Annotated in this window: 47 protein-coding genes and 1 pseudogene (1 of these 48 only partly in view); 26 read left to right on the top strand and 22 right to left on the bottom strand. The window is 67.5% G+C overall.

Going from position 1 to position 52,277, the window contains the following annotated elements; translation table 11 throughout:
- Positions 1-839: 839 nt before the first annotated feature.
- The 3 genes from ACAG25_RS13720 to ACAG25_RS13710 all read right to left on the bottom strand — a co-directional run bounded on the left by ACAG25_RS13720 (position 840) and on the right by ACAG25_RS13710 (position 3,662).
- Entirely contained in the window at positions 840-1,391 is a 552-nt protein-coding gene (locus tag ACAG25_RS13720) for a YaeQ family protein (protein ID WP_370488997.1), read from the bottom strand.
- Positions 1,392-1,472: 81 nt separating this feature from the next.
- Positions 1,473-2,450 carry a substrate-binding domain-containing protein gene (locus ACAG25_RS13715; protein WP_370488996.1) on the bottom strand — a complete coding sequence of 326 codons (978 nt, stop codon included), beginning with the start codon at positions 2,448-2,450 and terminating at the stop codon, positions 1,473-1,475.
- A 129-nt stretch (positions 2,451-2,579) separates the two neighbouring features.
- Positions 2,580-3,662 (bottom strand): dihydrodipicolinate reductase, encoded by a 1,083-nt coding sequence (locus ACAG25_RS13710; protein WP_370489013.1) that lies wholly within the window; start codon positions 3,660-3,662, stop codon positions 2,580-2,582.
- 123 nt (positions 3,663-3,785) lie between these two features.
- On the opposite strand from ACAG25_RS13710, the gene ACAG25_RS13705 reads away from it, so the two are divergent.
- The 5 genes from ACAG25_RS13705 (at position 3,786) to ACAG25_RS13685 (ending at position 7,898) form a co-directional block, all read left to right on the top strand.
- Positions 3,786-4,403 (top strand): biotin transporter BioY, encoded by a 618-nt coding sequence (locus tag ACAG25_RS13705; protein ID WP_370488995.1) that lies wholly within the window; start codon positions 3,786-3,788, stop codon positions 4,401-4,403.
- Positions 4,396-5,091, top strand: a complete 696-nt coding sequence (locus ACAG25_RS13700) for an energy-coupling factor ABC transporter ATP-binding protein (protein WP_370488994.1) — start codon at positions 4,396-4,398, stop codon at positions 5,089-5,091. The genes ACAG25_RS13705 and ACAG25_RS13700 overlap by 8 nt, the downstream gene beginning before the upstream one ends.
- On the top strand, positions 5,088-5,690 hold the full coding sequence (locus ACAG25_RS13695) for a CbiQ family ECF transporter T component (RefSeq protein ID WP_370488993.1): 603 nt from the start codon (positions 5,088-5,090) through the stop codon (positions 5,688-5,690). Before ACAG25_RS13700 ends, ACAG25_RS13695 begins: the two co-directional genes overlap by 4 nt.
- A gap of 143 nt (positions 5,691-5,833) precedes the next feature.
- The gene (locus tag ACAG25_RS13690; protein ID WP_370488992.1) at positions 5,834-7,330 is read left to right on the top strand and encodes an amidohydrolase family protein; all 1,497 of its coding nucleotides are present in this window, start codon (positions 5,834-5,836) and stop codon (positions 7,328-7,330) included.
- A gap of 112 nt (positions 7,331-7,442) precedes the next feature.
- Entirely contained in the window at positions 7,443-7,898 is a 456-nt protein-coding gene (locus tag ACAG25_RS13685) for a transglycosylase family protein (RefSeq protein WP_370489012.1), read from the top strand.
- Between the two features lie 17 nt (positions 7,899-7,915).
- Here ACAG25_RS13685 and ACAG25_RS13680 read toward each other — a convergent pair whose 3' ends face one another.
- Both ACAG25_RS13680 and ACAG25_RS13675 read right to left on the bottom strand, forming a co-directional pair.
- A complete protein-coding gene (locus tag ACAG25_RS13680; protein WP_370488991.1) occupies positions 7,916-8,110 on the bottom strand; it encodes an excalibur calcium-binding domain-containing protein in 195 nt (64 codons plus the stop codon).
- A gap of 65 nt (positions 8,111-8,175) precedes the next feature.
- Complete coding sequence (locus ACAG25_RS13675) at positions 8,176-8,811, bottom strand: GIY-YIG nuclease family protein (protein WP_370488990.1); 636 nt, start codon at positions 8,809-8,811, stop codon at positions 8,176-8,178.
- Between the two features lie 547 nt (positions 8,812-9,358).
- Here ACAG25_RS13675 and ACAG25_RS13670 point away from each other — a divergent pair.
- The gene (locus tag ACAG25_RS13670) at positions 9,359-10,735 is read left to right on the top strand and encodes a hypothetical protein (protein ID WP_370488989.1); all 1,377 of its coding nucleotides are present in this window, start codon (positions 9,359-9,361) and stop codon (positions 10,733-10,735) included.
- On the opposite strand, the gene ACAG25_RS13665 is transcribed toward ACAG25_RS13670, so the two are convergent.
- From ACAG25_RS13665 to ACAG25_RS13655, 3 genes are read right to left on the bottom strand one after another with little or no spacing between them, the layout of a single operon-like run.
- Positions 10,719-11,345, bottom strand: a complete 627-nt coding sequence (locus ACAG25_RS13665; RefSeq protein ID WP_370488988.1) for a cation transporter — start codon at positions 11,343-11,345, stop codon at positions 10,719-10,721. The two genes, ACAG25_RS13670 and ACAG25_RS13665, sit on opposite strands and share 17 nt — an antisense overlap.
- The gene (locus ACAG25_RS13660; protein WP_370488987.1) at positions 11,345-11,665 is read right to left on the bottom strand and encodes an ArsR/SmtB family transcription factor; all 321 of its coding nucleotides are present in this window, start codon (positions 11,663-11,665) and stop codon (positions 11,345-11,347) included. The genes ACAG25_RS13665 and ACAG25_RS13660 overlap by 1 nt, the downstream gene beginning before the upstream one ends.
- 38 nt (positions 11,666-11,703) lie before the next feature.
- On the bottom strand, positions 11,704-12,390 hold the full coding sequence (locus ACAG25_RS13655) for a sensor domain-containing protein (RefSeq protein ID WP_370488986.1): 687 nt from the start codon (positions 12,388-12,390) through the stop codon (positions 11,704-11,706).
- Positions 12,391-12,636: 246 nt separating this feature from the next.
- Here ACAG25_RS13655 and ACAG25_RS13650 point away from each other — a divergent pair, with 246 nt between their 5' ends.
- A complete protein-coding gene (locus ACAG25_RS13650; protein ID WP_370488985.1) occupies positions 12,637-14,664 on the top strand; it encodes an alkaline phosphatase family protein in 2,028 nt (675 codons plus the stop codon).
- Between the two features lie 3 nt (positions 14,665-14,667).
- Here ACAG25_RS13650 and ACAG25_RS13645 read toward each other — a convergent pair whose 3' ends face one another.
- Complete coding sequence (locus ACAG25_RS13645; RefSeq protein ID WP_370488984.1) at positions 14,668-15,324, bottom strand: glycoside hydrolase; 657 nt, start codon at positions 15,322-15,324, stop codon at positions 14,668-14,670.
- A gap of 68 nt (positions 15,325-15,392) precedes the next feature.
- A complete protein-coding gene (locus ACAG25_RS13640) occupies positions 15,393-16,220 on the bottom strand; it encodes a hypothetical protein (RefSeq protein ID WP_370488983.1) in 828 nt (275 codons plus the stop codon).
- A gap of 200 nt (positions 16,221-16,420) precedes the next feature.
- Between ACAG25_RS13640 and ACAG25_RS13635 the strand changes: the two genes are divergently transcribed.
- Both ACAG25_RS13635 and ACAG25_RS13630 read left to right on the top strand, forming a co-directional pair.
- On the top strand, positions 16,421-18,658 hold the full coding sequence (locus ACAG25_RS13635) for an NADP-dependent isocitrate dehydrogenase (protein WP_370488982.1): 2,238 nt from the start codon (positions 16,421-16,423) through the stop codon (positions 18,656-18,658).
- Positions 18,659-18,797: 139 nt separating this feature from the next.
- A complete protein-coding gene (locus ACAG25_RS13630) occupies positions 18,798-19,910 on the top strand; it encodes a hypothetical protein (RefSeq protein WP_370488981.1) in 1,113 nt (370 codons plus the stop codon).
- 7 nt (positions 19,911-19,917) lie between these two features.
- Here ACAG25_RS13630 and ACAG25_RS13625 read toward each other — a convergent pair whose 3' ends face one another.
- A complete protein-coding gene (locus ACAG25_RS13625) occupies positions 19,918-20,703 on the bottom strand; it encodes an SDR family NAD(P)-dependent oxidoreductase (RefSeq protein ID WP_370488980.1) in 786 nt (261 codons plus the stop codon).
- A 120-nt stretch (positions 20,704-20,823) separates the two neighbouring features.
- Between ACAG25_RS13625 and ACAG25_RS13620 the strand changes: the two genes are divergently transcribed.
- The gene (locus ACAG25_RS13620; RefSeq protein ID WP_370488979.1) at positions 20,824-21,267 is read left to right on the top strand and encodes a Fur family transcriptional regulator; all 444 of its coding nucleotides are present in this window, start codon (positions 20,824-20,826) and stop codon (positions 21,265-21,267) included.
- Positions 21,268-21,306: 39 nt separating this feature from the next.
- Positions 21,307-23,550, top strand: a complete 2,244-nt coding sequence (gene katG, locus ACAG25_RS13615; protein WP_370488978.1) for a catalase/peroxidase HPI — start codon at positions 21,307-21,309, stop codon at positions 23,548-23,550.
- A 9-nt stretch (positions 23,551-23,559) separates the two neighbouring features.
- On the opposite strand, the gene ACAG25_RS13610 is transcribed toward katG, so the two are convergent.
- Both ACAG25_RS13610 and ACAG25_RS13605 read right to left on the bottom strand, forming a co-directional pair.
- Complete coding sequence (locus tag ACAG25_RS13610) at positions 23,560-24,312, bottom strand: STAS domain-containing protein (RefSeq protein WP_370488977.1); 753 nt, start codon at positions 24,310-24,312, stop codon at positions 23,560-23,562.
- The gene (locus tag ACAG25_RS13605; RefSeq protein ID WP_370488976.1) at positions 24,305-25,252 is read right to left on the bottom strand and encodes a chemotaxis protein CheB; all 948 of its coding nucleotides are present in this window, start codon (positions 25,250-25,252) and stop codon (positions 24,305-24,307) included. The genes ACAG25_RS13610 and ACAG25_RS13605 overlap by 8 nt, the downstream gene beginning before the upstream one ends.
- 191 nt (positions 25,253-25,443) lie before the next feature.
- Between ACAG25_RS13605 and ACAG25_RS13600 the strand changes: the two genes are divergently transcribed.
- From ACAG25_RS13600 to ACAG25_RS13585, 4 genes and pseudogenes are all read left to right on the top strand, one after another.
- Entirely contained in the window at positions 25,444-26,574 is a 1,131-nt protein-coding gene (locus ACAG25_RS13600; RefSeq protein WP_370488975.1) for a glycosyltransferase family 4 protein, read from the top strand.
- Positions 26,575-26,686: 112 nt separating this feature from the next.
- Complete coding sequence (locus ACAG25_RS13595; protein WP_370488974.1) at positions 26,687-27,661, top strand: glycosyltransferase; 975 nt, start codon at positions 26,687-26,689, stop codon at positions 27,659-27,661.
- A complete protein-coding gene (locus ACAG25_RS13590) occupies positions 27,658-28,737 on the top strand; it encodes a glycosyltransferase (RefSeq protein ID WP_370488973.1) in 1,080 nt (359 codons plus the stop codon). The genes ACAG25_RS13595 and ACAG25_RS13590 overlap by 4 nt, the downstream gene beginning before the upstream one ends.
- A 68-nt stretch (positions 28,738-28,805) precedes the next feature.
- Positions 28,806-30,666, top strand: a pseudogene (locus tag ACAG25_RS13585) (CheR family methyltransferase).
- A gap of 11 nt (positions 30,667-30,677) precedes the next feature.
- On the opposite strand, the gene ACAG25_RS13580 reads toward ACAG25_RS13585, so the two are convergent.
- Together ACAG25_RS13580 and ACAG25_RS13575 are read right to left on the bottom strand one after the other, a co-directional pair.
- On the bottom strand, positions 30,678-31,784 hold the full coding sequence (locus tag ACAG25_RS13580; RefSeq protein WP_370488972.1) for a hypothetical protein: 1,107 nt from the start codon (positions 31,782-31,784) through the stop codon (positions 30,678-30,680).
- 73 nt (positions 31,785-31,857) lie between these two features.
- Entirely contained in the window at positions 31,858-32,514 is a 657-nt protein-coding gene (locus ACAG25_RS13575) for a UdgX family uracil-DNA binding protein (RefSeq protein WP_370488971.1), read from the bottom strand.
- 243 nt (positions 32,515-32,757) lie between these two features.
- Here ACAG25_RS13575 and ACAG25_RS13570 point away from each other — a divergent pair, with 243 nt between their 5' ends.
- Positions 32,758-33,567, top strand: coding sequence for a SigB/SigF/SigG family RNA polymerase sigma factor (locus ACAG25_RS13570; RefSeq protein WP_370488970.1), 810 nt, complete (start codon positions 32,758-32,760; stop codon positions 33,565-33,567).
- Between the two features lie 4 nt (positions 33,568-33,571).
- Here the strand turns inward: ACAG25_RS13570 and ACAG25_RS13565 are convergent, their stop codons facing one another.
- A complete protein-coding gene (locus ACAG25_RS13565) occupies positions 33,572-35,713 on the bottom strand; it encodes a catalase (protein ID WP_370488969.1) in 2,142 nt (713 codons plus the stop codon).
- Positions 35,714-35,848: 135 nt separating this feature from the next.
- On the opposite strand from ACAG25_RS13565, the gene ACAG25_RS13560 reads away from it, so the two are divergent.
- Positions 35,849-38,203, top strand: a complete 2,355-nt coding sequence (locus ACAG25_RS13560; protein WP_370488968.1) for a Tex family protein — start codon at positions 35,849-35,851, stop codon at positions 38,201-38,203.
- Positions 38,200-38,859, top strand: coding sequence for a sensor domain-containing protein (locus tag ACAG25_RS13555; protein ID WP_370488967.1), 660 nt, complete (start codon positions 38,200-38,202; stop codon positions 38,857-38,859). The genes ACAG25_RS13560 and ACAG25_RS13555 overlap by 4 nt, the downstream gene beginning before the upstream one ends.
- On the opposite strand, the gene eat is transcribed toward ACAG25_RS13555, so the two are convergent.
- Entirely contained in the window at positions 38,856-40,301 is a 1,446-nt protein-coding gene (gene eat / locus ACAG25_RS13550) for an ethanolamine permease (RefSeq protein WP_370488966.1), read from the bottom strand. The two genes, ACAG25_RS13555 and eat, sit on opposite strands and share 4 nt — an antisense overlap.
- Positions 40,302-40,429: 128 nt before the next feature.
- Here eat and ACAG25_RS13545 point away from each other — a divergent pair, with 128 nt between their 5' ends.
- On the top strand, positions 40,430-41,200 hold the full coding sequence (locus ACAG25_RS13545) for a hypothetical protein (RefSeq protein ID WP_370488965.1): 771 nt from the start codon (positions 40,430-40,432) through the stop codon (positions 41,198-41,200).
- Between the two features lie 78 nt (positions 41,201-41,278).
- Complete coding sequence (locus ACAG25_RS13540) at positions 41,279-42,412, top strand: acyl-CoA dehydrogenase family protein (protein ID WP_370489011.1); 1,134 nt, start codon at positions 41,279-41,281, stop codon at positions 42,410-42,412.
- Here the strand turns inward: ACAG25_RS13540 and ACAG25_RS13535 are convergent.
- Positions 42,397-43,695, bottom strand: a complete 1,299-nt coding sequence (locus ACAG25_RS13535) for a spinster family MFS transporter (protein ID WP_370488964.1) — start codon at positions 43,693-43,695, stop codon at positions 42,397-42,399. The genes ACAG25_RS13540 and ACAG25_RS13535 overlap by 16 nt on opposite strands.
- Positions 43,696-43,870: 175 nt before the next feature.
- On the opposite strand from ACAG25_RS13535, the gene ACAG25_RS13530 reads away from it, so the two are divergent.
- Together ACAG25_RS13530 and ACAG25_RS13525 are read left to right on the top strand one after the other, a co-directional pair.
- A complete protein-coding gene (locus tag ACAG25_RS13530; protein ID WP_370488963.1) occupies positions 43,871-44,149 on the top strand; it encodes a hypothetical protein in 279 nt (92 codons plus the stop codon).
- Positions 44,150-44,213: 64 nt separating this feature from the next.
- Entirely contained in the window at positions 44,214-44,684 is a 471-nt protein-coding gene (locus tag ACAG25_RS13525) for a DUF5078 domain-containing protein (protein WP_370488962.1), read from the top strand.
- 169 nt (positions 44,685-44,853) lie between these two features.
- Here ACAG25_RS13525 and ACAG25_RS13520 read toward each other — a convergent pair whose 3' ends face one another.
- The 3 genes from ACAG25_RS13520 to ACAG25_RS13510 are packed head-to-tail and all read right to left on the bottom strand — an operon-like array spanning position 44,854 to position 48,535.
- Positions 44,854-45,207 (bottom strand): DUF732 domain-containing protein, encoded by a 354-nt coding sequence (locus tag ACAG25_RS13520; RefSeq protein WP_370488961.1) that lies wholly within the window; start codon positions 45,205-45,207, stop codon positions 44,854-44,856.
- On the bottom strand, positions 45,204-48,110 hold the full coding sequence (locus ACAG25_RS13515; protein ID WP_370488960.1) for an RND family transporter: 2,907 nt from the start codon (positions 48,108-48,110) through the stop codon (positions 45,204-45,206). Before ACAG25_RS13515 ends, ACAG25_RS13520 begins: the two co-directional genes overlap by 4 nt.
- A complete protein-coding gene (locus tag ACAG25_RS13510) occupies positions 48,107-48,535 on the bottom strand; it encodes an MmpS family transport accessory protein (RefSeq protein WP_370488959.1) in 429 nt (142 codons plus the stop codon). The genes ACAG25_RS13515 and ACAG25_RS13510 overlap by 4 nt, the downstream gene beginning before the upstream one ends.
- Positions 48,536-48,785: 250 nt before the next feature.
- On the opposite strand from ACAG25_RS13510, the gene ACAG25_RS13505 reads away from it, so the two are divergent.
- Positions 48,786-49,976 carry a cytochrome P450 gene (locus ACAG25_RS13505; protein WP_370488958.1) on the top strand — a complete coding sequence of 397 codons (1,191 nt, stop codon included), beginning with the start codon at positions 48,786-48,788 and terminating at the stop codon, positions 49,974-49,976.
- A gap of 4 nt (positions 49,977-49,980) precedes the next feature.
- Here the strand turns inward: ACAG25_RS13505 and ACAG25_RS13500 are convergent, their stop codons facing one another.
- Positions 49,981-50,385, bottom strand: a complete 405-nt coding sequence (locus tag ACAG25_RS13500; protein ID WP_370488957.1) for a hypothetical protein — start codon at positions 50,383-50,385, stop codon at positions 49,981-49,983.
- A gap of 79 nt (positions 50,386-50,464) precedes the next feature.
- Here ACAG25_RS13500 and ACAG25_RS13495 point away from each other — a divergent pair, with 79 nt between their 5' ends.
- From ACAG25_RS13495 to ACAG25_RS13485, 3 genes are all read left to right on the top strand, one after another.
- A complete protein-coding gene (locus ACAG25_RS13495; protein WP_370488956.1) occupies positions 50,465-51,289 on the top strand; it encodes a nuclear transport factor 2 family protein in 825 nt (274 codons plus the stop codon).
- A 66-nt stretch (positions 51,290-51,355) separates the two neighbouring features.
- Positions 51,356-51,922, top strand: coding sequence for a hypothetical protein (locus tag ACAG25_RS13490; protein WP_370488955.1), 567 nt, complete (start codon positions 51,356-51,358; stop codon positions 51,920-51,922).
- Positions 51,923-52,277 carry the 5' portion of an NUDIX domain-containing protein gene (locus ACAG25_RS13485; RefSeq protein ID WP_370488954.1) on the top strand. 110 nt of this gene lie beyond the right edge of the window, so 355 of the gene's 465 nt are visible here — the first part of the coding sequence; the start codon lies at positions 51,923-51,925; the stop codon falls past the right edge of the window. It begins immediately after the preceding gene.

The following is a 52,277-nucleotide window of genomic DNA, read 5'->3' as shown; positions in this document are numbered from 1 at the left end:
CACCACCGACCCCACACCGGCATCGGCGGAATGACACCAATCGAGCGCCTACGCGTTCACAACCTACCCGTGAAGAACAGCTAGGGCTTAGTTAGCGTGTAGCTGTGTGAGGCCGCGTTTGCCGATGTAGTCGCCGCGGTGCGTCCAGTCGGCGGCCTCGTACACACCTCCAATGTAATACATTGTAATACGCGAAGGTGGTTGTGCACGCTATCCGTCATGATGAGGAGTCTGACCCCCGAGCAGCGGCGGGGATACGTGGTGCACTGGTTGGAGACGGTGGGCACACCCTGGACGAAGGTTTACCCGACGCCAGCGGCCCGCAGCGCCCCGGCTGGCGACGACAAGGACGGCCGGAACGTCTCAGCCGTCGCGTCATACGGGCTCATGACGGCAATCGATCACCTCGGCGCCGTGACAGACGCAATCGCCGCCGAGAGGCCGCTTCGTAATTCACGGCGCGTTCCTGACGCTGGTGCCGGCCTTCGACAGGTACCAAACGTTGGCCACCCGGCACATCCCGTGACTGTCTACGGGTGTCGTGTGCGCCTGGCCGAGATCGACGGTTTGCGATGACCGAGCAGGAGCACTGGAAGGTCGACGAACCGCCTGGTGCGTGGGCGAACGTGGCCGCTTGCAGTCGAGGTGGCCAGCGTCCTACCCGGATTCAGATGAATTCAGGTCTGCGGGTTGATGGCACAATCCCACGCCGCACGCATCGGCCTGCGCCAACGCCCGACCAACGATGTCGATATCGCGGAATGGGAAGTGTTCGAAAGTGCGTGCGCACGGTGCGCGATGCGAGTAAGGCAGCCTGAACCGCGGGGCGCGGACAGGGTCTACTTCAGTGGCTCGGGCGTGAAGGTAACGTCGACACCGCCGATGGTCATCGTCACCTGCCCCTCGATGATCATCACCTGAGCCGAGACCCGTCGATCAACAGTCTGGGCGAGCTGCTGCACCGGTGCGTGCGGGATCTGCACGACCGACAGGTTCGGCAGCCCCGCCACTTTGGGTCCCACTGTGCGCCACCAGGTGGCCACGCCGGCGGCGAACGGGAAGAGCAGCACCTGTTCGGTCTGGCTGGCCGCCTTGCCCAAGACGCGTTCATCGGGTTGGCCGACATTGATCCACTCCAGGATCCGGCCCGTGTAGTCCGCGAGCCGCAGATCCGGTACGCCGGGCGTGGACAGTCCCGGCCCGAACGCCAACTCGCCGTTGACGTCACCGAGCCGGTGCGCGCGCAACCCAAATGCCAACAGCCGCACCACCATCCGCTCATCGGTCTCACTGGGATGACGAGCCACGGTCAGTGTGTGATCGGCGTAGTACCCGTGATCGACATCGGAAACGCCAAGTTCGACCTTGAACACTGTCGCAGAAAGGGCCACGTCCTAGTGTCCACCGTGGAGGTATCTCCCGCGCGGGCGGGCTGCTTGTGCGTACCAGTGGCAGCTCTACCGAAAGCGATGTCAGAAGGTGAACTGCGAGACGGTGGTGGCGTCGGCTTGCAGCGCGGCATCTCCGACGAAGACGTTGTCGTAGCCGTCGAGTTTGGTCAGCGAGTCGTAGCCGGGGACGTTCAGATTCGTGCCCGCCTCGATCTTCTGGCCTTGCGCGAGCAGCAGTGCGATCTGCAGCTGCGCTTCCGCGGCCATCGCCGGATCCCAGAAGAAGATCCTGTCGATCGAGCCGTCGGTGAAGTACGTCGATGCCACGGAGGGGACCGCTGTTCCCATCACGCATGTCCGGTCCTGCAAGCCCGCATCTCGTACGGCCCGCGCGATGCCCGGTACATCGGCACTCGACGCGCCCTGGAAACCCTTGATATTCGGGTACTTCGCCAGCAGCGCGTTGGCCTTCGCGTACGCGGTCGGCTCATCGTTGGCGGTTTCGACCGGGCCTTCGAGGCGGGTCATGCCGGGGAATTCGGCCAGCTGCATGCCGTGTGCGGCGTCCACCCATTGCATGTGCGTCGTCATGGTCCCGCTCCCGACGAACTGCACGTAGTCACCTTGCCCGCCCATGCACTGGGCGAGGCTTTGCATGGTCTGCCTGCCGAAGGCGACGTTGTCGAAGGCCTCGATGTCGATGTCGGCGTTCTGAATTCCGGTGGCCTCGTGGGAGACGACGGTGATGCCTTGGGCGCGAGCCTGACCGAGAACGTCCTCCAGCGCAGCGACCGAGTTGGGCACCACGGTGATGGCCGTCGGCCGGCGCGGTATCAGTTCCGCGATGAGCTGAGCCTGCTTCTGCGCATCGGTATCGTCTGCTCCCTCCTGGCTCGTGTGGACGCCGGTGCGCTTCGCGAAGTTCTCGACACCTACGGCCATGTGGTCGAACCAGGGGATGCCCTCGACCTTGACGACGTTGACCATCGTCATTTCGTGGGGATCCGGGGAGGCGTCGGCGACGCCGCCGGTGGAGGCGGCAAACAGTGTGACGCTCACACCCACCGCACCCAGAAAGGCAGTTCTACTGCGTCGCATTCACATACTCCATTCGTATGTCGGCGGGCTCGGTATCAGAATGGACTACTGCGATGGCGGGCAGGCAGTTTTGCGGTCAATCGCCGGTTCTCAGACACGCGTCTGTCGCGTCGCGATCGCGGGCCCCGCAAGTGGTGTCTGCACGACACCGGGTGCCGCGTCGATGACCGCGGGAATCGCGTTGACCGCCGCCATCGCCGTCGCGGCGACGCCGGGGTTGGTTTTCTCGCCGGGCGTCGGATCGAGCCGAAGGTCGAGCGTCATGTTGGGGGAGCCCTCGATGCGAAACACCATCCCGCCCTGGCCGGGTTGGGCCGGTCGCGGCCACGCGTCCGGCCACGGCGTCGAACTCACTGTCGCGAAGTACTGAACAGCGACCACCGGTCGGTCCCCCCACATCGCGGCCAGCTGCCAACGGTGCGCGCAGATCGTGCCCGCCGGGATGACGCCCAGCGCGGTGTCGAGATCCTGGGGCGCCAGGATCGTCTCCCAGTCCAGAGCTACTTCGTCGACCGGAACCGACAGCGTGTCGGCGATGTAGCGCACCACCGGTTCCCAGTCGTTGTTGACCTTGCCCACCGCGATACGGATCGGGACGTGACCGTCCGGCTTGCCGAAACCCATCGATTCGTGCAGCACCTCCCATATGGGATAGGCCAAGTCGAGGTCGAGGGCGTACTCGTCCATCCGGTATGCGTCGACCACACCCGCACCGGCCAACAGCGCGGTCGGCAGGTTCAAACTCACGAAGCCGGGTTCGCACCCGGTCGCATAGAACGAGGCCCCACCGGTGCGGGCGGCCTGTTCGATCGGTTCGCGCCAATTCGCCGGGGCGGCTTTGGGATACACCATCGGAATCGCGGAGATCGTGACCACGTTGATGCCGGCTTCCAGGTAGCCGACGATGTCGGCGATGGCGTCCTCTTCGCGTCGGACGGCCGTCGCACAGTAAGCCACGCACTCCGGATCGACCTCCAGGATCGCGGCCATGTCGCCGGTGGCCGCGACACCGACATCGGGACGCCCGCACAACCGGCCGGCGTCGGTCCCGACCTTCTCCGGTGAGGACACCTTGACTCCGACGAGTTCCAGCGCGGGGTCGTCGATGATCGCGCGCAACGCGACGGTTCCGGTCATGCCGGTGCCGACGTGGACTACTCGACGCTGGGGCATTCCGGGGCCGGAAATCGAAGTCACACGTCACCTCTCCAGGTCGTCCTGTCGTTACTGTAGGGACTTCCTGGTGCCGGATGACCCGATTACCTTTCGTAGCGGGTCGTCGCCGATAATCCCCGGGTGAACCGCGAGACGCCCGAGCACGCCGACACCACTCGCGTCGGCGGCCTCGAGTGGCGCGACCTGACGCAGGCGGCGGTGTTCGCCGGACTGCTGGCCGCGCTGGGTCTGCCCGGCACGTTGACCCTCGGACCGACCGGTGTCCCGATCACCCTGCAGACCCTCGGCGTGATGCTCGCCGGGTCCATCCTCGGGCCGCGCAAGGGTGCGCTGGCCATCGCCCTGTTCGCAATTCTGGCCATCGCCGGTCTGCCGATCCTGGCCGGCGGCCGCACCGGGCTGGTGTCGCTGTCCTCGCCGACCGCCGGGTTCTTCCTCGGCTGGTTACCGGCCGTCGTGGTGATCGGTGCGCTGACCGCGCTGATGATGCCGCGCTACCGGGTGCTGTGGGGCATCGTCATCAACATCGTCGGCGGCATGGGTGTGATCTATCTGTTCGGGACGATCGGTCTGATGGTGCGCACCGACCTGACCTGGTGGGCGGCGCTGGCCACCAACGGCATCTACGTTCCGGGCGACATCGTCAAAGCCGTGGTGTGCGCCTACGTCGCCGCACAGGTCCACCGCGCCCGGCCGGGCCTCATTCGACCGTGGCGGCCGGCCCGCAGCGATGAGTGACGATCCACCGGACGCGATCGTCGTCGACGGTGTCTCGCACGCGTTCGGCGACCGTCCTGTCCTTCGGGACGTCTCGCTGACGCTCACCGAACGCCGGATCGCCATCGTCGGCGCCAACGGCAGCGGAAAGTCCACGCTGGCAAGGCTGTTCAACGGGCTTGTCCTTCCGGATCGGGGATCGGTGCGTGTCCACGGCCTGGACACCAGGCGCGCGACCAAGAGGGTGCGCCGACTGGTGGGGTTCGTGTTCACCGACCCGGACCGTCAGATCCTCATGCCGACCGTCGCCGAGGACGTCGAGTTGTCACTGTCGCGACTACCGCTGGACCGGCGGACCCGGGCCGAGCGAGTGGCTGCAGCGCTGGACCGGTTCGGTCTGGCCGGTCACGCGGATCAGCCAGCCCACCTGCTCTCCGGAGGCCAGAAGCAGTTGCTGGCGTTGGCGACCGTGCTGGTCACCGAGCCCTCCGTGATCGTGGCCGACGAGCCGACCACCTTGCTGGACCTGCGCAACTCGCGGATGCTGCGGACCGCGTTCGCGTCGCTGGACACCCAGCTCGTGTTGGTCACCCACGACCTGGACCTGGCCGGTGACGCCGAGCGGGTCATCGTGCTCGACGACGGCCGGGTGGTGGCCGACGACGTGCCGGGCGTCGCACTGCCCGCCTACCGGCGGCTGATGTCATGACGGTGTTGGGGGAGTACCGGCCGGGGCGGTCGTGGCTGCACCGGTTGCCGGCCGGGACCAAACTGCTCGGCTTGGGCGTGTTGATCGTCGCGATCACGGTCGTCGTGGACACCCCGGTGCGGCTCGGTGTCGCCGCCGCGGTCGTGACGCTCGCAGTCGTCTCGGCACGGTTATCCCCACGGGTGGTGATCGGCCAACTGCGCCAAGTGTTCTGGGTGGTGGGATTCATCTTCGTGCTGCAGGTGCTGCTCACCGACTGGCAACGCGCGCTCGTGGTGTGTGGGGTGCTGTTGCTCGCGGTGTGCCTGGCAGTGCTCGTCACGCTGACGACCCGAACAACCGACATGCTCGAGGCGGCGACTCGGGCGATGGCACCCCTGGCGCGGTTCGGCTTCCCGGTCCGGCAGGTCGCCATCGCGCTGGCCCTGACCATCCGGTCGATCCCGCTGCTGGTGGAGATCATCCGACAGGTCGACGAGGCCCGCCGGGCGCGGGGACTGCGGATCTCACCGCGGGTCGTCGTCGTCCCGGTCCTCGTGGCGGCACTTCGCGCGGCCGACAACTTCAGTGAGGCCCTGATCGCCCGCGGGATCGACTGAACCGCCCTACACCTGTGCGGTTTCGGGATCGTTACGACGACGTTTCCATCAGTGAGGCGTCCGATTCTCCAAATACTCTGGGGCACAGTCGAGTACGTCGCGCTGCGCTGCCGACCGCGGCGGCGCCGGTTTAGCATCGGGACATGCCTTCGATCCTCATCCCGCGCGCGGTGATCACCGCTGATCCTGTAACTCGAGACGTTTCCTGCGTCTCCGAGCGAGCGGTGGTGATCGAAGCGGGAATCATCACTGAGGTCGGGCCTGCCCGCTCCGTGTGCGACAGGTACCCCGAGGTGACTCCGGAACGTTTCTCGAACTCATTGCTGACACCAGGCTTTGTCAACGGTCACCATCACGTCGGCGTGACACCCGTGCAGCTCGGATCCCCGGATTCCCCGCTGGAAACCTGGATCGCCGCCCGCTCGGCCAACCCGGAGATCGACCTCGGCGTCGACACCGCGTATTCGGCGATCCAGATGATCCGCAGTGGCGTCACCACCGTCGCACACCTTCAAGGTTGGTACGACACCGACGCCGCCGACCCGCTGGCGGCCAGTCGGGCGGTCCTCGATACCTATTCGCAGATCGGCATGCGCGTCTCCTACGCGAAGCTGGTCCGCGACCAGAACTTCTTCATCCACGACGACGACCTCGAACTCCTGGCGGTATTGCCCGACAACACCCACGCATGGTTCACCGACCTGGTCGAGTTCTTTCGGTCACCGCTGGAGGACAAGATCACCGACTTCTACACTCTGACCGACAAGTACGCCGGCGAGCCGCTGACCGCAATTCAGCTCGGCCCGTGCAACTTCCACTGGCTCAGCGATGAGGGCCTGGGACGCATCGGTGAGGTGTCGGCGCAGACCGGCGCCCCTGTGCACCTGCATTTCCTCGAGACCATCTACCAGTCGCTGTACCTCGACGCGAGAGCCGGTGCACGGCGGCTGGAGTACCTCTCCGACTCCGGTCTGCTCAGCGACCGGCTCACGCTCGGGCACGGAACGTGGTTGCAGGACGCCGATATCGCCGTGCTGGCCGACAGCGGGGCCAGTGTCTGCAACAACTGCAGTTCGAACTTCCGGTTGTCCAGTGGCCGTCTCTCGTTGCTCGACGTGCTCGACGCCGGCATCAATGTCGGCATCGGGATCGACGAGGCCGGCATCAACGATGACCGCGACATGATCCAGGAGATGCGACTGATCTACACCGTGAACCGCGAACCGGGTGTGTCGCGGCGCCGGATCTCCGCTGAGCAGGTCTTCGCAATGGCCACGGTCGGTGGGGCCAGGACCACCGGGTTCGGCAGTGGCCTCGGCACCATCACTGCCGGTGCGCCGGCCGACCTGGTCCTGTTCGACCAGAACAAGCTGCGCCACCCGTTCCAACTCGACGGCGTCGGCGAGATCGAGTTGCTGGTCGCGCGGGCACGCCCCGACACCATCAGCGATGTGATGATCGGCGGCCGGTGGGTGATGCGCGACGGCGCGCTGACCACGATCGACGAGGCCGCGGTGCTCGAAGAAGTCGGCCAGCAGTGCGCCTCCGTCGACCGCGAACAGCATCGAGCGAAGCGGGAGCTCGCGGCGACACTGGAAAGTGCCGTCCGGGACTGGTTCATCCAGCGGTACGGAGTCTGACCGCCCTAACCAAGTTTGAGAACAACCATCACAGTTTTCTCACTGTTCACTGCGATATCAGCGGTAACAATAACGGTCACCATTCGGCGGCTGAAGGGGATGAACCGTGCAGATGGTCAGGGGATGGGGCATCGCGCTGATCGCGATCGCCCTGTCGGCGATGTCGACGGTCGCCGCGCCGAGTGCGCGCGCCGACACGGTGAACTGGGATGCGATCGCGCACTGCGAGTCCAGCGGGAACTGGTCGATCAATACCGGCAACGGCTTCTACGGCGGACTGCAGTTCTTGCCGGCGACGTGGCGCGAGCACGGCGGTGTCGGTTCGCCGGAGAAGGCGCCGCGTGAGCATCAGATCCTCGTCGCCGAGCGCGTCCTGCGCACGCAAGGACTCGGCGCCTGGCCGGTGTGCGGTGCCTACGCCTTCTCACCGCGATGGTCCGCCCCTGCCGGCACCGGCAACGCGTGCCGGTTCATTTCCGGCAACGTGCTGGGTGTGGTCAACCTCAACACGATGTGCGCGGCGCTGGCCAGGGAAGCGCGTACTGTCGCCGTCGCGCTGATGCGCTGAGGCGCACCAGAAGCTGGCTAGCTTTCGCAGCCGATCCCGTCGCTGTCCCGATCCAGGTGCGAACCGTAATACTCCGAGGTGGCTGGGATGTTGGTGTAGCCGGCGTCCCGGGCTTCGGTGCAGTTCTTGAACGGCGCCGCGCCTGCCATCGGCGCCGAAATCACCGATAACGCCCCGGCAAGTGCTGCCGCGGCGACAAAGTTGCGAACCATGGATCCCCCTGTTGCTTCTCGATCCGCAGCAACGGTAGGACGAAATTAACCTTCGCGCAAATAGCTCATCCGGACCACTCCGCCAGCACGCGCATCTTGGCGGCCTTCGCCGCGGCGTCGCGCCGCAACTTCTTCAGTGTCGGGGCGAACGCGTTGCGGTCGTTGCCCTGGAAGTTCAGCGGCAGATTCAGTGCCTGCAACAGCTTGGCTTCCAGATGCCATGGCTCAGGGTGCAGCACCCACGACACCGCAGCGTTGTCGGCCATCCAATGCGTCAGGACGGCTTCGCCGCCGGCGAAGCTCTGACGCTTACCTGATCCGACGCGGCGCAACGCGAACCCGAGCTGCGGGCCAAGCAGGACGCCGAGTGACTTGCGCAGAGTCGAGCCGTCGGCACTCGCGCGGCCGGCGCCGAAGTGATACCGGATGCGCTTGTGCAGATCGCCCGGCTTCTGTGGCTTTCCGTCCTCCCGCGGCGGGCTCGGGCTGATACCGACGTAGAGCAGCGTCCACCCGTCGCGCTGCTCACAGCCGGACACGTCGATGTCTGCCGGAATCTCCCGGAACCACCAACCGTGCGCGCCGGCCTCGGCAGGTACCGGAGAAGGGTCGGCGAAGATCTCCGCACGCGTATACCTCTGGGCGGCAAGGAACTTCGCCACCGCATCGGCGCTGCGCTTCGTTGCCATCGACTCAGCCACGGAACCAGCCTAGTTACCGGCGACGAGGGCCGACACGATCCGCCCACCCACGCAGTTCGGCGGGAGTAGCTGAAACTGACGGTGCTGGAACGCTGCGCACCGAGCGATGACGTCGCTATCGCCTACTGTCAGTGTCGATCAGGATCCGGCCGAAGTCCTTCGAATCTTCGAGGCGAGGGTCTACAGTTTGCTGTACCGGCGAACGGGGGACGGCATGGACGGTCGAGTTGTCGGATGGGTCAGCGCAGGCGTCCTGGCTACCGGGATGTCGGTCGGCGTGCTCACAGGTGCCGCTCCGGCATTCGCGGAGGACTCCGGGACCGACAGTGCGACATCTTCGCAGGCGCCCGCATCGCGTCAGGACGCCACATCTGAGGCTCAAAGACCCAGCGCGCGTGAAGATCGCGGAACGCGAAGATCGACCAGAGACGTCGCCCAACGGGACGAACCCGTCGGCGAAACCGACGATCTCGTCGAGACCCGAATTCGCTCGGTATTCACAGCGAACGAACCCGCCGAGGACGACACGGACGACGAAACAGGCGATGTGAAGGAGGCCGAGGAGGCCTCGGCACCCATCTCGGCAGAAGTGTCGGCTACCCCGGCGGCTGACCCCGCCGACGTGTCGGAATCCCGCGCGCGCAACCGGGAGCGGGCAGAAGCCGCGAGGACGGCACGCGACGAACTCACCGTCACCGCGCCCGACCCGGCCGACACGGCCGACACGGAGGTGAGCGTTCCGACGACAGCGCAATTCGCCATGACGGCGGACGTGTCGGCGCCGAGGCCGCGACCGACACTGCTCAACGTCGTCGGCTCGTTCGACCTGACCACGCGTCTCGTCGACTTTCCGCCGTCGGTTCCGCCGGGCAGCACCGTGACCGCCGGGCGATCCCGCCTGGAGATCGACTGCGGAGACGGGTACACCGCCGACGCGGACTGGTACTACCCGACCGAGCGGGAACCCGAGAAGTTCATCTACTTCCAGCACGGTTTCCCCGCCCGCGCCGGGTTCTACAACGTCACGCTGCGCGAGCTCGCCGAGCGCAACAACGCGATCGTCGTGGCTCCGTCGATCACCAGCAACATCTTCGCGTGCGACGCCTGCGCGGCCAGCGGGGAACCGATGCAGCTGGCGGTGGCGCAACTGTTCGCAGGCGACCGTGCTGCGCTGCTGGCCAGCGCGCGAGCGGCGGGTTACGACGGCACCCTGCCGGAGAAGTTCGTGTTCACCGGGCAGTCGGCCGGGGCCTCACTGGCGGTGGCTGCGGCCCGCTACTACTGGCAGTCCGCCTCGGCGGGTGAAAGATCCGACATGGTGGGTGTGCTTCTCTACGAGGTGTCCGCACTCGGCGGGGCGCGGACCGGAGGGGCGCTGAGGAATGCCCTCGAGGTCCTGTCTGACGAAATCCCGGTGCTGAACATCGCGGCCGAACCGAACATGCTGAATTCACAGGGCAGCGCCAACGCGGTGTTCAGCGAGAAGCGTCCAGGGCAGTTCAACGGCGTCCAACTGGTCGGCGGCGCGCACTCCGATGCCTTCCGCAGCTCGACCTTGTTCGGCATTCCGCAGCTGATCGTGTCGCTGTTCTTCGGCGCGTCGAAGGCACACAACGTCGAAGCTGTGCACGTGCTCACCGAAGGTTGGCTCACCGATATGTATGCAGGTCGCGTCTATGACTCGCAGACCCGCACCGGAATCTATGGGGATCCGGGTGCGCCGGGCGCAGTGGTGCTCGACATCCCGACCGACGAGGGGCCGGCGCGCGGCTACGTCCTGCCCGCGCAGACACCGACGCCGTCGGTGTTCGACCGGCTGATCAACGGGTTCTTCGCCCTGATCAACGTCAACCTGTTCGCGCGGTGCGCGGACTTTCCCGACGAATCGACCGAGCGATCACACCGATTCACGTGCACGGTGTAGCGCAACAGCTGTCCCCACGCCACGCCTCGAGGCCTTCCCGGACCGCGATGCCCGCAATCACCAGCGCGGCCATTGGGTCGGCCCACGACCACCCGAGCAGGCTGTTCAGCACCAAGCCGACCAGCAACACAGCCGACAGGTAGGTGCACAGCAGCGTCTGCTTCGAATCGGCCACTGCCGAAAGCGATCCCAACTCCCGTCCGGCACGACGCTGCGCCCAGGACAGCACCGGCATGATCAGCAGGCTCAGCGCGGCCAGGCCGATACCGATCGGGGAGTGCCCCGCGTCGTCGCCCATGCCGAACAGCGACCGCAGCGCATCCACGGCCACATAGGCCGCCAACGCGAAGAAGGCGAAGGCGATGATGCGCAGTGCGGTCTTCTCGCGTCGCTCCGGGTCGGCGGCGGAGAACTGCCACGCCACCGCCGCCGCCGAGGACACCTCGATGACCGAATCCAGTCCGAACCCGATTAGCGCCGACGACGACACCCGGGCACCCTCGGACAGGGCGACGACGGCTTCGATGACGTTGTAGGTGATGGTGGCGGCGACGAACCACCGGATCCGCGCCGTCAGGACCGCGCGGCGAGTCGGTGACGGCGCCGACATCAGCAGCAACCGTCCGGGGTGCAGCAGGCCGGATCGACCTCCAGGACGAGCCCGACGAGGTCGTCCAGCGCCCGCCCGATGCGGGTGTCGGCAAGTTCGTAGCGCATCCGTCGACCCTCGGGCACCGCCACGACCAGCCCGCAACCACGAAGACAGGCAAGGTGATTCGACAAGAGTTGGCGGGAGATGCCGATGCGCTCGGCCAGGTCGGCCGGGTACGCGGGTCCACTTCGGAGCGTCAGGAGAATCGTGGTGCGCGTGGAGTCCGACAGCGCGTGCCCGAAACGGGCCAGCGCATCCTGTTCGACGAGGGTGCTCACTCGCCCGATAGTACATCTTTTGATGTACTAATGCCGCCCTACCACTGCGCGGATACGTTGTCGGCGATCCGTCGCGCGATGCGCACCGCCGTGTCACCTGGGGCGGCCGCGCACGTGTTGACATCGACGATGACGTTGTTGCGCACCGCCAACGCACGACCGCAACCCCAGCCGCCGGCGCGAGCGTCCTGTTGCATCGCCACGACGCTGAGCATGCCGTCGGCGTTCGAGATCGGACCGGGCGTCCACTCCGTGCCGCTCTGCAGATGGGTGTAGTGCCGGCAGGCGGGCCACTGCTGCGCTGAGGCGTCGAAGAACGCTTGAGCCTGCTCCACGAGCGGGAAGAGCACCACCGCCTGCTTGAGGTAGTGCGTGAAATCGTCGCCGTTGTTGAAGCTCTCGTCCAGGGAGGCGCGGTACCCGCTGTCGGCGTACACGAGCGCTTCGGCGGCCGCATCGACGGCCAGGCATTCGCGCGGCGCCATGGAGGCGCTGGTGTCGGCCAGTGTGGTCGCCGACCCGGTCGGCGCCATACCCGTCGTTCCCATCTCGCTGTCGATTTCGGTTGCACTGAGCAACAATTCGGGCAGTTCCCGCTCCACCAGGGGGCGGGGGATCACGGTTCGGGTCGGCGTGATCGACTCCGCGTTGCCGATCGAACTGCCGCAACCTGCCACCAGCACGCAGATCATCGCAGCCCCCAGAACGGCCTCCGGCTGGCGCATGTCGTCCTCCCAATACACACACGGTTTGCAGCCATGGTGGGGCACCGGCGGCGAACGCGGCGGCAACGTCGCCGCGTTTCTCCATAACGATGGGTGAGGCGTTTGGTAACGAAAAGTGACGGGCGCTGCCAACCTGGCGGAACTGGGCGTGTCGAGGTCGCAGACCGCGTAATTTACGCGTCAGCACACACTTGTCATCGCCGCCAGGCCGCGTCTGTTCGCGCCCGCGCCCGCCGAGGGGGAGCCATGGATCACGCCAAGTACATCGGTCGGATCGGAGCCCTCGCGGTGACCCTCGGGGTCGGGGTCGCGCTCGGCAGTGTGCCGTCGGTCGCGTTTGCCGACACCGGTTCCTCCGATACCGGTTCGGCGACGTCGGATTCGTCGCAGCAACGCGATACCTCGGCCGCCCGCGAGCGCACGAGCAGCAGCGACACCACCGACCGTCGTAGCGAACGGCGAGAGAGCCGCACCGAGGAGCGCACCACGTCGACCCGCGAGCAGCAACGCTCGGCGGGTGACACCGACGAGGCCGGCGAGGACGCCGTCATCACGCGGGCGCAGAGCCGCACCGCCGCCGTCGCGGACGCGGACGCGGACGAGCCGGCCCAGGAGCGACCCGCCGCGGAAGTGCGGGACGACCCGCCGAGTGCCCCGGTCGAACCCGCCGCACACTCAGCCGTTGCGCCCGAGCAGGAGGTCACCGACCCGGTCACGGTCGCACCGCCGCCCACCCGGACGACGACGATCGCGCCGCAGCGACGCGCTCCGAAGTCCGCGCCGACGCGGGAGCGCGCCACGCTCGCGAGCAGCTTCGTCTCCGCGCTGCTGAGTCCCACGGCAGGCCCGGGCCGAGGCACGCCGTTGCAGGCCCCGGTGATGGTGGCAGCCATGGGCGCGGTGCGCGACGAGTTGGAGCGCAACGCGGCGCTGCGGGCGGCAAACGACGTTGCGGGTCAGGTCAATGCGCAGGCGATCGCCGAGAACGTCCTGGTGATCGGCGTCGACGGCGTCAACCTCAGGCGGGTGCTGACCAACCCGGACATGACGCACTTCCTGAGCCTGATCGGGGACAGCACCACTGCGCCGGCGAGCATCGTCGGCCACACCACCGTGTCCAACCCCTCGTGGACATCAATCCTGACCGGCGTGTGGGGAGAGCGCACCGGCGTCATCAACAACGTCTTCACCCCGTGGACCTACGACAAGTTCCCCACCGTCTTCGAGTTGATCGAGACGCAGGACGCGAGCATCCAGACGATCTCGATCGCCAACTGGAACGTCATCTCCGCGATCGCCGACACCGGCACGCTCGGCGCCGACCTGGTCATCAACGTCAACCAGGAACCCGACGACCCGGACTGGCTGGCCACCGACGACGCGGTCGGGCAGGCCACGGTGGCGCAGATCGCCGGCGCCAATCTCGCGGTCCCGAACTTCCTCTTCAGCTACTTCGTCGGTGTCGACGAGAACGGCCACACCTACGGCGGCGCGAGCGAAGAGTACGAGATCGCGCTGGAGAACTTCGACAAGAATCTCGGCCTGATCCTCGCGCAGATCGCCGCCTCCCCGGAACCCTGGACCATTCTGATGGTCACCGATCACGGCCACCAGCCGCAGAAAGGTCTCGGCCACGGCTTCCAATCACCGGACGAGACATCGACTTTCGTCGTCGCCTACAACCATCCGGCGTTCACCAGCGGGGCGATGAACCTGCAGTACGAAATCGTCGACGTCACCCCGACGGTGCTGTCGCTGTTCGGTCTGGACAGCCCGGACGGCTTCGACGGATCGTCGATGCTCGGCAAGGGCGGCACAGTGGTCCCGGTCGGTCCCGACCCCGACGCCGCGCTCAACGAGGCGCTGATCGACGCGATCGACAAGTACGGCTATCCCGACATCGGCACGCAGATCGCGTTGGGCGCCCGCACGATCGCCGGGTTCATCCCGTACTACGTGCAGAACCTCTCGGTCTCCCTGACCTCAGGCCTGCAGGCGATCGCCGACATGGAGATCTTCCTGGTCAGTCTGATCGCCGAGGTGGCGATCGCGCCGGTGCGTCTGCTCACCGACGTGCTCTACGTGGCGACCAACATCGTCGCGCAGATCGTCGCGCGGTTGACCGGGGTGACGGGAGCGAGCATCTTCCCGCTGTGGCCGCCCGCCCCGCCGCCGACAGTGTTCACTCCCGACGCCCCGGGCGACACCGGCACCGCGCTGCTGTGCGGCACGGTCGAGATGCTGACGTGCGGTCCGGCCACCGTGGCGGTGTGACGGTTACCGCTGCATCGATGCGATGAAGTAGGTCTCGTCGCCGGTGGGGTAACCGCCGCCGTCGGTGGCGATATGCACGTGGTCGAAGTGGTTGAGGGTCTCCGAGCCGTAGTCGGCGGTCCAGCTCGGGGCGCCGATGCCGGGGTAGAAGCCCTGACGCCAGATTACGTGCAGCACGCCCCACCGCTTCGCGTTGGCCAGCGCGAACCCGGCGATCTGGTTGCCCAACTCGATGCCCTCGTCGCTGTTGTGGTTCGGGATCATCACGTCGATCGCCAGGCCGTTGGGGTGCCACTTCAAGGGGTCCTGCCGGTACCCACCGATCGTCTTGATCTCAGGAAACATCATGCTGATGGCACGTGCGGCCCAGATGGTCTTGACCTGCAATCCACCCTCGGGTGTCACGCCGGCGGGCAACGCGAAGTCGAACACCCGTGCGTCGACGGGCGCGCTCGCGGCCAGCAGTTCGGCCTCAGTCGGGACAGGAACGGCGGGCGCGCCCGGAGGGGCAGCCACCGGGGCCGGGGACGGTGCGGTCACCGGTTCGGGAACCCGCGCCGGCACCGCGGTCTGCGCGTAGACCATGCCTGCCGAGGCGACCAGAGACACCGCCACGGCCAGCCACCGGCCGCGGCCGTTGGCTAACAATTTGGTGCCCACCAGAGCACCATAAACGTCGACCTTGAAGCAGTGGCGGCTTTCGCCCCACCGGTAACTCGGCGCGTCTCTCAGAAGGGCCGGACGAGGTCGGTCCCGACGACCGCGCCGCGTCCGGTCCGGTCGTTGGTGAAGCGCAGCCCGGTCGGCGTCGGCGTGATCGTCCAACCCATCGCGCGATAAGCGGGTCCGGTCAGCGTGGTGGGCTCGGCGGCACCGAGATTGCCGTCGACGTAGGAACCGGTGCCGTCGGCGTTGATCCGCACCCCGTGATAGGGCCCGCTGCCGTCGGCGTGCTGCGGCCAACCGGCACCGTCGCTCTGACATCCGACGAACGCGTTCTCGACGATGCACTGGATGTCGCCAGACGTCGTCTGCACCACCACATAGCCGACCTCGTTGGGCGGCAGTTCCACGATCTGTCCCGGTGGCAGCGACGCCGGCGGGTCCTCGATTTGGCGCTGCAGTGCCGCCGATCGGTAGGAGACGACCTGGAATCCGAAGCGGTCCAGCGGGGCGAGGTCTTCGGCCTCGCCCGACGGTGTCCAGATGGCCATCGGGCGACCGTCGACCACGGTCGTGGCGACGTGCGGCGACGGCGTCCACGACAACACCGAATCCATCGCCGACGCGGACTCGAAGTGGTCGAAGTGCACGACGCCGTCCCCGTCGACGGGCACACACGACTGTCCCGCCACGGTGTGGCGGGTCGCTGTCCCGGTGTCCGCGGTGTCCCGGCACACCGCGGCCGTCCAGTCCGCCGGTGTCCCCGTCACCCCGGTGTCGGCCGCGCGGGCCGGGGCCTCCGGCGCCGGTGGCGACGAGCAGCCCGCGACCGTCAATCCCGCCACCGCGACCGAAGCGCAGTACATCAGCAAACGGGGCGAGGCAGGGTTCATGGCGGTGAATGTATCGACACACCAGCGCGGAACCGCGTTCCGCGATCAATGCTGTCCCAACTGTGACGGCACCGTGACGGGGGCGATGCCCCGGCTGACCCTCCGTGGGCCATCCCACGTTCGGTAGTCTGCGCCAGAAGGGTCACAGCTCTTCGAAACTGACGCCAGACCAGCAGACCAAAGCCGGGAGACAGCAGAACATGAGCGCTGAGCAGCCGACCATCATCTACACGCTGACCGACGAGGCGCCGCTGCTGGCGACATTTGCCTTCCTTCCCGTGGTCCGCACCTTCGCCTCTGCCGCCGGTATCGACGTCAAGTCCACCGACATCTCGGTGGCCGCGCGCATCCTCGCCGAGTTCAGTGACCGGCTCACCGACGAGCAGCAGGTGCCCGACAACCTGGCCGAACTCGGCGAGCTGACCCAGCTGCCCGAGACGAACATCATCAAGCTGCCCAACATCAGTGCCTCGGTACCGCAGCTGCTGGCGGCCATCAAGGAGCTGCGCGCCAAGGGCTACGACCTTCCCGACTACCCCGGCGACCCCAAGACAGACGAAGAGAAGGAAATCAAGGAGCGCTACGCCAAGGTCCTCGGCAGTGCGGTCAACCCTGTTCTACGACAGGGCAACTCGGACCGTCGCGCACCGAAGGCGGTCAAAGAGTACGCGCGCAAGCATCCGCACAGCATGGGCGAGTGGTCACAGGCCTCCCGCACGCATGTGGCCACGATGAAGCACGGCGACTTCTATCACGGCGAGAAGTCGATGACGCTGGACAAGGACCGGCGGGTCAAGATGGTGCTCACCACCGAGAGCGGTGAGACCCTGGTCCTCAAGCCCGAGGTCAAGCTCGAGAACGGCGACGTCATCGACAGCATGTTCATGAGCCGCAAGGCGCTGTGTGACTTCTACGAAGAGCAGATGCAGGACGCCTACGAGACGGGCGTGATGTTCTCGCTCCACGTCAAGGCCACCATGATGAAGGTCAGCCACCCGATCGTGTTCGGCCACGCCGTGAAGGTGTTCTACAAGGACGCGTTCGCCAAGCACCAGAAGCTGTTCGACGAGCTCGGCGTCAACGTCAACAACGGCATGAGCGACCTCTACGACAAGATCGAGAAGCTGCCCGCCTCGCAGCGCGACGAGATCATCGAGGACATCCACCGCTGCCACGAGACCCGCCCGGAGCTCGCGATGGTCGACTCCGCGCGCGGCATCACCAACTTCCACTCGCCGTCCGACGTGATCGTCGACGCGTCGATGCCGGCGATGATCCGCCTCGGCGGCAAGATGTACGGCGCCGACGGACGCACCAAGGACACCAAGGCCGTCAACCCGGAGTCCACGTTCTCGCGGATCTACCAGGAGATCATCAACTTCTGCAAGACCCACGGACAGTTCGACCCCACGACCATGGGCACGGTCCCCAACGTGGGCCTGATGGCGATGAAGGCCGAGGAGTACGGCAGTCACGACAAGACCTTCGAGATCCTCGAGGCCGGGGTGGCCGACATCGTCGACATCGACAGCGGCGAGGTGCTGCTGAGCCAGAACGTCGAAGAGGGCGACATCTGGCGCATGCCGATCGTCAAGGACGCCGCGATCCGGGACTGGGTCAAGCTCGCGGTCACCCGCGCCCGCGCGTCGGGTATGACCGCGGTGTTCTGGCTCGACGACGAGCGCCCGCACGAGAACGAGCTGCGCAAGAAGGTGAAGCAATACCTCAGGGAAGAGGACACCGACGGGCTGGAGATCACGATCCTGCCGCAGGTGTGGGCGATGCGGTACACCCTCGAGCGGGTCATCCGCGGCCAGGACACCATCGCGGTGACCGGCAACATCCTGCGCGACTACCTGACCGACCTGTTCCCGATCCTGGAGCTGGGCACCAGCGCCAAGATGCTCTCGATCGTGCCGCTGATGGCAGGCGGCGGGATGTACGAGACCGGCGCCGGGGGCTCGGCGCCCAAGCACGTCCACCAGCTGCTCGAGGAGAACCACCTGCGGTGGGATTCGCTCGGCGAGTTCCTGGCGCTGGGCGCCAGCTTCGAGGACATGGGACGCAAGTCCGGCAACAAGAAGGCGGAGCTGCTGGGCAAGACGCTGGATTCGGCGATCGGCAAGCTGCTCGACAACAACAAGAGCCCGTCCCGCAAGGCCGGTGAGCTCGACAACCGCGGCAGCCAGTTCTACCTGAGCCTGTACTGGGCCCAGGAGCTCGCCGGTCAGACCGAGGACAGCGAACTGTCCGAGTACTTCACGCCGTTGGCCAAGTCGCTGGCCGACAACGAGGAGACCATCGTCGCCGAGCTCAACGCGGTGCAGGGCAAGGCCGTCGACATCGGCGGCTACTACTACCCGGATCGGGAGAAGACCACCGCGGTGATGCGGCCCAGCAAGACCTTCAACGAGACGCTGGAGAAGGCGGGCAGCTGAAGCCAGCTATCAGGTCGGGTTCGCGGTGCACGAGGACCACGGATCCGAGGCCGGCGAGACCACATGAGGTGACGTACGTAACATCTGTCTCAGGGGCACCGATTAAGTAGCCATCACTGGCTGTGGACTAGGGGTCGCTATGCACGTACTGGGCTTGTCACTCACCGCGACGAGTGCGGTGTGGGTCCTTCTGGACACCGTCAGCGGAACCATCCTGGCCGACGAGGTGGTGCCCGTGGGCCCGGGCGAAGAGGTCTCCCGGGCCGCCGCGCAGAGCGTGCAGGCCTTCGCCGCGCAAACGACGCACCCGATCGACCGGGTCCACCTGACGTGGTCGGCCGAGGGCCATCCGCACGGTGTCCGGCTGCGCACCAAGTTGCGGCTCTACGGTTTCGAGGACATCGACACCCTGACCCAGGACGAGGCCCGCGAAGGCCGCAACCGGACCGCGCGCCACATCGCCCCCCACCTCGCGATGGCCTACGGCGCCGCGCGGGCCGGACACGCCGACGAATCGGACTCGCCGCTGAAGAAGCTGACCGCGCTCGTGCCCGTTTCGGAACCGGGCGGGTTCGCCGGTCGGTGGTCGCGCGTCGTCGACGACGTCCGCACCGCACTGCACGGGGCTGCGGCTCGACGTTCCGTGCAGGTCGCCGGGGGAGTGGCCGCCGTCGCCGTCGCCGGGCTGGTCGCCTACGCCCTGGTCGGGACCACGTCTCCGACTGCGCCGTCACCCGCTCCCGCCGAGACGGTCGCCGAGCAGCCGCAATCGCCTCCCGAAGCTGCGCCGGTCCCCGCGCCGCCACCCGTCGTCGCGGGGCCGGACACCGCGGACGCGGCACCGGTCGAGGCGGCCACCGTGCCCGAAACGGTGACTGTCGCCGAATCGGCGGTGGCCGAACCGGTTTCGGCACCGGAGTCCGTCACGGTCGCCGAGTCCGTTCCCGTCGCCGAGTCGGTTCCGGTCACCGAGTCGGTTCCGGTCACCGAGTCCGTTCCCGTGACCGAAGCGGTTCAGGCCACCGGAACGGTCCCTGCCGCCGAGACGACGCCGGTGCAGACGTGGTCGGCGCCCCGGTCGCTGCCGCAGACCGCGCCGGCCGAGATCGGCGAGGCGCATCTGAGCGGGCCCGCACCGGTTCTCGGTCCCATCGCGGTGCCCGAACCCGCCGGTGCTGCCGGACCGGCGGTCCCGGCTGCACCTGAGGCTCCGTCCGGCCCCCTGAGCCCGGTCCTCGGCGCCCTGCCCTGACGGATCCTCAGCGTCCCAGCGGCCTCGAGATCAGGCGGCTGCCCGCGGCCTTGACCGAATCGGGCAGCACCCGCGACACCGTTCCGATCACCTTCGAACTCGTCGAGGCCGCCACCACCTGCTTGTCGCCGCGCATGAGCGCTTCGTAGCCCTGGCGGGCCACGTCGGCCGGATCGTCCTTGTTCATTCGGCCCACCGGCGTGTTGAGCATCTTGGCCCGCGCGAAGAAGTCGGTGTCGGTGGGGCCGGGGAGCAGTGTCGTCACCGTGATCGGGCCGTGCCTCAACTCGTCCTGCAACGCCTTGGCGAAGGACTGCACGAACGACTTCGAGGCGTTGTACACCGTTTGATACGAGCCCGGCATCATCGAGGCCACCGACGACGTGAACAGGATCTTGCCGTTGCGGCGGTCGGCCATGTCCCGCAGGACGAGCTTGGCCAGGTGCATCGTCGAACGCACGTTGAGGTCGACGATGTCGAGATCGTCCTGCAGCTCCGACCGCAGGAACATGTCGCCGCGACCCACTCCCGCGTTCAACGCCGCGACGGCGGGATGTCGGCCGTGCTCCGTCGCACGACCGAACAGCGTCTCCACACCGACCGCGGTGCGCAGATCCACCTGAACCACCTGGACGTCGCGGCCGTACTCGGACAGCAGTCCGGGCAGGCGGTGGATATCATCGTCCTCGGCCGCGACGACCAGATGGAAACCGTTCTGCGCGAACAGACGCGCCAGCTCCAGCCCGATCCCGCTGGAGGCTCCGGTCACCAGCGCCCACTGTGCTTCTGCCATGGCCGCGGCATACCCGGGGGCGTCGCGTGAAAACGTCTCCTGCCGACTCGGCACACCGACATACCAGCAATTTTCGAGAAAAACTTGATCCCATCCAGAAAAGGGGCCAAGATCGAGAAGATGGCCGGAGATTCCAACTACGCGGACGCGTTGCGCTCGGCTGCCCTGCGCGTCACCCGCCCCAGGATGGCGGTCCTGCAGGCGGTCGAACAGCATCCGCACGCTGACACTGAGCTCATCATCCGGGCTGCACGCGACGTGCAGCCCGACATCTCCCGTCAAACGGTGTACGACGCCCTCAACGCGTTGGCCGCAACGGGTTTGGTTCGACGGATACAACCGGCAGGTTCGGTGGCCCGGTATGAGACCCGGGTCGCCGACAACCACCATCACATGGTGTGTCGGTCCTGTGGGGTCATCGCCGACGTGGATTGCGCGGTCGGCGATGCCCCCTGCCTGACGGCCTCGGACGACCACGGCTTCGCTGTCGATGAAGCCGAGGTCATCTACTGGGGCTTCTGCCCCGAGTGCACGGCATCTCGTTTGTCCCGATCACAGCCGTGATCAACAGCCCCATCATGTATGGATCAGGAAGGGAACACAGTGTCATCTGATACGTCCGATGCTCGCCCCCCGCACGCTGACACCAAGACTGCCAGCAACAGCGAGAGCGAGAACCCGGCGATCGACTCGCCGAAGCCGAAGTCGCACGCTCCGTTGACCAACCGCGACTGGTGGCCCGAACAGGTCGACGTCTCGGTGCTGCACAAGCAGAACGAGAAGGGCAATCCGCTCGGCGCGGACTTCAACTACGCCGAGGAGTTCGCCAAGCTCGATCTGGAGGCGTTCAAGCGCGACGTCATCGAGCTCATCCAGACCTCGCAGGACTGGTGGCCCGCCGACTACGGCAACTACGCCGGCCTGTTCATCCGGATGAGCTGGCACGCCGCCGGCACCTACCGCATCTTCGACGGCCGCGGTGGCGCCGGGCAGGGCGCGCAGCGCTTCGCCCCGCTGAACAGCTGGCCCGACAACGCGAACCTGGACAAGGCTCGTCGTCTGCTGTGGCCGATCAAGCAGAAGTACGGCAACAAGATCTCCTGGGCCGACCTGATCGCCTACGCGGGCAACGCCGCACTCGAGCAGTCCGGCTTCCAGACGGCCGGCTTCGCGTTCGGCCGTGAGGACATCTGGGAGCCCGAGGAGATGCTGTGGGGCCAGGAGGACACCTGGCTGGGCACCGACAAGCGCTACAACGGCACCAACGAAAGTGAGCGCAAGCTCGCCGAGCCGTTCGGCGCGACCACGATGGGCCTGATCTACGTCAATCCCGAAGGCCCCGAAGGCAAGCCGGATCCGCTCGCCGCCGCCCACGACATCCGCGAAACCTTCGGCCGCATGGCGATGAACGACGAGGAGACCGCCGCTCTGATCGTCGGAGGCCACACCCTGGGCAAGACCCACGGTGCCGCCGACGTCAACGTCGGGCCCGAGCCCGAAGGCGCCCCGATCGAGGATCAGGGCCTGGGCTGGAAGTGCCCGTTCGGCACCGGCAACGGCAACGACACCGTCACCAGCGGTCTCGACGTGACCTGGACCGGCACGAACTCGCAGTGGAGCAACGCCTTCCTGGAGAACCTGTACGGCAACGAATGGGAGCTGACGAAGAGCCCGGCCGGGGCGTGGCAGTTCGAGGCCAAGAACGCCGAGGCCACCATCCCGGATCCGTTCGGCGGCCCGCCGCGCAAGCCCACCATGCTGGTGACCGACGTGGCGCTGCGTGAGGATCCGATCTACGGCCAGATCACCCGCCGGTGGCTCGACCATCCCGAGGAGATGGACGAGGCCTTCCGCAAGGCCTGGTACAAGTTGATGCACCGCGACATGGGGCCCATCAGCCGCTACCTGGGTCCGTGGATCGCCGAGCCGCAGCTGTGGCAGGACCCGTTGCCGCCGGTCGACCATGAGCTCATCGACGAGGCCGACATCGCGTCGTTGAAGGCCAAGCTGCTCGACTCGGGTCTGACCGTGCAGCAGCTGATCAAGACCGCGTGGGCGTCGGCCGGCAGCTACCGCGGCACCGACAAGCGCGGTGGCGCCAACGGTGCACGCGTCCGGCTCGAGCCGCAGAAGAGCTGGGAAGCCAACGAGCCCGTCGAGCTCGAGAAGGCCTTGGCCGTGCTCGAGCGCGTCCAGCAGGACTTCAACGCCTCGGCCACCGGCGGCAAGAAGGTGTCGCTGGCCGACGTCATCGTGCTGGGTGGCTCGGCGGCTGTCGAAAAGGCTGCTCGCGACGCGGGTTACGAGATCGACGTGCACTTCGCTCCGGGGCGCACCGACGCCTCGCAGGAGGACACCGACGTCGAGTCGTTCGCGGTGCTCGAACCGCGGGTGGACGGCTTCCGCAACTTCTTCCGTCCCGGCGACAAGAATCCGCTGGAGCAGCAGCTGGTGGAGCGGGCGTACCTGCTCGACCTGACGGCTCCGGAGATGACGGCGCTGCTGGGTGGTCTGCGGGTGCTCAACGTCAACCACGGGGGCAGCAAGCACGGTGTGTTCACCGACAACCCGGGCGCGTTGAGCAACGACTTCTTCGTCAACCTCGTCGACATGCGGACCGAGTGGAAGCCGTCGGAGAATCAGGAGAACGTCTACGAGGGTCGTGACCGCGCCACCGGCGAACTGCGGTGGACGGCGACGGCCAACGACCTGGTGTTCGGTTCGAACTCGGTGCTGCGCAACATCGCCGAGATCTACGCGCAGGACGACAGCAAGGGCAAGTTCGTCGAGGACTTCGTCGCTGCCTGGGTGAAGGTGATGAACAACGACCGGTTCGATCTGCGGTAATCGCCTGCGCTACAGGTGATTCTCGGGTCCTAGAAGCGCCCACACCGTTTTCCCGTCTGCCTTCGGGGTGCTGCCCCACGTCCGGCTCAACGCCGCGACGATGGCCAGGCCGGAAACGGTGTGGGCGCCGGCCGTCGGGTCCTCCCGGCGCACCGCCGCAAGATGATTGCGGTCGCTCACCGCGACGGTGACGGTGTCGCCTTTGGTCTCGACGATCAGCGACGGATCACTGCTCGTGTGCTCGAGCACGTTCTCGACGAGAATCGTCGCCACCGTCGATGCGGTCAGGATCATCTCTCGGCGGTCCCACGTCGTCAGCCACTCGGCGATCAGGCACCGGGCCGCCCGCAGGCTCGCGAAGTCCGGTGGCAGATCCGCGCGCGCCCGCCGCCGGAGTCCGTCCCGGGCGACCGCGATCTCCGGTCCCGGCGGCAGAGCCTCGTAGACCGGGACGTACCGGCCGATCGTGCTGCGGGCGATCGACGCCCGTCTGTCGGCGTCCCGGCAGATCAGCACGATCGGCACATCGGGCCAGGTACTGACGTGCCAGCGGGCGCTGGCGAAGACGGTCCATGCCGACGTGCTGGGCGCGGAGAGATCACTGACGTCGACCATCACGACGTCCGGCTCCTCCAGCGCGGCCTTGATCACACTGTCGCGGACGTGGCGGTAGGTGGAACTGTCCAGCGTTCCGCTGATCTGCAACAGGATCCGGTCAGGCTCCTGTCGCGTCCGTACGCTGACGGCTCCGCCGTCAGGCATCGCCGGGAGAGGTTGGAGTTTCGGACACAGCTAGCCTTTCCCTCAGTACGGCAGCAGCTTTGTCGGATTCTTCGGCCAGAGCGATGTAGCGGTCCCGCACTGCGGCGGAGACCGCCTTTTCGGCCAGCAGATGGGCCAGCCGCGACTTCTCGTGCAGACTCCGGACCGCCAGCCACAACGCCCGCTGCACCTCACCGTCGCACGCCGAGAGCAGTGCGTCCGCGCTCCACGCGTGGCCCACCTGGCAGCGGTAGCGACCGTCGCCGACCTCGTGCAGCGACCCGTTGCAGTCGGGGCAGGTGAAACCCGCAGCGGGCCCGAGGTTTTCGGCAGCGATACCGGCGGTGAGCTGGTCGGCCATCGCGATCCGGTTCTCGAGCTCCATGTACAGGTCCGGCGGATGGCTTTCCGGTTGCAGGTCGCGTGTACATAACGCTGCGACGAGAGCGCCCATCTCCTGGGCGGTGGCGGTGTGATCGACCACCCCTGCCTGCAGCGCGTGGCTGGGCATTGCCGGAAACGCTGCGTCCGAAGGCGTTTGACACACCGTGACACCGCCCCTGGAGCGGATCGCCGCCAGTCCGAGCACGCCGTCGTCGAGCACCCCCGATAACAGCACGCCGATCGCGTGGGACCCGAATGCGACGGCAACCGAACGGAACATCGCGTTGAGAGCCGGCCGGTGCCCGTTTTCTGTCGGGCCCTGCGACAGCACGATCCGATGGTCCTGGGTCAGGAGATGACGGCCCGGTACCGCGACGTAGATGCGACCCGGTTCCAGAACGGTGCCGTCCTCGGCTGCGACAGCCCGAAGTGGGCCGCGTCGATCGAGGATCTGGGCCAGGACACTGGTACCCGTGGAGGGTAGGTGCAGCGCCATCAACACCGCGAAGGGGAGATCCGCGGGCAGTCCGGCGGCGACCTTCGACAGGGCCTCCACGCCACCAACCTACCCGCATATCCGCGGTCCTACCCGGGCGCGACCGCCCCGGTTGATCCGGAAAACGAACGACACAGTCCCCAAAACGAAGTGTGTGGTCTGACCGGTTTGGCGCACAGGACTTCTGGACTCCCAACAACCCGACAGCACATGACGATCGGTATGGAAAGGGTGCAATGAAACTGGCTCTCGTGGGTGACGTGTCCGACAGCCGCTTCGACCTTTCCAGGTTGGCGGCTTCCCTGGTGGACCGGGGACACGACGTCGAGGTCGTCAGCGCGTCGTCGTCCGACCCGTCGAGCACCAGCGGTGTCGACGTGATCACGGTACCCACGGATTCAGCTGTCCCGTCAGCACAACACCCCGAGGTGGGCCCGGCGATCGCGGAGATCGGTCGGTTCCTGGCAGACCGGTGGAACGATGCGGCACCCGACGTCGTGCACTGCCACGGGTGGTCCTACGGGCTGGCCGGGCAGCTCGCAGCGCGTCGGACACACACACCCACCGTGCAGAGCTTCCACGGACTGTCCGACGGCGCGGCTGCGTCCGGGCCCGCCGGGGCCGTCGACAGCCGCAGGAATGTCGAGAGTCTCCTGGCCAAGAGTGCCACCATGGTGACCACCGCCTGCACCGACGACCTGCTCGAGGTGATCCGCTGGGGGTGCCCGCGGCCGCGCGCCTCGGTGCTCTCCCCGGGTGTCGACATCGACGAGACCGGCCTGCTCGACACCCCGTCCGCCCCGACCGGTGGCCGTCAACGGGTCGTCTCACTGACAGAGGACTTCTCGAGTCACAGCGGTGCCGAGCGCGTCATCACGACTCTGCCGTCACTGCCGGCGGCCGAGCTGGTCATGATCAGCATGAGCGAAGCCGCTCCCGACGACCTGCGGCGACTCCACGGACTCGCGGAACGTCTCGGCATCTGCAGCCGTATCCGCGTCATCAATTCGGCTGCCGAGCCGGACCTGTCGGCCTACCTGCGGTCAGCCGACGTCGTGGTCTGTCCGACGGCGCATCATCCGCACGCCACCTTGGCGTTGCAGGCGATGGCGGCCGGCGCGGCGGTGGTGGCCACGGACACCGGCGGGGCCCGAGACGCGATCGTCACCGATGTGACCGGCGTGCTGGTCCCTGCCGGTGGTACCGAGGCGTTGGGCCGGGCGATGCGTTCACTTCTGGGACAGGTCGTTCTCCGCCAGGGAATGGGCCTGGCCGGCCGCGCGCGGGTGCGCTCGCGCTACTGCTGGGAGCGCATCGCCACCGACGCCGAAGTCGTCTACCAGTCGGCCGTCCAGTGGTCCGGCCGACGGGTGTCGTCCTGACACACGACACCGGCGGAGCCGTCGAAAACCTGTCTCTGCCTGCACATATCCGACTTTGAGGATTTGACCCGAGAAGTGTTTGTCGAATTCTCTTAAGGGTATTTCGCGCCGCATGCCCTCATCCGGTGAGCGTCGGTCGATCCTGATCTGGCATGTCCACGGCTCGTGGACGGAGTCGTTCGTGGCGGGTCGGCACGAGTACGTCCTGCCGGTTGATGACGCTCGTGACGAGGACGGCCGCGGCTTGGCCGGACGGCACTGGCCGAACGCGCGTGAAGTCCCGCTCGAAGCACTGCACTCCGAGCACATCGACGTGGTCGTCGTGCAGCGTCCGCACGAGATCGACTTGGTCAGAAGACATCTGGGCCGTTTCGGATCGGACCTGCCGATGGTCTACGTCGAGCACAACGCGCCCCGCCCGTATGCGGTCGACAGCGTCCACCCACTGGCCGGCCGTAGCGACATCCCCCTGGTGCACGTCACCGCGTTCAACGCGCTGATGTGGGACAACGGGTCGGCCCCCACCAGGGTCATCGATCACGGGGTGCCCGACCGCGGCACGCGCCACCGGCCCGAACTCCCAGCGGCCGCCTGCATGGTCAACGAACCGGTGCGGCGGTGGCGCACCGTGGGCGCCGACCTGTTGACACCGCTGAGTCGCTACACCCCGATAGACGTGTGGGGCATGGGCACCGAACGCCTCGATGCCGACAAGGGATTCGGTGACCGGGTCCACGGACATGGGGATGTGCCCGGTGCGGCGGTACTCGACGAGGTCACGCGCCGAAGCGTCTACCTGCACACGGCCCGCTGGACGTCGCTGGGCCTGTCGCTGCTGGAGGCGATGTGCGCCGGGATGCCTGTCGTGGCGGTGGCGTCGACGATGGCTCCGCTGGTGGTGCCGCCGGAAGCCGGTGTCGTCAGCGCGGACATCGCCGAGTTGGGCGCAGCCCTCGAACGATTCGTCGAAGACCCCGCAGCCGCACAGATCGCGGGAAAGGCAGCGCGAGAGTTCGTGCTGACCCGTCACGGGCTGCAGCGATTCCTCGGCGATTGGGACGACCTACTCGAGGAGGTGTGCCGATGAGTTCGACGTACCGGCGGCTCAAGGTCGCGATGGTCTCCGAGCATGCGAGCCCGCTGGCCCACCTGGGTGGGGTGGACGCCGGCGGCCAGAACGTCGCCGTGGCGGAGTTGTCGGCGGCGCTGGCCGCGGCCGGCCACGAGGTGGTCGTCTACACCCGCCGAGACGACGTCGACCTGCTCGAGCGCGTCGACACCGAACACGGCTACGCGGTGGTACACGTCCCGGCCGGTCCACCTGAGCCATTGCCCAAAGACGAACTGCTGCAATACATGGACTCATTCAGTGTGTTCCTCGCCGAGCAGTGGCGGCACTGGCGGCCCGACGTGGCGCACGCGCACTTCTGGATGTCGGGTCTGGCGACCCTGGCCGCCGCGCGGCGGCACGCCATCCCGACGGTGCAGACGTTCCATGCGCTCGGAGTGGTCAAACGTCGGCATCAAGGTCGCGACGACACCAGCCCGGACGAGCGGGTCCGGTTGGAGACCCGGGTGGCCCGCGGCGCCGACTGGGTCGCGGCCACCTGTACCGACGAAGTTTCCGAGCTCGCCCGCATGGGCCGGTGTGGGTCGGTCTCGGTGGTGCCCTGCGGCGTGGACCCCGAGGAGTTCAGCGACCGCGGGCCCGTGGCGACGCGCGGCACCCCGCAACGCATCGTCTCGGTGGGACGTCTGGTGCCCCGCAAGGGATTCGACACCGTCATCGCGGCGATGCCGTATCTGACGTTCAAGGCCGCCACCAGCGACACCCGGGATTCACCGGCCCTGACGGTATGCGCACATCTGGCCGTGCGCGGCGCGCAGGTGTGCGGTTACGACCCACAGCTGCCGGCCATCGACGCGCGCGTACTGCACGACGCCGGTGTCACCGCCGTGGACGACCCGTATCGGGCCGCGAAGTCCGCCGATGCCATCGTGGTGCTCACCGAGTGGCCGCAGTTCGCCGACCTGGACTGGTCGCTGATCGCCGAGCAGGCCCCCGGAGCGATCGTCGCCGACACCCGGAACCTGTTGGACGCGCACTCGGTGGCCGCGGCAGGTCTGCGCTATCTGGGCAACGGTCGCGTCGGCGGCTACTGAGGAAGCCGCGATCCACCCGACCCGTTGCGCCGGCGAGTAGGTTCGGGGTGCTCTGGCACTCTTGGCGGATGGATGATGGCGTGAAAGAGAACCCCGACAAAGAGGCGCAAGCCTTCGAGTCGCTCCTGCGGTACGTCCGCGATGCCCGCGGTTTCGACTTCACCGGGTACAAGCGCGCCTCTCTGATGCGGCGGGTGCGCTACCGCATGGACCAGTGCGGGCACACGACCTTCGAGGAATATCTCGATACGTTGCAGGCCTCCGCCGACGAGTTCTCGACGCTGTTCAACACGATCCTGATCAACGTCACCAGCTTCTTCCGGGACCCCGAGGCCTGGGATCACATCCGGGACGAAGTGGTGCCCACGCTGGTGGCCGAGCGCAGCCCGACCGACCCGATCCGCGTGTGGAGCGCCGGCTGCGCCTCCGGCCAGGAGCCCTACACCTTGGCCATGATCCTCGCCGACGCACTCGGCCCGGAGGAGTTCCGTCAGCGGGTCAAGATCTACGCCACCGACGTCGACGAGGACGCCCTCAGCGAGGCGCGCATGGCCTCCTACGACGCCAAGGCCGTCGAATTGGTGCCGCCGCCGCTCCTGGAGCGGTACTTCAGTCTGGTCAACGGCAGGTACGTCTTCCGCAAGGATCTGCGCCGGGCCGTCATCTTCGGCCGCAACGACCTGGTCAAGGACGCACCGATCTCCCGGGTGGACCTGTTGGTGTGCCGCAACACGCTGATGTACCTGAACGCCGAGACCCAACGCAACGTGGTCAGCCGGCTCCATTTTGCGCTGGCGCCGCGCGGGGTCCTGTTCCTGGGTCACGCCGAGATGCTGCTGAGCCACACCGATCGCTTCACCCCGATCGACTTGAAGTACCGCATCTTCCGCAAAGTCGGTAGCGCCCTCGAAACCCCCGAACGGGTCCTGCCGACCGTCTCGGCCGAACGGCACGGCGAAGTCTCCGGCATGAACTCCATTCGGGACCTCGCGTTCCGCGCCAGCCCGGTGGCACAGATCGTCGTCACCGGCGAGGACACGGTGGCACTGATCAACGAGCAGGCCGAAGCCACGTTCGGCCTCTCCGCCCGCGACATCGGGCGGCTGCTACGCGATCTCGACGTGTCCTACCGGCCGCTGGAACGCCGGAGTTATCTCGAACAGGCCCGGGTCGAGCGGCGGTCGGCGCGCATCCAGGACGTGCAGTGGCAACGACCCGGCTTCGACCCGGGTGTGGTTCGAGGTGCACGTCCACCCGCTGGTGGATGACGACAACAACCTGCTCGGCACCTCGGTCGTGTTCTTCGACGTGACCTCCACGCGTGCGCTGATCGACAAGGTCGTCGACACCAACCGGCAACTCGAAACAGCGTACGAGGAACTGCAGTCGACCAACGAAGAACTCGAGACGACGAACGAGGAACTGCAGTCGACGGTCGAAGAACTCGAAACCACCAACGAGGAACTGCAGTCGACCAACGAAGAACTCGAGACCATGAACGAGGAGTTGCAGTCCACCAACGACGAACTGCACACCATCAACGACGCCCTGCGCGAGCGCAGCCTCGAACTCGACGAAGCCACCGCGTTCATGCACTCGATGACCAACTCGATAGGGTTGGGAATGATGGTGGTGGACCGTCAGATGCGCGTCGTGGTGTGGAACCGTGGATGCGAAGAACTCTGGGGGTTGCGCTCCGAGGAGGTCATCGGCTCTCCGCTACCGAGCCTGGACATCGGGTTACCCGCAGAGGCGGTCAAGCCGCTGATCGGCCGCGTGTTCGTCGACGCGGAGATGACCGACGAGGCGACCATCGAGGCGATCAACCGGCGGGGCCGATCGACGCGGATCCGGTTGCTGTGCACGGCATTTCGGGAACCCGACGGGTCGGTCAACGGTGCGATGCTGTTGATGGAGGTCATCAGCTGACCGGTCCGGGGTCACGCGGACTGTCGTGGGGCATAGCGCAGGATCGCCGCCACCCCGTCGCGAGGCGCGACGCGTTCGTCGACGGCGACCAGGGATGCGTCCACGCCGACCGCGGCCAACGGCAACGCCTCGTCCGCCCGCACGGTGCGGCTCTGTCCCTCGCCGAGTTCGGACATCACCTCGGCAGTGGGGGCGACGACCAGCGGCGTGTCCCCGACCAGAACGGTGGCGTCCCCCAGATCGCCGATCAGCAGCGTCTCGACCGCCCCCTCGCGCAAGGCGGCACACACCCCGTCCAGACCCTCGGTCGCCAGACCGGACTCACGCTGTGATTCGGCCTGGAACCGTCGGGCGGCCTCGTCCATCACATCGACCCGGCGCAGACGCAGATGAGTGTCGATGTCGTGCCCGAGGGCCTCGTCGTCGACGCTGCCGCGCGCACCGGCGTTGATCTCCACGACCGACTCGGTGACCCGGTCGGGAAGTTGAGCGAGCAGGTCGGCGCGCGAACGGACCTCGCCGACAACGAAGACCAGTTGGGGCCGCTCGTCGTCGAAAGTCCTGGTGACCGCCTCGGCGGCTTCCTGGATGTTCTTCATCCGCGCGCCTTCGGCGGCTCGCTGCGGGTCGCCGTAGCCCGCGTCCTCCGCTCCCGCGGCCTTGTGCACCGGGTAAGCGTCACCCTCGACGGTGGTGTGGACCGCCGTGCCGTTGCGGTGCACCGCGACATCCACACCGGCATGGTCGACGACCACCGTCAGGAACGGCGGGTCGTCGACCCCGTGGATCACCAGCGGCACCAGGTAGGGAAGCCCCGACACCCGCACCGTGGGACTCTCCGGCGCGCGGATCAGACGTTCGACGAGCTGCACGCCGTCCCGGGTGGCCACGACGGCTTTGCCGCCCCGACCGACGGTCTGCGGGCTGTCCGACAGGCTCTGCTCCACCACGTCGATGAGCGATTCGTCCGCACCCTGCGCGCTCAACTCGTCGACCACTGCGCGCAGGCGCAATTCGGCCTGCTTCTGTGCGTCGGCGGTGTTGTGCGAGTCGTCGACATACACCGAGACGAAGGGTCCCTCGGCGTCGACGAGAGGACGGAAGCGGGTAGGTTGCATGACCACTCCTTTTCGGGGTGAGGCGCTGCGGTCTGGTCACGGTGTGCCCGCAGGCATCCGGGTGAAACGTGGCTCACCCCTTCAGTAGTGCAGCGGCCATGCGCAGATCCTCGACCAGCGAGGCATACGCCTCCTGACGCGCGTCGCCGGGCCCGCGCAGCACCGCCGACGGGTGGATGGTGGCCACCACCTGCGGATCGACGTCGCCGGGGCGGTCCTCGAGCGGCAGCCGCAACACCTCGCCGCGGTGTGCCGTCAGCTTGAACGAGCTACCCAACAGCGACTTGGCCGCGGTCGCGCCGAGCAGGACGACCACCTCCGGGTCCACCGCCGTCAACTCCGCGAACAGCCAGGGGCGACACGCGACGACCTCGGTGCGGCTCGGCGTCTTGTGGATGCGCCGCGTTCCGCGTTCGGCCGGAACGAATTTGAAATGCTTGACCGCGTTGGTCACATAGATCGGCGCGCGCTGCACATCGGCATCACCGAGCGCTTTGTCCAGCAGTCGACCCGCAGGACCCACGAAAGGCGCGCCCGCGCGGTCCTCACTGTCACCGGGCTGTTCGCCGACGAACATCATCCGCGCGCTCGAGGAACCGGAACCGAACACCGCCTGCGTGGCGTTCTCGTACAGCGCGCAGCCCCGGCACGCCTGCGCCGCGGCCGCCAGGTCGGCGATCTCCAGCGTCGGGGGCAGGAAATCGGCGGCGGAGGTCGTGGAGGTCGGCACACACGCCGATTACCCTGCTGCGCGGCGATGACCACAGCCGAAGAACGAAAAAACGGTGCCACGAAGTTCGTTTTACGAAGAGTTTCGCTTCTGGCGAGCGCCAGACAACTGACCGGACATACTGGAGGGACAAGGGTTTCCATCCCCTGGGCGCGAGCAGTACAACACCGATGCCGCTTCGCTGCGAATCAGGTACCCGCTTCACCGTCGTCCGCCCCTCGGCGGGCGGGTCAGGAGGCCGCCATGGATCTCGCCAAAGGTCAGACCGGCACCAACGATCCCGATCTGGCATGGTTGCGGACCGCGTTCGTGCGGTTGCACGCCCTCCCGGCGGGTTCCGCCGAACGGACACGCCTGCGCAACCGCATCATCGAGGAGTGCCTACCGCTGGCCGAACGCATCGCGCGACGCTACGACAGACGTGGCGAAGCCCGCGACGACCTGGTCCAGGTGGCCCGTGTCGGCCTCGTCAACGCCGTCAACCGATTCGACCCCTGCGCCGGCACCGAGTTCCTGTCCTTTGCCATCCCCACCATGCTCGGCGAGGTGAAGCGATACTTCCGCGACTTCAGCTGGTCGGTCAACGTGCCGCGCCGGCTCAAGGACCTCTATCCGTCGCTCGGTCCGCTGACCAACGAACTGACCCATCAACTCGGCCGCGCGCCCACCGCCGGTGAACTGGCCAGGGCGCTGGACGTCGACCGCGCCGACGTGGTCGAAACACTCACCGCAGCAGCAGGTTTCAAGGCGAAATCCATCGACGAAAGGTCCCCCCGCGAGGACGACGCCGCACCCGCGCTGGTCGACCGGCTCGGAAGCTGCGATCCCGACATGGATTTCGTGGAGGACCGCGACGCGCTGCGAGTGCAACTGCAGTCGCTGCCCGAACGCGAGTACCGCATCGTGATCATGCGCTTCTTCGAATCGCTGACCCAGTCGGAGATCGCACAGCGCATGGGGATCTCCCAGATGCACGTGTCCAGGCTGCTCGCGCAGTCACTGCAGCGACTGCGCGACGGCATGCTCGACCGGCCCCGCGCGCAGGTCGCCTGAACGACTACTTGCGTTTGCGGCGACCCGCCGGGGTCCGGACCGGCGGCACGTTGGATGCCACCACCTCGTCGGTGCGGTCCCACACCCGGTGCAGCCCCAGCGCAGCGACCAGTTCGGCGCTGAACGACGACGAGGCGTCCCCGGCGGTCAGCACCCCGGGGCCGTCGACCGGGACGTCGACGCGCTCGAGGACCTTGCGCCCGTCACCCCAGGCGCCGATCGGCTTGCAGTGGCGGTACATCTCGTGCAGCAGCACCGCGAGCTTCACGTCGACCTGGTCTCCGAGCGCACCGTCGGCGATCACGACCGCGTCGAACTCGATGGAGCGAGCCGTGGTGAAGGTGCGATCCACCGTGACGGTGCGCCGCCCGGACTTCAACTGCCCACCGACCGGCGCCAGCACCATGGCCTTGGCGCCGAGCTTGTCGAGCGCCTTGGCGAGCTTGCCGATCCCGGCCAGGTCGGCGCCGTTGTCGGCGACGACGGCCACCTTGCGACCGGCCACCGGCCCCGGCGTGCTGACCACCTGAGACAGCGCGGGGGAGACGGGCACGTCGGCCGGTGGGTTGCCCTTGGGCGCCGGTAGCCCCAGACCTGCGGCGACCTTCTCGCACAGGTCGGTGTCGACGTTGGCGAGCACCTGCAGTTGCCGCTCTTTGATGCCCTGTTCGTAGCATTTGCCCAGTTCGAAGGTGAACGCCTCGACGAGGTGGGCTTTCTCCACCTCCGACAGCGACCGGTAGAACATCGCCGGCTGGGTGAAGTGGTCGTCGAACGACGCGGGCTTGCCGCGCTGCACGTCACCCTGGACCGGGCGCGGCGTCGGGACGTAGGCGCCCTCGTCCTCGTCGGCGACGAACGGCTCGCCGCCGTCGATGCTGTTGGGCCGGTACGGAGCCTGTCCGGCGTGCACGGCGGTCTGATGCATGCCGTCGCGGAACATGTCGTTGACGGGGCAGTGGGGTCGGTTGATCGGCAACTGCGTGAAGTTCGGTCCGCCCAGGCGCAGCAACTGGGTGTCGAGATAGGAGAACAGGCGGACCTGCATCAGCGGGTCGTTGGTGACCTCGATGCCGGGGACCAGGTTCCCGGTGTGGAATGCGACCTGCTCGGTCTCGGCGAAGTAGTTCGTGGGGTTGCGGTCGAGGGTCAGCTTGCCGATCAACTGCACCGGCACCAGTTCCTCGGGCACGATCTTGGTCGGATCGAGCAGGTCGATGCCGTCGTAGGATTCGGTGCCGTCGTCGGGCATGACCTGCACGCCCAGTTCGTACTCCAGCGGCGCGCCCGACTCGATGCCGTCGGCCATGTCGCGCCGGTGGAAGTCCGGGTCGCAGCCGGCGGCGATCTGGGCCTCCTCCCAGACCTGCGAGTGCACGCCGGCCACCGGCTTCCAGTGGAACTTCACCAGGCTGGTCTGTCCCTTGGCGTTGACCAACCGGAAGGTGTGCACCCCGAATCCCTCCATGGTCCGGTAGGACCGGGGGATGCCGCGATCGCTCATGTTCCACATGACGTGGTGGGTGGCCTCGGTGTGCAGCGAGACGAAGTCCCAGAACGTGTCGTGCGCGGACTGGGCCTGGGGGATCTCGACGTCGGGATGCGGTTTGGCGGCATGAACCACGTCGGGGAACTTGATGCCGTCCTGGATGAAGAAGACCGGGATGTTGTTGCCGACCAGATCGAAGTTGCCCTCGTCGGTGTAGAACTTCACCGCGAAGCCGCGGGTGTCGCGCACCGTGTCCGCCGAGCCGCGCGATCCCAGGACCGTGGAGAACCGGCAGAACACCTCGGTCTGCTTGCCCTTGGTGGCCAGGAACGCGGCCTTGGTGAACTTGGCGGCGTTGCCGTAGGCCTCGAACACGCCGTGCGCGGCCGCGCCGCGGGCATGGACGACCCGCTCGGGGATCCGTTCGTGATCGAAGTGGGTGATCTTCTCCCGGAGATGGAAGTCCTCCATCAACGTCGGACCGCGGACACCCGCCTTCAGCGAATGGTCGGTGTCGGGGATGCGCACCCCCTGGGCGGTAGTCAGATAGCGACCCTGCTGGCTGCGCGGATCCTCCTGTGACGCCGCGTCTTTCCCCGCACCGGTGGCGCTCACGGCGGCGGGTGCGGACTGCTTGGGTCGACGAGCGGCGGGCATGGGGCCTCCAGAGACGGTGTCGCGGTTTTCGGGGCCCCCCGTCCGTACCCCGACCTCGTATCGGTAAACGTGCGGGCGCGGCTCACGCCGTGTCCGTCGCCGGGGTTGTCGGTTCGATTCGGTAGGGTCCTGCGCGTGAATTCGAGCACCACGGTGGTACCGGCAACATTGGTCGTGAAGAGCGTAAACGCCCGTCTCGCTGCAGAACTGGACGTCGCCGAACGGCAGATCGCAGCGGCGGTGCGACTGCTCGACGAAGGCGCCACCGTGCCGTTCATCGCGCGGTACCGCAAGGAGGTCACCGGCAGTCTCGACGATTCCCAGCTGCGGCTGCTCGAGGAGCGGCTGACCTATCTGCGCGAACTCGACGACCGTCGCAACGCGGTGCTGGCCTCCATCGACGAGCAGGGCAAGCTCACCGACGAGCTCGCAGCCGCCCTGGCCGCAGCCGACACCAAGGCCCGCGTCGAGGACATCTACCTGCCCTACAAACCCAAACGTCGGACCAAGGCCCAGATCGCCAGGGAAGCCGGCCTCGAACCGCTGGCCGACCAGTTGCTCGCCGACCCGACGCTGACTCCCGAGGATGCCGCGGCGGCCTTCGTCAACGACGAGGTCGCCGACGTCGCGGCTGCCCTCGACGGTGCCCGGCACATCCTCGTCGAACGCGCCGCCGAGGACGCCGAGCTGGTCGGGGCACTCCGCGAGCGGCTCTGGGAGCAGGGGTCGGTCCGGGCACGCCCGGCAAGCGACGCCATCGAGAGCACGCCTGCGGCGCAGAAGTTCCGCGACTACTTCGACTTCTCCGAGCCGTTGTCGGCCATGCCCTCACACCGGGTGCTGGCGGTGCTGCGCGGCGAGAAGGAACAGGCGCTGTCGGTGACCATCGATCCCGGCGACGACAGCCGCTACCAGGCGATGACCGCCGAGGCGCTCGGGATCGACCTGAGCGCGCACGCGCCGGCCACCCCGTGGCTGGCCGCCACCGTCGGGTTCGCCTGGCGCACCCGGCTGTCGGTGTCGGCATCGGTGGACGCGCGGGTCCGACTCAAGATGCGCGCCGAACAGGACGCCGTGTCGGTCTTCGCCCGCAACCTCAAAGACCTGCTGCTGGCACCCCCGGCAGGCAACCGCACCACCCTGGGTCTGGATCCCGGCTTCCGCACCGGGGTGAAGGTGGCCGTCGTCGATCAGACCGGCAAGGTGGTCGACACCGCCACGGTCCATCCGCACCAGCCGCAGAAGCAGTGGGACGCCGCCAAGGCGGTGCTGGCCGCGCTGGTGGCCCGCCACGGGGTCGAGTTGATCGCCGTCGGCAACGGCACCGCGTCGCGCGAGACCGACGCGCTGGCCGCCGAACTGATCGCCGACATCCGCGCCGCCGGAGGTGCGGCGCCGACCAAGGCGATGGTCAGCGAGGCGGGAGCGTCGGTGTACTCGGCCTCGGCGTACGCCGCGCACGAACTGCCCGATCTGGACGTCACCCTGCGCGGCGCGGTCTCCATCGCGCGCCGGCTGCAGGACCCGCTGGCCGAGCTGGTCAAGATCGAGCCGAAATCGATCGGCGTCGGCCAGTACCAGCACGACGTCGCGCCGACCCTGCTGACGCGCAGCCTGGGCGCCGTCGTCGAGGACGCCGTCAACGCCGTCGGCGTCGACCTCAACACCGCGTCGGTGCCGCTGCTGGCCCGGGTGTCGGGGATCAGCGAATCCCTCGCCGAGGCCATCGTGGCCCATCGGGACAGGACCGGCCGGTTCACCAGCCGCCGCGCGCTGCTCGACGTTCCACGCCTGGGCCCCAAGGCTTTCGAGCAGTGCGCGGGATTCCTGCGGATCCGCGACGGGGAGGATCCGCTCGACGGGTCCGGCGTGCATCCGGAGTCCTATCCGGTGGTGCGGCGAATCCTGGACCGCGCCGGGGTCACGCTGGGCGAGATCATCGGAAACCAGCGACTGCTGCGCGGCCTGAAGCCCGGTGAATTCGCCGACGAGCGGTTCGGCATCCCCACCGTCACCGACATCCTGGCCGAACTCGAGAAGCCCGGCCGGGACCCGCGACCGGCGTTCACCACCGCGACCTTCGCCGCCGGAGTCGAGAAACTGTCCGATCTGAAGGTCGGCATGGTGCTCGAAGGTGTGGTCACCAACGTCGCCGCGTTCGGCGCGTTCGTCGACGTCGGGGTGCACCAGGACGGGCTCGTGCACGTGTCGGCGATGGCCGACCGCTTCGTCTCCGATCCGCACGAGGTCGTGCGGTCGGGCCAGGTGGTGCGGGTCAAAGTCGTCGACGTCGACGTCGAGCGCCAACGGATCGGGCTGAGCCTGCGACTGAACGACGAGACCGCCCGCCCTGCACCACGACCCAAACAACAGCAACGGCCCGGATCGCAGCGACAAGGCAAGCGGGGCAGTCAGAGTCGCAGCCGCGAGACCAGCCGCCCCGGCGGTGCGATGGCCCAGGCACTGCGGGACGCGGGCTTCGGCCGGTGATCGTGACGGCGCGGCTGCGGCCGATCGCGGTGATCGCTGCGGTCGGCTCGGTCGCGCTGCTGTGCGGTTGCACACGCACCGTGGACAGTCCGTCGGCGCGTCCCGAAGCCCTGGCCGCACCCATCTCCACGTTGCAGGCCCCAGATCTGTTGGGTCCCAACGTCGAAGACGGCGACGGCAACCTGTTCACCACCGTCGAACCCCAGCGCTGCAGCGGGCTGGCACGCGAAGTCGAGCCACCGTTCCTGCACGACCACGCTCCGATGGCCACCGACGGCGGCCACTGGATCACCCCCGACGGCGCGACCTACGTCGAAGAGATGGTCGCGGTGTTCCGGTTCGACTTCGACGCGGCCGCCACGCTCGCCGCGGCCCGCGCCACTCTCGCCGACTGCGCCGACACCCCGCTCGCGGTCACCACGATGCGCGGCCGCACCTACGAGTTCACCGCGGCCGCCACGCCGGGGGAGCCGCCGAAGGACAGCCTGCTGTGGTCGCTGCGAGCGATCGACTGGAACTGCGACAACGCGTTGGTCGCCGCGCACAACGCGGCCATCGAGATCACCACGTGCGGACCGGTTCCGGGCTTCGACACCGCGTCACTTGCGCAGCAGGCCCGCGACCGCATCGAGGCGCTGGCCAACACCACCGCCTAGCCGCGTCGCAGATCCTCCTCGGCGGCGGCCAGCGCGGCGAACTCCTCGTCGGGCGAATTGGCCACCAGGTGGTGGCGGCTGTAGAGGGCGAAATACAGCATGAACGCCGCGAACACGGCCAGACACATACCCGCCGCGATCGGGTTGACCAGGAACGTGGCGATGACCGCCAGCACCGCGATCACCAGGGCGAACCCGGTGGTCGCGATCCCGCCCGGGGTGCGGTAGGGCCGCGGCATGTCCGGTTCGCGCACGCGCAGCACGATGTGGCTGATCATCATCAGCACGTAGCTCAGTGCCGCACCGAACACCGCCATGTTCAGCAGGAGGTCGCCCTGCCCGGTCAACGACAACGCGAATCCGATGAGGCCGGGGATGATCAACGCCAGGGTGGGCGCCTTGCGCCGGTTGGTCACCGACAGCGCCGTCGGCAGATAACCGGCCCGCGACAGCGCGAACAACTGCCGCGAATACGCGTAGATGATCGAGAAGAAACTCGCGATCAGCCCGGCCAACCCGATGTAGTTGACCACCTTGGCCCAGACACCATCACCGAGCGCTTCGACGAGCGGATTGCCCGACTCCGACATCGCGGCGGCGCCGCCGGCGCCGGTGGTCAGCACCAGCACGGTCACGCAGGTGACCAGCAACACGGCCATCGCGGCGATGATGCCGCGGGGGACGTTGCGCTTCGGGTCGGCGGCCTCCTCGGCGGCCAGCGGAACCCCCTCGACGGCGAGGAAGAACCAGATCGCGAACGGCAGCGCCGCCCACACACCCAGGACACCGAACGGCAGCAGCGACGACGCACCCGCCGCGTCGGTGACGGGGATATCGGTGAGGTTGGCCGCGTCGAACTGCCCGACCGCCGCCAGCGCGAAGATCACCAGACCGACCAACGCGATCGCGGTGATCACGAACATCACCTTGAGCGCCTCACCGACACCGGCCAGATGGATGCCGATGAAGATCGTGTAGGCGGCCAGATACACCCACCAGCCGTCGGTGATTCCGAAGAGCCCCAACGATTCCACGTACGCGCCGATGAACGTGGCGATCGCGGCGGGGGCGATGGCGTACTCGATCAGGATCGCCGTGCCGGTGGCGAACCCACCCCATGGCCCGAGCGCACGGCGGGCGAAGGTGTAGCCGCCGCCGGCGGCCGGCAACGCCGAGGACAGTTCGGCCATGCCGAGCACCAGCGCCAGGTACATGCAGGCGATGACGACCGCCGCGATGGCCAGCCCGCCGAAACCGCCCTCGGCCAACCCGAAGTTCCACCCGGAGTAGTCACCGGAGATGACGTAGCCGACACCGAGCGCCGCCAGCAACACCCATCCGGCACTGCCGGTCTTGAGTTGTCGCTTCTGTAGGTAGGCATCCGACTCGCGATGCGCTTCGAAGCCGCGGGCCTTATGTTCGGTGCGACGGTCGGTACTCATGGCATACGTCTCCGTTCGACAGTGTGAGCAGCACACTACGGATTGACCGGACGGCGCGCTCTGTAACGACCCGTCCCGGTGTGCCGATACAGCGCTCGACACCGGTTCGGACGACGGAAGGATCTGCCGTGGGCGTGGTGCTGGGGCTTTCCCTGACCTCCGACGAGGTGGTGTGGGTGCTCGTCGACGAATCCGAACGGGCCGCACTCGACCACGACGTCCGCTCGGCGCGCGACGGTGCCGACGACGTGGTCGCTGCGGCGCGCAGCGCCGCCTGCCTGGCCGCCGCCGCCGGCGTGCAGATCACGGCGGTGCGCGTCACCGGCGCCACCGGGGACGTCGTGACCGCCTTGCGCTCAGCGCGATTCGAGGACGCCGAAGCGGTACCGCAGGCTGTGGCGGCACGCGAAGCCGGACCGTTCGCACCGCGACTGCAGGCCGCGGCAGGGGCCGCGCTGTGCGCGTCCGGCCGCGACGTCGCGGCCACGGAGGTGCCGCATCCGGCGCGCCGGCGCCGCGGACTGCTGGCGACCCTGGCGGGAACCGCCGCCGCCGCCGTGCTGTCGGTGCTGTTCCTGACCACCGGTTCGGTGCCGCAGGACGCCAGGGCCGCGACCACCGGGCCGGCCCCGACAACCGTCTCGGGGTGGGTGAGCGTACCCGCCCCCCACGTGTCCACCGTGACACGCAAGGTGGTCACGCCCAGCATTCCTGCGCGGCGCGTCACGGCGTACACACCCGCACCGGTGCACACGCCGCCGGTGGCCGCCGAACAGCACCTGGGCGGCACCTCGACGGCTCTGGCCGGTCCGTCGCCGACCGTGCCCGACGGCGACCTGCCGTCGATGTCGGCTCCGGTGATGACAGATCTGTCCAACTTGTTCACTGCGCTGCCCTGAAACGCTTACCGTGCAGGGGTGAGCGCCGCACCGCAGGTGGCCGACCCGGTCCCTGACCCCGTCGAATCCGCCCGTCAGATGCGCGAACTCGTGGCCGCCGAGGCCGCCGAGTGTGAGCGCAACAGGACGTTGACCCCGGCCGTGGTCGAGGCGATGTGGTCGGGCGGCCTGATGACCGCGTTCAACCCGGCCCCGGCCGGGGGCGTCGAGCCGTCCTTCGCGCAGATGATCGAGACCTGGATCGAGATGTCCTGGCAGGACGGCTCTTTCGGGTGGATCGGGATCGCCAACCTGCCGTCGTCGTTCGCCGCGGCCTGCTACCTGCCCGACGACGGGTTCGCCGAGGTCTTCACCGCCCACGGCAACCGGGTCACCATGGGTGGCCAGTTCTTCCCGAACGGGCAGGGCATCGCCGTCGAGGGCGGATACCGGCTCACCGGCGCATGGAACTTCGGTTCGGGCACCGGTCACGCCGAATACGTTGCGGCAGGCTTCTTTCCGATGGACGACGGGCAGATGCGCTGGGTCGGCGAGGGCGTGCCTGACATGCAGGTCGCGGTGGTGCCCCGCGCGCAGGTGCGGTTCGACGACGGCTGGCATGTGCAGGGTCTGAAGGGCACCGGGTCCTACGACTATGCGATCGAGGACGTCTTCGTCCCGCATCGGCGCACGTTCGCGCTGTTCACCCGCGAGCCGTACCGGGGGAGTTCACCCGCCACCCGCATGGGCATGATGCCGGTGACCGCGGCCGGCCACGCCGCGTGGGCGCTGGGCGTGGCCAAGAGCATGCTCGACGACGTCGCCGAGCTCGCCGCGACGAAATACCGGATGAGCGACATGGCCGCACTGGCGTCCCGCCCGACGTTCCAGAAGGGGCTGGCCCATCACGTCGCGGCGTGGCGGGCCGCCCGGCTGTTGGTGCTCGACGCGTTCGGCAGCGCCGAAGCCGCCGTCGGTGCGGGCGCGGAGCTGACACCGACGATGCGCGCGGACATGCGGGTGGCGGCGGTGTTCGCGACCGACACCGCGCGGGCATGCGCCGAGTGGGCCCACCTGGCGGCCGGGACCACCGCCATCCGGGAGGGCAGCCGGCTCGAGCGCGCGTTCCGGGACCTCTACACCGGCACCCAGCACGCGTTCATCAGCGAGAAGGTCGCGATCGACGCCGCGCAGGTGTGGCTGGGCCTCATCGACGATCAGTTCGGGCTCTGAGGCGTCCCGGTGTCGACGATCTCGCCGAGGAAGCGGCGGCTCGCCAGCAGGTAGCAGCCGACCGCGGCCAGATGCATCACCGGCACCACGCACAGCAGCGCCCGGCCCAGCGACATGTCGCCCAGCCCGTCGCGCAGCGCGTCGCTGATCATCCCGGTGGCCAGCGGGCCGACCGAACCCAGGATCGCGCTGAAGAACAGGAACACCGCCGAGGCGGTGGCGCGCTGCTCGGGCGGTACCAGCCGCTGGATGGCGGCGATCGAAGGCGCCATGTACGCGGTGCCGACCACGTAGCTCAACGCGATGAAGGTCACCGCGGCGGCGGTGTTGCCGACCAGCAGCCCCAGCGTCGAGAACGGCAGCAGCACCGCGGTCATCAGCGCGACCAACCACAGCAGCCAGCGCGGGTCGCGGGCACTGAGCCGGTCGGCGACGCGTCCCACCACCAGCAGGCCCAGGATTCCGGTCACGCCGCTGGCCAGCCCGTAGTACAAGCCGACGTCGCCCAGCGACATGCCCCGCGCCCGCATCAGGAAGGCCGGTGCGAAGGTGGTCAGTGCGTAGCCGGCCACCGAGATGCACGCGGCTCCCGACACGATCGCGAGATAGCTGGGTTTACGCAGAATCGTCCACCAGGCGGCCGAGACCGGTTGCGCGACCGAGGTTTGGGCCCGCGGCGTCTGCCGGCGCCCCACCACGGCCAGCACCACCGGCACGACCGCGACGCTGAGAGCGCCCATGATGACGAACGCGGTGCGCCATCCCAGGGCCTGGGCCAGCAGACCGCCGCCGATCAGGCTGGCGGCACTGGCCAGGGGGATGGCCAGCGTGATCACCGCCAGCGGGGCGGCGCGTCGCTCCGGAGGGAAGTTGCGGGCGACGTAGGCGTGCGCGGCGGGAGTGGACCCGGCCTCGCCGATCGCGACGCCCACCCGCGTCAACGCCAGCTGGAAGCCGGACTGCACCAGCCCGCCGAGCATCGTCATCACCCCCCACAGCGACAGGCAGCCCGACACCACCAGGCCGTAGGCGCCGCGGTCGGAGATCCGCGCGATCGGGATACCGACGAGGGCGTAGACGGCCAGGAAGCCGAACCCGTTGATGATGCCCAGCGCGGTGTCCGACAGGTCCAGGTCCTGGCGGATGGGCTCGGCCAGCACCGCGGGCAGGAAGCGGTCGGCGTAATTGAGGGTGCCGACGACGGCGAGGACCGACACCGCCGCCCACGCCCGCCGCGGCGGATGGGTGTCGTCGTCGACCAGGACGGGGGACGGTGCCGCCATCGGCGCTCCTCGGGTGTGGCATTACAGGCGGCACTCAGAATGTCATGTGCGAGCGCGGAAATGGCGGTGAACCGGGGCCGCGGCGCCATCCGGGACCAGGAACCCCGTTTCGACGGGACCATTGGTGGTTAACTATGCTAATCAACCTGACGCGATACCGACCGAAGGTGATCTGATGACCTCGACCAAGACCGTGCTGTCCGCCGCCGCCGTCGCGGGTGGACTCGCGGCGGCGCTGCTGTTCGGCACCGGCGCAACCGCGGGGGCGCAGCCCCCGCCACCTCCGGCGCCCGCCGTCGGTGAGCCGCCTCCGGCGTGGGCGCCGCCGAAGCCGGCCGAGGTCTGGAACGGACAACCGGTGGTGTGGAATTCTGCCTGGGGTGGCCGTTGGGGCGTATGGATCAACGGCGCCTGGATCTCGTTGACGTCGAACCCCGTCACCGGCGGCGGCTGACGCACGTGCCTAGCTGGGCTATACAATCTTTCAGGTCGACCGCACCAACGAAGCAGGAGAAACGATGACCGGACTGATCAGTCGTGTCGCACGCGCGGGTCTGGGGATCCTCGGCGCCACCGCGGTCAGCCTCACCCTGGCCGGTCCGGCGATGGCCGACTCCACCGACGACTTCCCGATTCCGCGCCGCATGATCCATACCACCTGCGACGTCGAGCAGTACATGGCCGCGGCGCGCGACACCAGCCCGGTGTACTTCGAGCGCTACATGATCGACCGCAGCAACCGCCCGGCCGATGTGCAGCAGGCCGCGTTCGACCGCATCCACTGGTTCTTCTCGCTGGATCCCGTTGCCCGCCGGCAGTATTCGGAGAACACCGCGACCAATGTGTTCTACGAGCAGGTCGCCACGCGCTGGGGCAACTGGGCCAAGCTGTTCTTCCACAACAAGGGTGTGGTCGCCCACGCCACCGATGTCTGCATGAACTACCCGCGCGGCGACATGTCGGTGTGGGACTGGCCGGTCGCCCGGTAACTGCTGTCACACGAATCCACGTTCTGCAGCCAACGTTCGAGTAGAGCCCTGCAGAACGTGGATTTCTGTTACCGGTGGGGCTTACCGGCGTGCCGGCGCGCTCTGACCGCTGACGGAACGCAATGAACCCCGGGCCGCTGGGCGACCCGGGGTCCGTCGAAGGCTCGAGCTACTGGCGCGCCTGGTCGAGCACCGGGAGCTTGTCGGGGCAGTAGGTCCGCAGACCGGCCGCGAGGAACTTCCACGCCTGCTCGGTGGAGCTGCCGTTCTCCAGCTGGTTGTGCACGAACTCGGCCGCCTCGAACGCGTCGGCGTCCACGCCGGTGGCGATCCGCTTGCACGTGATCTTGCCGATCCAGGCGTTGTAGTCCTTCTGCCCGTAGATCCCGTAGGTGTTGAGCTCGTTGGTGAACGCGGTGTCCGGGTCGGCCGCCGCGGGGGCGGCGAACATCAACCCCGCCGTCGGGGCGCTGAACACCAATCCCATCGCCACCGTCGCAGCACCGATCAGTGTGCGCCTCATGCCCTTACTCCTTCCGACGGATCCGATTGCAGCCCACCGGGTCTCGGCCACGGGGCGGGCACCGGTCGGGTGCGCACCCGCTGGGGCCACCAGAACCACGGACCCAACAGGGCCGCGATCGACGGCGTCATGAACGCCCGGATGACCAGGGTGTCGAACAGCAGGCCCAGACCGATGGTGGTGCCGACCTGCCCGATCACGGTCAACTCGCTGACCGCCATCGACATCATGGTAAACGCGAACACCAGTCCCGCGGCCGTCACCACCGAGCCACTGCCACCCATCGCGCGGATGATCCCGGTGCCGATACCGGCGTGTATCTCCTCTTTGAGGCGGGAGACCAACAGCAGGTTGTAGTCCGCGCCCACGGCCAACAGGATGATCACCGCCATGGCCAACACCATCCAGTGCAGCGGTTGGCCCAGGATGTGTTGCCAGAACAGCACCGACAGACCGAACGACGCGCCCAGCGACACCACCACCGTGCCGACGATCACCGCGGCCGCGACGATCGCGCGGGTGATCAGCAGCATGATGATGAAGATCAGCGCCATCGCCGATATGCCGGCGATCAGCAGGTCGTAGTTGTTGCCGTCCTGCATGTCCTTGAAGACCGACGCCGAACCGCCCAGATAGACCTTGGACCCCTCCAGCGGAGTGCCCTTGATCGCCTCCTTGGCGGCGGTCTTGATCGCGTCGATCCGGTCGACACCTTCCTGGGTCAGCGGGTCGCCCTCGTGGGCGATGATGAAGCGGACCGCGTGGCCGTCAGGGGAGAGGAACTGCTCGAGCCCGCGCTGGAAGTCCTTGTTGTCGAAGATCTCCGGGGGCAGATAGAACGAGTCGTCGTTCATCGAGTTGTCGAACGCCTCACCCATGGCGTCGGCGTCCTCCGACATCGCCGCCATCTGGTCCTGCATGCCCTTCTGCGACTGATACATCGTCAGCATCATCGTGCGCATGGTCTTCATGGTCTCGATCATCTCGGGCATCAGCGCGACCATCTGCGGCATCAACATGTCCAGCCGCTTCATGTCGGGCAGGATCGCCTTGATGTCGTCGGTCATCACGTTGATGCCGTCGAGGGTGTCGAACACCGACCGCAGCGCCCAGCAGACCGGGATGTTGTAGCAGTGCGGCTCCCAGTAGAAGTAGCTGCGGATGGGGCGGAAGAAGTCGTCGAAGTTGGCGATGCTGTCGCGCAGGTCTTCGATGTTGACGACCATCCCCTCCATCTTCGTCACCATGCTGTGGGTGATCTCCGACATCTGGGTGGTCAGGCTCGACATCTTCTCCATCGTCTTGATGGTGTCGGCCATCTCGTCGGCCTGGACCAGCATGTCGGCCATCCGGTCCTGCATGTACTTCTCGTTGAGCCGCTGAGTGGTGCTCTGCATGCTCATCTGGAACGGGATCGAGGTGTGCTTGATCGGCTTGCCGTCGGGACGGGTGATCGCCTGGACGCGCGCGATTCCCTCGACCCGGAACAGCGCCTTGGCGATCTTGTCGATCACGAGGAAGTCCGCCGAGTTCCGCAGGTCGTGGTCACTCTCGACCATCAACAACTCGGGGTTCATCCGCGCCTGGTCGAAATGTTCGTCGGCGACCGCGTAGCCCACGTTGGCCGGCAGATCCGCCGGCAGGTACTTGCGGTCGTTGTAGTTGGTCTCGTAACCGGGCAGGGTCAGCAGCCCGACGAGCGACAGCGCCACCGTGGCCACCAGGATCGGTCCGGGCCAGCGGACCACGGCCGCACCCACCTTGCGCCATCCGCGGATCCGCATGGCGCGCTTGGGTTCCAGCAGGTTCCCGAACCGTGTCGCCACGCTGATCATGGCGACCATCAGCACCACGCCGCCCATCACGACCACGAACATGCCGATGGCCAACGGCACGCCCAGGGTCTGGAAGTAGGGCAATCGGGTGAAGCTCAGACAGTAGGTGGCGCCCGCGATCGTCAGGCCCGACCCCAGCACCACGTGCGCGGTGCCGTGGAACATCGTGTAGAACGCGGACTCCTTGTCCTCGCCCATGGTGCGTGCTTCCTGATATCTGCCTATCAGGAAGATCGCGTAGTCCGTCGCGGCGGCGATCGCCAGCGTCACCAACAGGTTGGTCGCGAACAGGGAGAGCCCGATGATCTCGTGCCAGCCCAGAAACGCCACCACACCGCGCGCGGTCAGCAGCGACAGCACCACCATCACCAGGGTCAGCAGCACGGTGATGATCGAGCGGTACACCAACAGCAGCATCACGATGATGACCGTGAAGGTGGCTGCCTCGATCAGCCGCATACTGCGGTCGCTGGCGATGTGCTGATCGGCGGCCAGCGCCGCCGGTCCGGTCACGAACGCCCGCACACCGGGCGGCGGTTCCAGGCTCTTGACGATCTCCTGGACCGTCTTGACGGACTCGTTGGCCAGTGACTCACCCTGGTTACCGGCGAGCTTGACCTGGACGTAGGCAGACTTGCCGTCGTTGCTCTGCGATCCGGCGGCGGTGAGTGGATCACTCCAGAAGTCCTGCACCGACTGCACGTGCTTGGTGTCGGCCTCGAGGCGTTCGACGAGCATGTCGTACCACGCGTGGGCCTCGTCGCCGAGCGGTTCGTCGCCCTCGAAGATGATCATCACCGAGCTGTCGGAGTCACCCTCCTCGAACAGCTCGCCGACCTTCTTCATCGAGATCAGCGACGGCGCGTCGTCGGGGCTCATCGAGACCGCGCGCGCCTCGCCGACCGCCTCCAGTTGCGGCACGCTGACGTTGAGGAACGCCACGATGGCGATCCAGATCAGGATGATCGGGACCGCGAACGTGCGGATGAAGCGGGGGATCGCCGGCCGGTGCAGGGGCCGGCCCGGCGGGAATTTGTCGGTCGGCGGATCGCTGAGATGCGTGCTCATGCGTTCTTCACGAAGCAGAAGGTCTGGGCGTTCACGCCGTTGCTCGTCCTCTCGTCCTTGAGCTCGTCATCGACGTAGACGCGGCAGGTGATCGTCGACCCGTCGCCCTGGGCGACGAGGTTGGGCGCGGCCGACGGCTCGGTGGTGCTCAACGTCAGCGACCACGGGAGCGCCACGGCGTCGATGCGCTGCGGCTTGGCTTCCAGATCGAGGTAGTTGACGTCGGCGTACGACCCGTTTCCGGAGACCTCGTACCGAACCACCTTGGGGTCGAACGGTTCTGGGAGATCGGCGAAGTTGCGCGGCGTCTCGATGATGCCTTCGGAACCGAAGAAGGTCCGGATGCGTGAGACCGTCAAACCGGCGATGACGACGACCACCACGATGAGTAGCGGAAGCCATGCCTTCTTCAAGACGGTGATCATGACGTCAGATCCCGGCACATGCCCCGCGGCCACCTCTGATTTCGTGTGTCGAATGTTCGGTTGATCGTAACTTAGCCGGTATAACTTCTCACTCGACGGCCGATCGGCTCAAGTCGTTGTGGCGTTGCCGACTCACGCGCCCGAGAAGTGATCCACGTCACACCGAATCCCTTGACCGCGCCAGAACGGCGCTGCTAGACATAGCAAACCCGATGCTGTGCGACCGCCCAGACCACTGTAGAGGAGGATTGTGCAGACGACGGTCTACTACGACCCCTACGACGTCGGAATCGTCGCCGATCCGTACCCCACCTACGCGCGGCTACGCGACGAAGCGCCACTGTATTACAACGAGCGCCACGACTTCTGGGCGTTGTCCCGTCACGCCGACGTGGAGAAGGCGCTGCTGGACTGGAACACCTTCTCCAATAGCCGCAGCGACATCCTCGAGCTGGTGAAATCCGATTTCGACATGCCCAAGGGCGTGATGATGTTCGAGGACCCGCCCACCCACACGCTGTTGCGGGGCCTGATGTCCCGGGTGTTCACGCCGCGCCGGATGGCCGAGATCGAAGACCAGATCCGCCAGTACTGCATCAACTGTCTGGACCCGCTGGTCGGGGCGGAGAGCTTCGACGTCATCGCCGAGCTGGCCGCGATGATGCCCATGCGCGTCATCGGCATGCTGCTGGGCATCCCGGAATCGGAGCAGGTCTCGGTGCGCGACGCCAACGACGCGAACCTGCGCACCAAGCCCGGCGCGCCGATGAAGGTCGCCGATCCCGACCGGATCGCCGACGGCCGTATCTACGCCGACTACGTGGAATGGCGGGCCGCCAACCCTTCTGACGATTTGATGACGGCTCTGCTCAACGTCGAGTTCACCGACGAGGACGGCGTGCACCGCAAGCTCACCCGCAAAGAGGTGCTGCACTACACCCAGGTGGTCGCGGGTGCGGGCAACGAGACCACCGGCCGCTTGATCGGCTGGCTGGCCAAGGTGCTCGCCGAGCATCCCGACCAGCGACGCGAGATCGTCGAGGACCGGTCGCTGCTGTCACGCGCCGTCGACGAGACGCTGCGGTTCGAACCGACCGGTCCGCACGTGGCGCGCTGGATGGCGCGCGACTTCGAGGCCTACGGGCAGACGGTGCCGGCCGGCAGCGCGATGCTGTTGTTGTTCGGCGCGGCCAACCGCGACGAGCGCCGCTACGACCGCCCGGACACCTTCGACATCCACCGCGACAACATCAGCCATGTCACGTTCGGCAAGGGACTGCATTACTGCCTCGGCGCCAACCTCGCGCGTCTGGAGGGCCGGGTCGCCCTCGACGAACTGCTCAACCGCTGGCCGGAGTGGGACGTCGACTACGACACCGCGCGTCTGGCGCCGACCTCGACGGTGCGCGGTTGGGAGCATCTGCGCATCGTGGTGCGCTGACGCGTCACGCCCCGTCGGCCTGCTCGGCGGTGGGCGAGTCGAGCACGCTGACGGCGATGCCGTAGGGCAGGAAGCGCACCCGCCGGCGGGGATCGGTGTTGTCCTTGTTGGCCCGCAACGCATCCAGCTCGGTGGGGTAGACCTGCTCGATCTGCGCGCCGCCGTCGTCGTCGATGGTGTAGATGGCCCACACCCCGTCGCCGGTGTCGCCGGTGGTCGGCGGCTCGGCGCGACGCGTGGACGGGCGGGTGAACTCGTCGAACAGCGCCGACCAGCCGGACCGCTCGGTCGGGGTCGCCATGAACCTGCCGACACCGTCGAGGACCTCGCGCAGCCCCTCACCGGCCTCCCGCACGACGCGGTCGAAATCCTCGGGGTCGAACCCGAACGGTCCGTTGCCACTGCTCATAGCTTCCTCCTGGTGAGCTGGTGCGGATGTTTCCAGTGTGCCCGTCTCCGCCCGGGGAGTCGACTGCCGAACGTCGCAGATGGTAGGCAACGATATGGCGTTCACCCGCGACGACGTCCTGACCGCGGCGCAGCGGTCACTGGCCGCCGCCAATGCCCACGACCGCGCCGGCTGGATCGGGCTGTTCGCCGACGACGGCCGGGTCGAGGATCCGGTGGGCACCAGCCCGCATCACGGGCACAGCGCGATCGCCCGCTTCTACGACACGTTCATCGGGCCGCGCACCGTGGACTTCCGCCCGCACGCCGACATCGTCTGCGGCACCACGGTGGTACGCGACCTGACGCTGGAGATCGTGATGTCGTCGACGCTGACGCTGGAGGTGCCCACCTTCATCCGCTACGACCTGCGAGAGGTGGATCAGACGCTGCGGATCGCGGCGCTGTCGGCGTACTGGGAGCTGCCCGCCATGGTCGGTCAGTTCGCCCGCAAAGGGGTGGCCGCGCTTCCGGCCGGCGTCGCATTGGGACGCTCGATGCTGCGCAACCAGGGCCTGGTCGGCAGCCTGGGTTTCGCCGGGGGCTTCATGTCCCTCGGCTCCGCCGGCCGGAAGCTGTTCGCCGACTTCCTCGACGCCGCCTGTCGCGGCGACGAGGTCGGACTGCGTCGCACCACGGCGTCGGCGACCTTGCTGCGCGGCGACGACGGCACGGTCACGAACTCCGAACTGGCCGCCGAGATGTCGGGCGCCCGGTGGGACAAGCTGATCAGCTCGGGACGGTCGGTCGCCGCCCGCGTCGACCGCGACGGCGTGGCCGGTGTGGTTTTCGGCGACGTGCGCGGCCGCGTGGGGCAGGAACGGGCCGCGTTGTCGCGGCTGTGCTGGTTCACCGAAAGCGCGTGAACTCGCCGCTGCGCGACGGCCGCGTTGTCGCGATCGGCGGGGCCGCCGTGCAAAGCTGAGCACACCATGGACAACTCTGCGCACTTCGTGTCCTACGAGGAATTCGGCCGCCGGTTCTTCGAGGTCGCCGTCAACGAAGACCGGGTCGGCAGCGCGATCGGCCAGATCGCGGGCGACGCTTTCGAGATGGGCCCGATCGCCCAGGGGCCGGGGAAACTGGCGAAGGTGACGGCCAAGGTGCGCATCCAGCAGCCGCGGGTCAGCCGCAACCTCGGGGAACTGATCACCTTCGAGATCCGCATCCCGTTGGAGATCGACATGGTGGTGGATCTTCGCATCGACAAACCGAAGTTCATGGTGTTCGGCGAGATCGCGCTGAAGGCGACCGCGCGTGCCGCCGAGCCGCTGCTGTTGATCCTCGACGTCGAGAAGCCGCGGCCCTCCGACATCACCATCCACGTCACGTCGAAGACGCTGCGGGCCGAGGTGGTCCGCATCGTCGGGGGTGTGGACGCCGAGATCAAACGGTTCATCGCGATGCACGTCGCCGGCGAGATCGACAGCCCCGAATCGCAACAGGCCAAGGTCATCGACGTCGCACAGCAACTCGACGAGACCTGGACCGGGATCTGAGTGGCGAAGCTCAGCGCCGGGCTGCTGCTCCACCGCGACAGCGACGGCGTGCTGGAGGTGCTCATCGCGCACCCCGGGGGGCCGTTCTGGGCGCGGAAGGACGACGGGGCGTGGTCGATCCCGAAGGGGGAGTACACCGACGGTGACGATCCGTGGGCGGTCGCGCAGCGCGAGTTCGAGGAGGAGCTCGGTAAACCCGCACCGGCGGGACCGCGGATCGACCTCGGATCGCTGCGACAGCCCGGCGGCAAGATCGTCACCGCGTTCGCCGTGCGCGCCGACCTGGACCTCGACGGCACGTTCAGCAACACATTCACCCTCGAATGGCCCAGGGGGTCAGGCAAATTCGTGGAGT

The organism is Mycobacterium sp. pV006 (assembly GCF_041287115.1).
GTDB lineage: Bacteria > Actinomycetota > Actinomycetes > Mycobacteriales > Mycobacteriaceae > Mycobacterium.
Note: the sequence above shows the minus strand (reverse complement) of the source record. Positions and strands in the feature narration are given on the sequence as shown.

What these genes read in the sequence shown, in the direction of transcription:
- ACAG25_RS13710 (WP_370489013.1), bottom strand. Translation starts at nt 3,662, where the DNA reads ATGCCCCAGCGTCGAGTAGTCCACGTCGGCACCGGCATGACCGGAACC.
- ACAG25_RS13700 (WP_370488994.1), top strand. Translation starts at nt 4,396, where the DNA reads ATGAGTGACGATCCACCGGACGCGATCGTCGTCGACGGTGTCTCGCAC.
- ACAG25_RS13695 (WP_370488993.1), top strand. Translation starts at nt 5,088, where the DNA reads ATGACGGTGTTGGGGGAGTACCGGCCGGGGCGGTCGTGGCTGCACCGG.
- ACAG25_RS13690 (WP_370488992.1), top strand. Translation starts at nt 5,834, where the DNA reads ATGCCTTCGATCCTCATCCCGCGCGCGGTGATCACCGCTGATCCTGTA.
- ACAG25_RS13685 (WP_370489012.1), top strand. Translation starts at nt 7,443, where the DNA reads ATGGTCAGGGGATGGGGCATCGCGCTGATCGCGATCGCCCTGTCGGCG.
- ACAG25_RS13680 (WP_370488991.1), bottom strand. Translation starts at nt 8,110, where the DNA reads ATGGTTCGCAACTTTGTCGCCGCGGCAGCACTTGCCGGGGCGTTATCG.
- ACAG25_RS13665 (WP_370488988.1), bottom strand. Translation starts at nt 11,345, where the DNA reads ATGTCGGCGCCGTCACCGACTCGCCGCGCGGTCCTGACGGCGCGGATC.
- ACAG25_RS13655 (WP_370488986.1), bottom strand. Translation starts at nt 12,390, where the DNA reads ATGCGCCAGCCGGAGGCCGTTCTGGGGGCTGCGATGATCTGCGTGCTG.
- ACAG25_RS13650 (WP_370488985.1), top strand. Translation starts at nt 12,637, where the DNA reads ATGGATCACGCCAAGTACATCGGTCGGATCGGAGCCCTCGCGGTGACC.
- ACAG25_RS13640 (WP_370488983.1), bottom strand. Translation starts at nt 16,220, where the DNA reads ATGAACCCTGCCTCGCCCCGTTTGCTGATGTACTGCGCTTCGGTCGCG.
- ACAG25_RS13635 (WP_370488982.1), top strand. Translation starts at nt 16,421, where the DNA reads ATGAGCGCTGAGCAGCCGACCATCATCTACACGCTGACCGACGAGGCG.
- ACAG25_RS13630 (WP_370488981.1), top strand. Translation starts at nt 18,798, where the DNA reads ATGCACGTACTGGGCTTGTCACTCACCGCGACGAGTGCGGTGTGGGTC.
- ACAG25_RS13625 (WP_370488980.1), bottom strand. Translation starts at nt 20,703, where the DNA reads ATGGCAGAAGCACAGTGGGCGCTGGTGACCGGAGCCTCCAGCGGGATC.
- ACAG25_RS13620 (WP_370488979.1), top strand. Translation starts at nt 20,824, where the DNA reads ATGGCCGGAGATTCCAACTACGCGGACGCGTTGCGCTCGGCTGCCCTG.
- ACAG25_RS13610 (WP_370488977.1), bottom strand. Translation starts at nt 24,312, where the DNA reads ATGCCTGACGGCGGAGCCGTCAGCGTACGGACGCGACAGGAGCCTGAC.
- ACAG25_RS13595 (WP_370488974.1), top strand. Translation starts at nt 26,687, where the DNA reads ATGCCCTCATCCGGTGAGCGTCGGTCGATCCTGATCTGGCATGTCCAC.
- ACAG25_RS13590 (WP_370488973.1), top strand. Translation starts at nt 27,658, where the DNA reads ATGAGTTCGACGTACCGGCGGCTCAAGGTCGCGATGGTCTCCGAGCAT.
- ACAG25_RS13580 (WP_370488972.1), bottom strand. Translation starts at nt 31,784, where the DNA reads ATGCAACCTACCCGCTTCCGTCCTCTCGTCGACGCCGAGGGACCCTTC.
- ACAG25_RS13570 (WP_370488970.1), top strand. Translation starts at nt 32,758, where the DNA reads ATGGATCTCGCCAAAGGTCAGACCGGCACCAACGATCCCGATCTGGCA.
- ACAG25_RS13565 (WP_370488969.1), bottom strand. Translation starts at nt 35,713, where the DNA reads ATGCCCGCCGCTCGTCGACCCAAGCAGTCCGCACCCGCCGCCGTGAGC.
- eat (WP_370488966.1), bottom strand. Translation starts at nt 40,301, where the DNA reads ATGAGTACCGACCGTCGCACCGAACATAAGGCCCGCGGCTTCGAAGCG.
- ACAG25_RS13540 (WP_370489011.1), top strand. Translation starts at nt 41,279, where the DNA reads ATGCGCGAACTCGTGGCCGCCGAGGCCGCCGAGTGTGAGCGCAACAGG.
- ACAG25_RS13535 (WP_370488964.1), bottom strand. Translation starts at nt 43,695, where the DNA reads ATGGCGGCACCGTCCCCCGTCCTGGTCGACGACGACACCCATCCGCCG.
- ACAG25_RS13530 (WP_370488963.1), top strand. Translation starts at nt 43,871, where the DNA reads ATGACCTCGACCAAGACCGTGCTGTCCGCCGCCGCCGTCGCGGGTGGA.
- ACAG25_RS13525 (WP_370488962.1), top strand. Translation starts at nt 44,214, where the DNA reads ATGACCGGACTGATCAGTCGTGTCGCACGCGCGGGTCTGGGGATCCTC.
- ACAG25_RS13520 (WP_370488961.1), bottom strand. Translation starts at nt 45,207, where the DNA reads ATGAGGCGCACACTGATCGGTGCTGCGACGGTGGCGATGGGATTGGTG.
- ACAG25_RS13515 (WP_370488960.1), bottom strand. Translation starts at nt 48,110, where the DNA reads ATGAGCACGCATCTCAGCGATCCGCCGACCGACAAATTCCCGCCGGGC.
- ACAG25_RS13510 (WP_370488959.1), bottom strand. Translation starts at nt 48,535, where the DNA reads ATGATCACCGTCTTGAAGAAGGCATGGCTTCCGCTACTCATCGTGGTG.
- ACAG25_RS13500 (WP_370488957.1), bottom strand. Translation starts at nt 50,385, where the DNA reads ATGAGCAGTGGCAACGGACCGTTCGGGTTCGACCCCGAGGATTTCGAC.
- ACAG25_RS13495 (WP_370488956.1), top strand. Translation starts at nt 50,465, where the DNA reads ATGGTAGGCAACGATATGGCGTTCACCCGCGACGACGTCCTGACCGCG.
- ACAG25_RS13490 (WP_370488955.1), top strand. Translation starts at nt 51,356, where the DNA reads ATGGACAACTCTGCGCACTTCGTGTCCTACGAGGAATTCGGCCGCCGG.